We start from the raw sequence: 57671 nt of genomic DNA, 5'->3' as shown, positions 1-57671 counted from the left end.
CCGGCATCGGTGATATTCACGCCCGCGGCGAAGAAAGCGAAAATCGGCAGCGCGATGCCCGCCGACCAGAAAATAAGCCGTTCGCTATAGCGTTCCGTGAGCGGGGTATCGTCCGCGTCGGTGGTGGAGGTGGGGATCATGAAACCAAGGACCACCGCGGAAATTGTGGCGTGGACGCCGGCGCGGAAGAAGCAGTACCAGCACACCAGCGCCAGCGGCCATAGCAGCCACCAGCGGTTCCACCCTTTCCAGCACAGCAGCCCGAATACGGCCGCGACCAGCAGGCCGCCGCCGAGGAAGAGGAAATTGACACCCTCCGAGAAGAAAATCGCGATAACGATAATGCCGCCCAAGTCGTCGGCCACCGCGAGCGTCATGAGGAAAATACCGGCGGCTTTCGGCAGCCCTTTACCCACCAGCGCCAGCACCCCGAGCGCGAAAGCGATATCGGTGGCAACCGGAATGGCCCAGCCGTCATAAATACGGGCGCCCGAAATAGCCTGCGTGGCGCAATAGACCCCGATGGGCCCGAGCATGCCGGTCACCGCTGCCAGCACGGGGAGAGCCGCTTTACGCGGGTCGTTGAGGGAACCGATGGTGAACTCCTGCTTGAGTTCCATTCCCACCACGAAGAAGAAAAGCGCGAGCACGAAATCCGCGGCCCAATGCGCCAAGTCTAGGTGGAGCCCTAGGCTCTCCGGCCCGATTTTTGTGGCAGCCAGCGTGAAATAGGTATCGCGGCCCGGGGAATTGGCCCAGATAAGCGCCACGACCGCCGAAATAACCAACACCAGCCCGGCAAAAGATTCATTGCGCAGTGCCTGGCTGTAGCGCGTGACCGGCGCCGCGAGTTTCCCCACCCGGCGCAGGCCCGGGCGACGTTTGCGCTGCTCGGCTCCCGAGGCGGTTTCTGGGGTCGCGGCGCTTTCCGCGGTGGCGGCGGATTCGGGTTCGGTGGCGGATTCGTGAGTGGTGTCGCGGTGCTCGCGCTGTGTCATTCCCTCTCGATTCTATGTGCCTAGGTTTTGGTGGTACGACGGCGCAGCTACCGGCCGGCGGCCCTCTACGCAGGTAAAAGCCGGTGAAGCGACGCGCTTAGGATCCCTCCTACTCTACAGGGTGGCGCAACAAGGTAGTATTCTAGGGATGTTCATACGCGCCAATGTGCTCGCATGTTCAGCCCCCGTAGCCCAATTGGCAGAGGCACCCGACTTAAAATCGGTTCAGTGTCGGTTCGAGTCCGTCCGGGGGTACCGCCGGATGCTGGCATGGTTTGCGGATTTATTCCCGGAAACAGTGTTCTTAGGCTGATTGAGGAAAACCGAGAAGCCTTTCAGGAAAAATTCAGGCACGGGCTTGAGAATAACCCTGGAGACGATATTGGACGAGTTATAACCAAGTTTCTACGTAACCTGGATGCTAACCGGACGATGGTCGCGTCTGATAGTAGGCGGGCCGCTTATCCGGCGGTCCACCACAATACAGGAGGGTATTTTGTCGAATCCCGTGATGAGTAACAACCCGTATTTCCGCAAGGGTGCTGCCACACCGAACCAGCAGTTCCGCGGTGGCAATATTGCAACGGAACCGCGTCAGGGTTACCAGGCCGGTCCGGGTGTTTATGAACAGCCGGGTGGCTACGGTACGGAGCAGCCCGATTGGTATAACCAGCAGAACTTTGCGCATCCGGACTACGGTCAGGCTTATCAGCAGCAGGGCTATGGCCAGTACGCGGGTGGCTACGGCCAGCCCGGTGCTTTCGGGGCTCCGGCCACCGCCACCATGACCTATGACGATGCCATGGTGAAAACCGCGATTCTGCTGGCGGTCTCCATTGTTGCCGGCGCGGCCACCATGCTCTTCGTGCCGCTGGATTACGCGATGATGCTCGCGATCCCGGCCTCCCTCATCGCTTTCGCGGTGGGTATGTTCGGCGCCTGGCGCCCGATGGTCGGCCCGGGTATCTCCATTGCCTACTCCCTTTTCCAGGGCGTGGCCCTCGGTGCGATCACCAATGCTTTTGACACTCTCTATCCGGGGGTGGCTTTCCAGGCGATTCTGGGTACCGCGATTGTGGTGGGTGTGGCGGTGTTCCTCCACATGTCCGGAAAGGTCCGCACCACGGCCAAGGGCCGGCGTGTGGTCCTTACCATTATGATTGCCTACATTATCTTCGGTTTCGTCAATCTCATTCTTATGCTGACCGGCGTGACCAACTCGCTGCGCAATATTACGGTGGGTGGCTTCCACCTGGGGATCATCCTCGGGCTGGTTATGATCGCGGTGGCCGGCTACGTGCTCATCTCCGATCTGGAAACCGCCAAGCTCGCGGTGGAACGCCACGCCCCGAAGGAATTTGCGTGGACGGCAGCCTTCGGCATCGTCATGACGGTGCTGTGGATCTACCTCGAAGTGCTGCGCGTTGTGGCCTACCTGGCCGCATCCTCGCGGAACTAGGGGAATCGCGAACTAGCCGTAATCGCGGAACTAGAGCCAGAATTTCAGAACTAGCAGTACCGCGGCACTAAGGCTGATAGCTACAGCAAAGGCCGGGACGGATGTTTTTCCGTCCCGGCCTTCGTGCATGATTCCCGCGTTATTCTTCCCCGGGAGGGCCCGGCGAGGTACTAGCCGAGCGGGCCAGCACCCGGCAGCGGGCCGGCACCCGGCAGCGGGCAGGCGATTCCAGTGCGCGAATGGCATTGGTAGCCGTGCGGCACCTTATGGAGATACCCCTGGTGCTCCTCTTCGGCCAGGTAGAAAGGCCCGGCGGCCAGCGCCGGCACCACTTCCGTCACAATAACTCCCCGCCCGGCAGCCCGGAGAACATCCTCATAACCAGCAATCATGGCCCGAGCGGTGCGCTCCTGGGTGTCCGTCGTCGTAAAAATAGCGCTGCGATACTGGGTGCCCACATCGTTTCCCTGCCGGTTAAGCGAGGTGGGATCGTGAGACTCGAAGAAAAGCTGAAGCAACTTTTCCAGCGGGAGCTCGCGCGGATCGAAAACTACCCGCACCGTTTCCGCGTGCCCGGTGCGACCCGTGCACACCTCAGCGTAGGTGGGATTGGGCGTGGTACCACCCATATAGCCGACCGCGGTGCTCAGCGCACCCGCCTCCCAGGCTAGCTTTTCCGCACCCCAAAAACACCCGGAGGCAAGGTAAATGAGCTCCTCACCCGGCCCGGGTTCAGCCAGGAGGGGAGTCCCCAGGACCGCGTGCGGCGCCGGATTCGGATTAATCGGATCGCCCCGGCCGGGCAGTGCGGTGGTAGCAGAAAGATTCACGATCAGCTCCTTACCTCGTACCTAGACTTTCGCTTTGCTGTCCGTTTTCGCTTGTGCCTTCGCGTGGCACCCGAGCCTTCTAGCCTTCGTAAGGCTTGATATCGAGGATTTCCACCTTGACGGGCCGGCCCAGGCGGTTCTTGAAGGTGGTTTTTTCCCCCTTCTTCAGCCCCAGGATCGCCTGCCCGAGCGGCGCGCTTTCCGGATACACTTCCATTCCCACGATGTCAGCGGCCTCGCGCGAACCGAGGAGGAAGGTTTCTTCCATGCCGCCAATCGTGGCCGTCACAACCGTGCCGGAGGCAACCTCATCGCCCGAGGGCGGTTCGGATACGTGGGCGTTTTCCAGCAACGCGGTCAGCTCCACGATCCGCCCCTCCAGCTTCGACTGCTCTTCGCGAGCCGCCTGATAGCCGCCGTTCTCCCGCAGGTCACCTTCCGAGCGCGCCGCTTCGATCTTCTTGGCGATTTCCGCGCGCTGGACGGTAATCATGTCATTGAGTTCGGCCTTGAGGTGCTCGTACGTTTCGGGGGAGAGCCAAGCCCCCTTGGTGTTTTCAGACATCTCTTCCTCTTTCTCGTCACGGCGGGCGGGTGCGGTACGCACCTACCCGGTTGGTCATTCTGTTATGAGCCCGCGCTCGCGCGGCGCAGCTCGGCACGCCTTCGTGCGGCGATGCGGTTGCGGGGGCCCGAGCGCTGGGCGCGGGTGGGACGCCCCACTCGGATAAAAAAATTCATGCCCTGACAGGCATGTTTCTCCGGCTAAGCATACCAGCCTTCCGGCGGTTGCAACATTCCCGGCCCGTATTCCACGTGGTTACCACCGCGGGGCAGCGCCCGAGTCGTCTTGGTAGAGTAGCGCGGTGAATCGGCCTGCTGGCAGCCGCGCTCGTGAGCGCGCGCCCGCAGTCCCGTATCACTAGCAGAAAACCCGCGCGATGAGCCCACGCGCCAGCTGCGGAAGGAGAAGGATAATGGACGAACGCCGCCTCCTCTGCGTCCATGCCCACCCGGATGACGAATCATCGAAAGGCGCAGCAACCCTGGCATCATACGCCCGCCTCGGCCGGGTGCGGGTAGTCACCTGCACGGGTGGCGAACGCGGGGATATCCTCAATCCTTTATTCGACGACGCCGCTCTGGCCGGGCGCACTATGGCGCAGCTACGCCGGGAAGAAATGGCAGCAGCCGCTCGAATCCTCGGCATTGAGCACGTTTTCCTCGGCTTTGTGGATTCCGGACTCCCCGAGGGCTACCCGGATGTGGAGCTGCCCGCCGATAGTTTTGCCCGGGCCACGGATGCGGATGTCCACCGCGCGCTCGTGGCCCAGATCCGCGAATTTCGGCCCCAGGTGGTGACCACCTATGACGAAAACGGCGGCTACCCGCATCCCGATCACTTGCGCACCCATACCGCGACCCTCGCGGCAGTGCGGCTGGCGGGCGAGCCGTGCTGGCCGGAACTGGGTAAGCCCTGGCAGGTCTCCAAATTGTATTATGACGCCAATCTTTCCTTCACCCGGCTGCGCACTTTACACGAAGCGATTCTCGCCGCCGGCCAGGCCAGCCCATTCACGGAATGGCTCACAGAGGCCGCGCAATTCCCGCGCCCGCGGCATGCCGCAACCACGCGGGTCGACGTCGTCGCATATTTTCCACTACGTGACGCGGCCATGCGTGCGCACGCCTCCCAAATCGACCCGAACGGGCTTTTCTTCGCTGCGCCGCGGGAGCTGGAGGCGCAGGTGTGGCCGCACGAGGACTTCTACCTGGCAGCCTCCACCGTGGGCCCGGCGCCCGCGGAGGGCGAAACGGACCTCTTCGCGCGGGTGCCCGGGTTGGAGAGCGAAGAGCAAGCGGCGGCGCGCTACCGCTAGTGACTGCCCGTTCCCGCTAGCTACTGCGCGTTTCCTACCCGTTCCCCGGCGTCCTTGCGGGCATCTTGAGTGATGAGCTTTTCCACGCCGTTGCGGTAATCCTCGGATTCTGCGGCGACCTCCTCGGCCTGCGCGCGCAGTTCTTCCACAGAGAGCTGCGCGGTGTGGCGAGGCATGGTGGCGAGCACCTGCGCGGCCTGGGTGCGCGGATCCCAGCGTACTTCCGGCCAGCGCGGGGCCAGGTGGGCCAGCGCCTGGGCGAGGAGCTCGGTCACCGCGAGCCGCGCGAACCACTGACGGTCTGCCGGCACCGCATACCACGGGGCATATTCCGTGGAGGTGCGCTCAAACATCGCCTGGTAGGCATCCATATAGGCGGGCCACTGGGCGCGTGCCGCCACATCAGAAGGCGAATACTTCCAGTGTTTATCGCGGCGCGCCAGCCGGCGCAGCAGCCGGAACCCCTGTTCCTCATAGCCGATAAGCAGAGCCACCTTGACGAGCGTATATCCCGCATCCACGAGTTCCCGCTCGAACTCATTAATCTTTTTGTACCGCTCCTCGATCTCCGCGGGAGTAGCCAGCTCATCAACCTTCCCGACCAGCACGTCCTCGTAATGCGAGCGGTCAAAAACGCCGATCATCCCAGCCGGCGGTAACGCGCGCCGAATCCGCCACAGGAAATCGTGGGAGAGTTCCTCCGCGGTGGGTACCCCGAAAGAACGCAGATGCACGCCTTGCGGGTCGACCATCCCGAGCACGTGCCGGCAAATACCGCCCTTCCCGGCAGTATCCATCCCCTGCACGACGAGCAGCACCCGCCGTTCGCCGCCCTGACGCGCTTCAGCGTAGAGCCGTTCTTGCAGCTCCGCGAGGAGCTTGCCACGCTCCTTCATGGCAGCTTTCCCGGCCTTTTTCGCGCCGTGCCAGCCCGGCGTGGATCCGGTATCAACGGAGGCAATCTGAAAACCATCCCGGACCCGCAGCGCAATTCCGGGGGCCGTACTCCAGCTGACGGCCTGCTCTCGCGCCTCCGCGTTCTTCTTTTTGCTCATCTTCTCTTCACTCCTGTGCCTGAGAAATTCTCTGTGATGCTGGGCACCATTCTAGAGGAGGGGTACGACGACGCCGCGCGGCCCTGCGGGCCGCGGGGAGCTGGCAGCGGGCTTGCTGGCAGCTGGCTTGCTCGCAGTGAGCGTGCTGGCCGGTGGTGCGCAGGGTGCCGGGTGCGCCGTGCCGGCTGGGCTCACGAGGCGACAGCGAAGAGGGTAAGCCACACCGCCACCGCGTGGCAGGCGTAGCCCGCCACTGTCCCGGAGTGGAAGAATTCGTGGAATCCCCAGGTGCGCGGCCAGGGATTGGGCCAGCGGAATGCGTAGGCGAGTGCGCCTACCGTGTAGCAGATCCCGCCGGCAATAATGAGCCAGACGATGGCCGGGCCGCCGGCCTCCCACATATCGGGGAGGAACCAGATGGCCACCCATCCGAGCGCAATATAGAGGGGAACGTACAGCCAGCGCGGGGCGGCCGGCCAGAAATTGGAGAGCGCTATCCCGCCGAGCGCCCCGCCCCACACGATGGCCAGCACCAGCGCTGCGGTGCCGCCCGGCAGTAGGGCAAGGGAGAGCGGGGTGTAGGTTCCGGCGATAAGCAGGAAAATATTTGAGTGATCCAGGCGCCGCAAAATAGCGTGTACTTTCGGTCCCCACGAGCCCAGGTGATAGACCGCGGAGTGACCGAATAACACGACGGCGCTCAACCCGAACACTATGACGCCGATGGTGAGTGCGGCAGTGGGCGCAAAAACTATTTGCACGATCATATTTGCCAGCGCAAGCGGGGCAATAATGGCGTGCTGCCAACCGCGCAGGGTTGGTTTCGGGAGTGCGCCCGCGGGCAAGGATCGGAGATTCCGTGCTGCCCGGGCCCGCCCTGGCGCGGTATGGGAAGCTCGGTCTTTCTTTTCACGATGCGGTGGCTGAGAGAGATGATCCGGGTGGCGTTCGCTAGTGGCGTGACAAGGACGGGTCATGGTGCTCCCCACGTGGTCGGTGAATACCTCCGGGATATCCGAAGATCAGCAAACGCGGCGATGGGCGCAGCGGTACGTGTGGTTCCGGTTTGCCCATCGCTGTGAGCCGCTGGCGCAAGTGTACGCTGCTTGCCTGAGTATTTTCCGGGTATCTTTTCCTGTTCCCTCAGGATGGGCGGGCTACAGTTAAACGGTTAGGCATCTAGTTGTGCGGCTCAGCTGCGGCTTTGACGGGCGCGGGTCGATTGCAAGCATTGCCGGGCGCAGCTCAATTGCGGCTCCCGGGCACGGCTCGGGCCACAGTGGCTAGAACGAGGGAGGGAGACAGCGTGGGAATGTCAGCATGGCTCTACGCAGCCTATGAGCGCCGCTTGGTGCGTGAGCTTTCCGGGAAGCGTATGCCCAAGCATGTGGCAATTATGCTGGACGGGAATCGCCGCTGGGCGCGGGAGCTGGGAGAATCTGCCACCTTCGGGCACCGGGCCGGGGCTGAGCGTATCGCTGAGGTCCTCGGGTGGTGCGAAGACGCCGGCATTGAGGTGGTGACCCTGTGGTTGCTCTCCACGGATAATCTTTCCCGGGCAGCGGAAGAAGTGGGTCCGCTACTGACCATTATTTGTGAAACTGTTGAAAATCTGGCGCGTTCTGGCCGTTTCCGCCTGGTGGCGGTGGGGAATCTCGATCTTCTTGGTGAGGAATATGCACAGCGCTTGCGTGCCGCGGCCGCGAGCACCGAAGCCTGTAGCGCTTTACATGTGAATATTGCGGTGGGCTACGGCGGGCGTCAAGAAATTACCGACGCGGTACGCTCCTATCTGCGCGATGAAGCAGCAGCCGGGCGTAGCCTCGCGGAGGTTGCCGAAGATTTTTCGCTCGCGGATATTACTGACCATCTTTACACCCGTGGCCAACCTGATCCTGACTTGGTGATTCGCACGAGCGGGGAGCAGCGCATGAGCGGTTTTATGCTCTGGCAGTCCGTGCACACCGAACTCTATTTCTGCGAAACCTACTGGCCGGATTTCCGGCGCGTGGATTTCTTGCGTGCCCTGCGTGACTATACGCAACGTGACCGGCGCCGCGGGCGCTAAATCAAGCCTTCGCGACTCTGGTATTCGAAGAAGCCCTCGCTGAGTTCATTGCGGGTGAGCGGTTCCCAGCCGGCATGCGCGGTCATAAGGCTGCGTGCGGTGGTGGCGAAAGCACCCACGGTATACAGGTGGGACATGGACATGGTGGCGAGCCCGGGGCTAGCTTCCCGACCGAGCAGACTCACCCGGTCCAGCGTATCGATGGTGGTGGCTATAAAAGCGCTGCGAGCTCCTGCCACGTCCACACAGGGGCGCGGCAGCGAAGCTACGTGGAGGCGGTCACCCGAGGCGGTGATCATGAGTGCGGCACCGTCCTCAAGAAGAATGGCCACGAGTCGCGGCCCGAAGCTAAACCAGTGTTCGGCTACCGCGGCGAACTCATTTTCGGGACCGCTGATACCGTAGAGGAGCCGGATGTCTTTTGAGGTTGCGACGACGACGTCACTAAGCTGCAAGAAACTTTCGGCTTGGATACGGACCCGATCCAGGTTGCGGGCCCGGGGGTGGCGCAGTGCCGGGGAGTAGATGATGGTGGAGGTGGACCGGCACACCCGCAGCCACTCGCGGACGGTGTGAGCTACGGGCATGGCGTGGCAGGCGTCCCCACCGAAAATAGTGGCCGAGGGGCTGAAAAGATCAAAATCTAGTTTGCGGGCGCCGCGTTCCGGAGCTGGCAAAATATTCCAGCTTTCTTCCGGATCCCCGTGCCCCTCCCCGTAATGAGCTTCGGTGAAAGCAGCCGGGGGCGGGGTGGGCAATCCGGAGGCGAGAGCGGCGCTGGAGGGAGCCGAGGTGGGGCGCAAGAGGAGTTCCACGCCGTGCTCGGCGGCGTAATCACGCACAACTTGTGGATCGGAGGCTTCGGAGACATCGGTGACCATCCGCACTTCGCGCGCCAGGTGGGCCAGATTGACCGCCACCTTAAACATGGTGCCGGCACGAAAAGGGGTTTCCTGTTCGCGCTGGTTGGCGATGGCATCGCCAATGACAAGAACTGTCATGCGAAATCCTCGGGGTGGCGGGTGAGCGGGGTGGTATCAAGACCTGTTCCGTCCGCGAATTCTTCCGGGTCGAAATCATCATCATCGCCGGCCGCGGGGTTCGCAACGGAAGTCTGCTGGGTGGCGGTGGCGCCACCGGGTGTGCCGGTGGGAGCGGCCTCACCGCGCGGGGCAGCGGGGGCGGATGCCGCCGCGGGTGCGGCTTGAGGAGCTGGCTGAATCGCCGGTACGTCTTCTGCGCGTACCTCACGCACCGCTTCTCGTAGGGCAGCTACCCGGTCTTCCTTGGACGCCTGTGCCGGAATGGCGGGGGCGGGTGCCTGATAGCTATCCTGCGGCGCCGCTGCCGGTGGAGCAGGGTTCACTGGAGTGCTTGCGGGAGCCGCGGCCTGGTTTGCTGGGGCAGGCACCGCGGGTTGGGCTGGAGCGGGGGCCGCGCCAGCCGGGGCGGGGAGATCCGCGAGGCTTTCGCCGCGTTCGGCCGCATCGATCCGGGCGGCAGCGCCGTCAAGCCAGCTCTGGCAGTGGCGGGCTAGAGACTCGCCTACTTCCCACAGTCGCAGGGATTCTTCGAGGGGAATGGAGCCCTGCTCCAGGCGGGAAACAATATCGACAAGGCGAGCCCGGGCCTCTTCATAGCTGAGGGTAGCCACGCGCGCTTCAATATCTTCGCGCGGGCGGGGGGCGGAGGCACCTGATGCGTGAGGTAAGTTGTGGGGTGAGTCCGGCGCTGGCGCCGGGGGCGTGAATCCCTCAGGAGTGGGTCCCTTAGTTGCCATGCGCGCTCCCTTTCACTTCGAGATGGAGGGTTCCGGCGGCCAAAATGGCACGCAGGTGCTCCCCGATTCGGACATCGTTTTCTTGTGAGACTACTCTGTCATCCCCGCTTAGGATAACCGAATACCCGCGTTGCAGTGTTGCCTGGGGTGAGAGGGCCCGCAGCTGGGAAAGAAGCGAGGCGATATCCTGGGAACTGGAGGCCATATCTCGCCGGATATGGGCCCGCAGCCAGGAGCGCAGCGACTGGATATCCTGTTCGCGCACCTCCACCATAGTGCGGGGGCGGGCCAGGACGGGCCGGGCGCGTAATGCTTCGAGTTCTTTGGTGGCCCGGTCAAGTCGATGGCGCATCCCCTGGCGCAAGCGGCGCACAGCTGCCTGCACCCCGTCGAGCTCAGCTTCCCGATCCGGAACAATGCGCTTGGCAGCATCCGTGGGCGTGGAGGCTCGTAGATCTGCCACGTAGTCACTGATGGGATTATCTCCCTCATGCCCGATAGCGGAGACCACGGGTGTATGGGTGGCCGCAATGGCACGCACGAGGTGCTCATCGGAGAAGGGAAGGAGATCTTCCACGGAGCCGCCCCCGCGTGCCAGCACAATGACATCCACACCCGGGTGAGTATCTAGTTCACGCAGGGCCGGAATCATCTGGGCCACGGCGTCTCGGCCCTGGACCGCTACTTCGCGTACCTCAAAACGCACTCCGGGCCAGCGCAGCGAGGCATTAATAATGACATCTTCTTTTGCCTTGGTATTACGCCCCACGATAAGACCCACCGCGCGAGGTAAGAAGGGGAGGGGCTTTTTACGTTCGGGGGCGAAGAGACCTTCGGCTGCGAGTTTGGCTTTTAATGCCTCCAAACGCGCGAGGATATCACCCACACCAACGGGGCGGATTTCTTGTGCCCACAGGGAGAGTGAGCCATTACCGGTATAAAAATCGGGAACGGCCCACACCACCACTCGGCTTCCGGAGGTGACGGTGGCGGGAAGTAGATGGCTGAGGATTTTCACCGTCATGGAGACGTTTTCTTCCAGATCCCGCAAGGTGAGGAACTGGACTTTCGCTCCGGGGCGGCGCTGGAGGGTAATGACTTCACCTTCCACCCATAACCGTGACATTTTCGCCACGTATTCCCGGATTTTTACCGAGAGGAGACGCAGCGGCCACGGGTGATCCGGTGTTGTCTGCGCAGCCCGTTGCGGCAGCGTTGCGGGTACCGGAGTTGTTGAAGCCATATCAGTTATCGTGCCATGTTTTGCCCCGCACTGCTACGGGACAATCCGTGTTTCACGATCATCTTCGCCATCGAGTGCCTCCCGCAGCCCAGCATCGTGGAAACGTTTGACTTGGCCTTCTTCCGCAGCAATGGCTGGCGGGGTGGAAAAATCAGCATCCAAGCTTTCCAGGCGCCGCGCGGTGACCAGCACGCGCGAATCGAAAGAGGAGAGCACGGAATTGTAGTTTTTGACCGCTGAGGTGAGGGAGTTCCCGAGCTTTTCCAAGTGACCGGCCACCACCCGGAGCCGATCCGTCATTTCCCGCCCGAGCGTAATAATATGCCCGGCCTCTTCACTGATCTTGCTGGAGGCCCACAGTGTTGCCACGGTGCGCAGCAACGCCAGCAGCGAGGCCGGAGACGCCGGAACTACCCCGAGGTTCAAGGCATCTTCCAGGAGCGGAGGATCGGCGCGCAGCGCCTCCGCCAGGAGCGATTCGCCCGGAAGGAACATAATGGTGAGCCGAGGTGACCCCGGGAAAAGTGCCGGGTAATCCCGTTTGGCCAGCGCGTTTACGTGGGAGCGCACCGCCTTGGCATGTTGGGAGAGGAAATCTTGGCGCCGCGCGATTTCCTCCGCCGTGGTGGCCGGGACGGCCTGTGCCTGGAGCATGGCGGTGAGGGGAACCTTGGCATCGAGGGGAAGCTGAGCGCCGCCGGGGAGGTGGATAACCATATCCGGGCGCGCGAGCCCGGCATCGCCACCGCGCCCGCCGCCCGCGCGCGAGGATACCTGCTCGGAAAAATCCACGTGGGGGAGCATCCCCGCGGCCTCCACCACCCGGCGTAATTCCACTTCACCCCACATTCCCCGCGCCGAGGTGGAGCTAAGTGCCCCGCGCAGCGCCTGGGTGGCCCGTGCGAGATCTTCCTGGGTGCGGGCCGCCGCGGTGAGCTGGGTACGGATTTCGGTGCGCTGTTCGCCCTGGAGGACCTGAACATCACGGACCCGCTGCTCCATTGCGCTGAGCTGCTGCGTAATAGGAGCCAGAGAACGCAAAATATCGTTATCTGTTTTAGCACGCGCGATAAGCCCGTTATTTTCCTCTTCTAAACGATCCGAGCGGGCCTGGGCGGCCGCCAGCTGCGCCCGCACCGCCCCGGCATCGCGCTGCGCCTCCTCCAGTTGCTGGCGCACCTGCGCCAGCTCCCGCGCCGACACCGCCCCGCCCGCGCGCACCCGCGCGCTCAAGAAGCCCAGGGCGAAACACGCGCATCCCACCGCGATCAGAGCACCTATAACAATCGAAATATCCATAGCGGTATTCAAACACCCACCTACGACAGAAAAATGGGAGGGAAGCGAGCTGGCGTCGTCGTCGCCCCTTGTTCTACGCACGGTACTTTGGTATTTTTTGACGTAGCGGAGAGTAGCGTACATCACAATAAATATAGGGCTAACGTCACCGCTGGCGGTGCTGCGAGGGAGCGGCACCGGGAAGAAAGGAACACCATGTCTACTATCGTTGTGACCGGAATGGGCTCGGGTATCGGCGCTGCCTGCGGGCAGATTCTGGAAGAACGCGGGCATACGCCCGTCGGTGTCGATTTGCGCGGGGCGGAATTTGAGGCGGATCTGTCCAGCCCGGAAGGGATCGCGGATGCGGTTGCTCGGGTGGCGGAAAAGTATCCGCAGATCGATGGGGTGATCGCGAATGCGGGAACCCAGAGTAATTCGCCTCTCGATCTCAAGGTGAATTTCTTTGGCGCGCGTGACACCGTGCGTGCTTTCCTTCCCTACCTGGAAAAAGCGGAAAACGGGCGCGCGGTTATTACCGCGTCCTGCGCCAGTTTGCAGCCCAGCGATCCCAAGCTTGTCCAGCTCCTCCTGGATGATCAGCGCGAAGAAGCCCTCGCCTACGGCAAGGAACTGGCCGCGCAGGGTCCGATGCAGGGCTACGCGAATTACGCGTGCTCCAAGCGCGCTATTGCCACGTGGGTGCGCCGGGCGGCGGTGAGTGAGGAATTCGCCGGGCGCGGCGTCGGGCTCAATGCGGTGGGGCCGGGCGTGGTTGCCACTCCGATGACGAAAGAACTCCTCTCCACCGAAGAAGGGCGCAAGCAGGCTTTCGGTGCGCTGCCCGCCCCGTACCACGGCGCTTCGGAAGCTCGCGATATTGCCGATGCGCTCGTCTTCTTCGTGACCGGACTCTCGCGGACCATCACGGGCCAGATTCTGTATATCGACGGCGGTGCGGACGCAATTCTGCGCGGTGAAGATATCTGGCATGCCCCGAAGTCCATGGACACGCCGGCGCAGTAACGCGGCGTCCCGGTGGTGCGCGGCGTAGCGCCACCGGGCCACAAACGCATCCGGTGTGCAGCCCGCCCTCCCTTCTCTTAGCTAGAATGGAGGGCGTGGCTTTAACAATTGGTATTGCAGGACTCCCCAACGTCGGAAAATCGACCCTTTTTAATGCGCTCACGCGCGCAACGGTGCTCGCGGCGAACTATCCTTTCGCGACGATTGAGCCGAATGTGGGTGTGGTACCGCTCCCGGATGCGCGGCTGACTAAGCTTGCCGAAATTTTCGGGTCCCAGAAAATCCTGCCGGCAACCGTCGATTTTGTGGATATTGCCGGAATCGTACGCGGGGCATCCAAGGGGGAGGGGCTAGGCAACCAATTCCTCGCCAATATTCGCGAAGCGGATGCGATCTGCCTGGTCACCCGCGCTTTTGCCGACCCGGACGTGGTCCACGTGGAAGGTCGCGTGGATCCGAAGGATGATATCGAAACGGTCACCACCGAACTTATCCTCGCTGATATGCAGACCCTGGAGAAGGCCATCCCGCGCCTGACCAAGGAAGTGACGGGGAAGAAAACCCCGAAGGAAACGCTCGATGCAGCTCAACGGGCCTACGCGCTTCTCGAGGCGGGGGAGGTGCTGTCCAACCACGCCGCAGAATTTGACGCGGATACCCTGCGCTCTTTCCAACTCATGACCTCGAAGCCCTTTATCTACGTTTTTAATACCGACGACGACGGCCTCGCTGACACTGCCATGCAAGAAGAACTACGTGATTTTGTGGCACCGGCCCAAGCTATTTTCCTCGACGCCAAATTCGAAGCCGAACTGGTGGAACTCAGTGAAGAAGAAGCACGGGAAATGCTCGAGGCTACGGGGCAGGAAGAATCCGGCTTGGATCAGCTGGCCCGGGTAGGCTTCGATACTCTCGGCTTGCAGACCTATCTGACGGCCGGTCCTAAAGAAGCCCGCGCCTGGACCATCCACAAGGGTGATACCGCCCCGCAGGCCGCCGGCGTGATTCACACCGATTTCCAGCGCGGCTTCATTAAAGCCGAGGTGGTGTCGTTCGATGACCTGGTGGAATACGGCTCGGTAGCCGCCGCTCGCGAACACGGGAAACTGCGCCAAGAAGGCAAGGATTATGTTATGCAGGATGGCGACGTGGTCGAATTCCGCTTTAATGTGTAGGTAGCGCGAGGGAGTGGACATGAAGGTCGATATTGCCTTGCGCCCGGTGCGTGAAAGCGACGCCGCAGCTGTGGTAGCGGCCTTCGCCTCCCATCCCGATATGATCCGGCAGGGCAATATTACGGATCTGGCTAGCGCCCGCCGCTATATCGCGCAGATATTGGCGGAGCCCGACTCGCAGCTGGCCTGGGTGATCGCCCGGGAAGATAGCGATGAACTCATCGGCATGGTTCGCATCCAAGTCAATGGGGATGAGAAAAGCGGGTGGTTTTCCTACTGGCTGCACCACGATTACTGGGGGTGCGGAATCATGTCCAGAGCTGCGGCAACGGTCGCGGATTGGGCGCTGCACGGGCGCGGGCTGGAACGCTTGGAACTCGGACACCGTGTGAATAACCCCGCCTCGGGAGGAGTTGCCCGCGCGGCGGGATTCCTCAAGGAAGGAACCGAACGCGGGAAATTCCTTATCAATGGCGCGCGCATCGATGTTGATCTGTACGGGAGGCTCGCGGCTGACCCGTTACCGAGCTATCGCCCCGTCCCATATCGCGGATAACCAGCTCAGGGCCTCTTCCCCTAAAAGTGTTTGTCGTTACACTTAAAGGGCCATGAATACCACTACATATGATGAATTTTCGGTGACAACCGCGCGGTTGCGACTGCGACTGCACCGGCCCGATGATGCGCCGTGGCTGCACAGTATTTACAGTCGCGAAGATGTCACCCGCTACCTCATGACCGATGCCTGGAATCCCGAACGGGCGGTCAACGAAGCTGCCCAGCGTGCCCAGGCGCGGGATTTGCGCGGCCCGCAGGCCGCGCTCGCCGTCGTAATAGAACTTGATGCACAACCTATCGGGGATGTGCGCCTGTGGATGACCGATCCGCAGCACGGCGTTGCGGAGATCGCCACCGTGCTGCACCCGGATTTTCGCGGGCACGGTTACGCTTCGGAGGCTATGCGGGCCATGATTCGCTACGCCTGTACCGAGTGCGGGGTGCATCGCGTTGCCGCGCAAATGGACGCGCGGGATCGGGTGTGCGAGCTCATGCTCCAGCACGCGGGAATGCGTAAAGAGGCGCATATGCGCCAGGATTTCTGGCTCAAAGGGGAGTGGACGGATACTATCGTCTACGCCGTGCTCGCCAGTGATCTGGATGAGAATGCCGGTGCTGCGGTGGGACACGGCGGTGAGGCGCAGGCGCCCACCAGTACCGCAGCGGATGGTGCTCATACCCGAGCGAGCGATGTTCGCACAGAGCTGAACCGGGGCACTACCTATCCCGTTGAAAGGTAAATGAGTGATTGGTAATCTGGGTGTCGCTCACCTCAATGAAAGGACACGTTTATGAAGATCGCAATTATTTCCGGATCAATTCGCGAGGGTCAGGCCACCGAAAGTGTGGCTCGGTACGTCGCCCAGCTCGCATCCCAGCGGGCTGGGGAGGCCACCTACGAACTCGTCAACATCAAGGATTTCGATATTCCGCTCCTCACCAGCCCCGTGGTTCCGGCCGCGGCCGCGGGCCGTTACGATAACCCGGCCATTCAGCGCTGGGCCGATAAAATCGGTGAATTCGACGCCTTTATTTTCGTGACCCCGGAATACAACCACGGGGTTCCCGGGGCGTTCAAGAACGCGGTTGATGCGCTGGGTATCGAGTGGATGAATAAGCCGGTTGCCTTCGTGGGACACGGCTCCATCGGGGGCGTGCGCGCTATCGAGCAGTGGCGCCAGATTACGGCTAATTTCAATATGCCCGCCATCCGCTCCGAAGTGAATTTCATGATGTTTGAGGATTGGACAGCCGGCGACTTCACCCCGTTGGAACGCCGCGCGGGTGAAGTAGAAGCCGTGCTGAGCGGCCTTGAACAACTCACCTCCCAGCTCGCGAAGTAAAGAAACCTACCGTGACACGTGCCTGCGCCGCAGCGGTATGGCGCTCCTGTGATTCCCCACTGGGGCAATTCGCCGTTGCGGCGCAGGCGCATGCGCTTATCGCGGTGGTGCTTCCCGGGCTGCCGCGCCCGCAGGCGGTTATCGAGCTTGAGAAAGGCGAAGAGCGGTGCCGGGCGGAGCAGCTCGCGGCGGAAGCATGCGCCCAGCTCACCGAATATTTCGCGGGGGAACGCACCTATTTCACACTCCCGACCGATCTGGTTCTCACTCGCGGCCCCTTTGCGGCCCGGTTGCAGCGCACCCTCGGGGAGATTCCCTACGGGCAGACCCGCTCGTATGGCCAGCTTGCTGCAATGGCGGGCAACCCGCGTGCGGTGCGTGCGGTGGGATCGGCATGCGCGCGTAATCCGATACCTATTGTGCTGCCCTGCCACCGAGTGCTTGCCGCGCGTGGCGCCCTGGGCGGATACGCGGGCGGGCTGGATATGAAAAAAGCACTGCTGCGGCTAGAAATGCCCGGGGTGACTGGAAAAGTCTGAGGCGGCTGGAAAGGCATGGGGTCGCTGAAACTGGCCGTTCCTCGCAATAAGCGCAGTTGTGCCAGAAAAACTCCCGCGCGGGCACAAGCTACGCCGCTAGCTTATGAGCCGAGGAGCGGGAGGACTTCGGCAAGATCAGTAATGCGATAATCGGCATCTGCCTCCAGCTCAATACCGGGAGTTTCTAGGAGAGCACCGGCTACGCCAACTTTGTGCGCCGTCGTGATATCGATGGGTCGATCTCCGATGGCGAGGGTACGGGCCGGATCCAGGTGGTGTTTGTTGATCATATGGGTGAACATTGCCGGATCGGGTTTGCGCGGGAAGCCGTCCTCGGGGCAGACCATATCGCTAACCTGGAGGCCCAAGCCCTCCAGGAGGGTGCGGGCGCTCGCGCGATCCCGGTGCGTGACCACCACGTTGATCCCGTTGATCCCGGCAACCGCGGCAAGAACATCATGCACATGCGCCATCGCGGGCGGAGGTGTGATTTTCCAGGAGTCTTTTAGTTCTTGTTCGCGCTCGCGGAACCGCGCTTCGGGAATCCCGAAACGGCGCGAAAGCTCGGTGATGGCGAGGTTGGTGGAACGCCGGGTCAGGCGGGCAACCTCCAGGAGGGAAACCTCCTGACCGGAATCGAGCACAACGGCCTGCAAGGTGGCATCCACGTGCGGGTAGGTATCCACCATGGTTCCGCCCATATCCCAAATGATGTTGTGGAACATTATTCCTCCTCGCCTGGGCGTTTCCGCCGCACGTACCGGCACATCGTGGCTCCGCTTGCTAGCGTGCCGCGTTCGCGCACTCCCTCCAGCCTAGCCAGTGGCTGCCCCGGCCTGCCACGGACGTTCGGCGCGGCGCTAAAATAAACGAGGTGAGCGGACGTTTGCGCACCCTGCGCCACTGAGGCGCCCGCACCGCTAGCATCGGATGAGAGGGAACGCCGTGCAGTATCTCCCCGAGGAATTTCACCTCACCGCCTCGGCCCGGGCCGCGATGATCGCTGATTTCCAGTATTTCCACGCCAACCCCGAGTTGTCTTTCCAGGAAGTGGAGACCTCGCGGGCGCTCCGGGAACGCCTGGAAGCCATGGAACTTTCCGGCGCGCTCACCCGCGAGATCATCCCCGTTACCGATACCGGTTTTGCGTGCGTGCTGCGCAACGGCTCCGGCCCGGTGGTGGGCTACCGCGCTGATATGGACGGGCTTCCCGTTGCCGAGCGCACCGGCCTGAGCTATGCCTCGCGGGCCACCGGGATCGATGCCTCCGGGAAAAACGTTCCGGTTATGCACGCCTGCGGGCACGATTCCCACATGTCGCTCGCGCTCGCCCTGGCACGGGCCTTTGCCGCAAATACGCAGCTGTGGCACGGCACCATTGTTTTTGTTTTCCAACCATCGGAAGAAAACGGCCTGGGGGCACGCGCCATGGTGGAGGCTGGCCTGTGGGAGAAAGCCCCGCGCCCGCAGATCATGTACGGCGGCCACGTGGTGCCACGCCCGGCCGGTTGGGTCAATCTTTATCCGGGTGGGGTTCTGCCCGGCTCGGACGGTTTCGAAGTTATTGTGCACGGGGTAGGCGGGCATGGTTCGCAGCCCCACCGCGCCGTCGACCCTATTGTGATAGGTTCGGCCATCGTTACCCGCCTGCAAACAATCCGTTCCCGCATGACGGACCCGGACCGCAACGCGGTTGTGAGCGTCGGTGTTTTCCAGGCCGGCAGCCAGGACAATATCATTCCGGACACCGCGCGCCTGTGCATCAATACCCGGTTCCGGGATGAGGAAACCCGCGCAATCATCAACACCGGTATCGAGCGGATTGTGCGGGCTGAGGCGCTCGCGGCCGGCGCGCCCGAACCGCTGATCCGCCAGATCCGCCAGGTGGATGCCACCGTGAACGACGACGCAGCTGTTGCGGCCTTGCGTGACGTCATCGCTGCGGAACTGGGGGAGGAGAATCTGGCCGCCGAAACTTTCGGTTTCAGTGAGGACTTTGCGGTGCTGGGACAGAGCGCCGGGGCACGGTCGGTATTCTGGCTTTTCGGCGGGTTTTCACCCGCGCAGCTCAACCCCGCGCAGGGGGAGCCCGCTTCGAATCACTCCCCGGATTTCTACGCCGATCCGGAGCTTTCCCTGGAGCCTGCTTATCGGGTAGGTGCCTGCGCGCTCTATTCGCAGCTGCGTGTGGATTCCTGAGCCGGGTAGCCGGCCAGCTTCAGGAGGTGCGCTGCGGGCGCACTACGTCCAGCTCACCGCCGCGCCATCCCATTCCCCGAACCGCACATCAGCGGGGAAGCGGGTGCGCATCACCGCGATGGCTTCCGGATTGGCATCAACAAGCAGGAAACGGCGCTCCAATTCGCGCGCCGCGGCCCCGGTGGTACCCGAACCGGCAAAGAAATCAAGGACGCAATCCCCCGGCCGAGAGGACGCGGTGATAATTCGGCGCAGAATCCCCAGTGGTTTTTGGGTGGGGTAGCCGGTTTTCTCTTTCCCGGTAGGGGACACAATGGTATGCCACCACACATCCGTAGGAAGTTTGCCGCGCGCCGCCTTTTCCTTCGTGACCAAACCGGGAGCCATATACGGTTCACGATCCACATCTTCCGAATTGAAATAGTAGCTAGCCGGGTTTTTCACGTACACCAAAATGGTGTCATGCTTGGCGGGCCAGCGTTTTTTCGTGCGGGCGCCGTAGTCGTAGGCCCAAATAATCTCATTGAGGAAGCACTCTCGCCCGAAAAGCGCATCGAGGAGCACCTTCGCGTAGTGCGCCTCCCGATAATCAAGATGGAGATAGAGCGTTCCCGAATCGGTGAGGAGCCGCCAGGCCTCTTCCAGGCGCGGTTCAAGAAAACCCCAATATTCGGCGAAGCTATCATCGTAGCCGAGTACCCGCTCCACGATAGTTTCATACCGTTGGCCCTTGAAACCGATACGATTCCCGGTGCTCGAACGCCGGGTCACCACCGTGGAGCGGCGCTGGGGCCGGCCGGTATTAAAAGGAGGATCGAGGTAAATAAGCTGGAATGATTCGGCCGGGAGGGCCCGGAGCACCGGTAGGTTATCTCCGAACACCACAGCGTCCGTATCCGCATCATTCCACATATATGTATCCTCACTTTCTTACCGGCGGCCCGCACGGACGCGGGCCGCCCACTATTCCGGGAGTGCGCAATTAGCGCAGGCGCGTACCATCGGCCAACTCAAAGAGCGTGCGTAGCACCGCTCCGTTACTGGAACGCAATCCGCTGTGCTCATGGGTAGACGTCACGTACCGGTGGATCCCGGGCAGCAGCGCCCCCGTTTCGAGGGAGAACTCCACGGGCACGTAAGCGTCGTTCACATACACAGCGGCCGCACCCCGTGCCCCGGATTCCCGCAAAGCTTCCGGGAAGTAGAGCTGCGGCCACGGCCACGTGGCTAGCTTTTCAACGACATCCTTCCACGGCTGGAAGGCCGGGACGGTATCCGCCCACTCCGCCCAGACGTGTTCACCGTAGAGGAGCGACGTATCGGTGCGGAAATCCTCCGGTTGGGTACGTTCCGCACTCCAATTGGTGACCACGCCATCCGCGTACGAAGATTCGTGCAGCACGTAGTAGAGCGGATTACGCCCATCAAAGGGCATAGCGGCGGCCAGGTCATAACGGAAAGCCGTAGAAGCCGGATCCTTTTCCAGGAGGTAGTACAGTTCCCGCCACCCGTTATCCGAACCGAGGAGATGCCCGAGGGAACGTAGCCGTGAGGGCGAAACGATTTCCCCCGAGGGCAATTCAATGGAGCCGCTACCGGCCAGATCCACCAGCTCCCGCACCCGATCCCGGTGCGCGGGGAAGCGCCGGTAGTACTCTTCACTGTGCTCCCGCATCTTTTCCCACGTGAGGGAATAGACATCATCCGCGCTGCGGCGCACCGCGGTGAGCCCGCCGGTGAGGAAAGCCTGATCGATATGTTCGGGCGCTACCGAGAGGTAATGCACGGTGGTGAAACCACCGAAGGACTGCCCGAGAAGATTGATTTTCTCCGCGCCGAGCTCGCGGCGCAGCGCCTCGCAATCGCGCACAATGCCACCTGCGCGGTGCTCCCGGTGCGGAGGATATCTTCCCCGACGGGCGTGGAGCGGCCCGTACCGCGTTCATCCACAAAAACAACCCGGTAGCGTTCCAAGGCCACATTCAGCCAGGAGGGCTCCAGCGGGGAAAGGCTGGGCCGCCAGGCTTCATAGCCCGGCCCGCCCTGCAGATAGAAAAGGTAGGGGAGGGATTCCCCACCCGGGCGGGTGGCGATGCGAGCGAATACATCGATGGTGCGCGTATCTTCCCGATCCGCGGTGAGCGGCACCGTGAGGCTGAGTTCATCGAGGCGAAGCTGCCCGAGGTAGTGCGTTGTTGTCGTCATAATAGGAACGCTACCAGGCGCTTCGACATGAGTAGCTACACGATGACCTCGCGGGAAATCTCCACGGTGCGATCCGCCGGGAGACTCTTCACCCAGGCCGGCGATGCGGAATGGCGCGCGATCCGCGCAAAAAGCCAGGCTTGCCAGCGGGGCAACTGCGGAAAATCACCGGTGCTGGCAGCGGGCACGGCGCTCGAAACTGCGTCGTCGTTCTTCCCCCGCGAGCGTACCCCGAGGTGACTAAGCACCCACTGGGCCTCGCTGAGCTTCCAGGACCCCCAGCCGTATTCGCGCTGTGCCCATTCCAGATCGGCTGGAATATTGCGACTATCCATGAAGCCGTAACGCATCGTGAGGTGCACAACGCCCTCCACGCGCGGGCTCACCTGCGTCAGTGTGATGCGCTCGGCGCGCTCGATATGGGCCTGCGGGGCCGTTTTGATGGAGAGAATAATGACGTGGTCGCGCATACTGCGATGCAGCGCCGTGGTGGCCAGCAAAGCAGCCGGAACCGTGGTAGCGAGGGAATGCGGATAGATCACGGTACCCGGAACGCGCCGCAGCGGATTTTTCTGCAGCTGCGCCGCGAACTCCGCGAGGGTGCCTTCGGTCCGTGCCCGAGTAGCTGCCACCACCGCCTCCCCGCGCCGCCACGTGAGCATGACCACCATGAGAACGAGCGCGATGAGCAGAGGCAGCCACCCGCCGGTAACCAGCTTCGCGGCATTAGCGGCGAAAAGCGGTACTTCCACCGCGCCGAGGACCACCGCAAGCGCTGCGCTTTGCCACCAGCGCCAGTGCCAGCCGATCACAGTGAGGGCCAGGAGCATGGCGGTGGTGAGAAGGAAATCGGTGGAAACCGCCAGTCCGTAAGCGGAAGAAAGCCGCTCCGAATCGCGGAAAATCACCACGACGGCCGCAACTGCGGCCACCAGCAGCCCGGTAATATCCGGCAGGTAAATCTGCCCCGCCCCGCTCGCGGAGGTATAGCGGATCCGCAGGTGCGGCAAGTATCCCAACCGGGAAGCCTGGCGGGCAATGGAATAGGTTCCCGCGATCACCGATTGCGAGGCAATCACCGTGGCGCCGGTGGCCAGCAGCATGAGCACCAGGGCCCATTGGGACGACACCAGGTGGAAGAACGGATCGGCGATGGCCTCCGGATGCGCGAGCAGCAGCGCACCCTGCCCCAGGTAGTTACACACCAGCGCGGGGAGCACCACCACGAACCACACCACGGAAATGGGGCGCCGCCCGAAATGGGCGATATCGGCGTAGAGCGCCTCGGCGCCGGTCACCGCGAGCACCACCGCGCCCATGGCGAGGAAACCGATAGCCGGGTGGCGGCCCACGAAGGTGAGGGCCTCATGCGGGGAAAGTGCCGCGATAATTTCCGGATGCGCGGCAATATGCGGGAGTGCGATGAGGGCCAGGCCCGTGAACCACAGCAGCATGAAAGGTCCGAAAATAGCGCCGACCCGCCCGGTGCCGTAGCGCTGCATCCAGCCCAGGGTGAGAAGAATCACCAGCGCGATGGGCACGATGAGGGTGGCGGGGAAGGCTGGGAGTGCCACCCGGATGCCTTCGATAGCGGAGAGCACGGAAATGGCCGGGGTGATAACGGCGTCGCCGAAAAAGAGCGCCGCACCGAACATGCCCGCCACCGTGAAGAGCGCGGCAGCTCGCGGCCGCCCACCGCTGAGGGTGCGCAGCAGGGTGGCGAGGGCGATGATTCCGCCTTCGCCGTCGTTATCCGCACGCAACACAAGGATGACGTATTTGAATGACACGATAAGAAGGAGCATCCACACCACCAGGGAGATCACTCCGTAAATCGAGGCGTCCGTGAGCGGAACGGCGCCGCCGTGCACGGTGAAAACCGCGCGTACAACGTAGAGCGGACTGGTCCCGATATCGCCGAAAACGACGCCGAGAGCAGCCAAACCAAGACCGGCGCGGGTCAGAGCCCCGCCACGGTGGGCGCTGTGTTCCCCACCGTCACGCCGCAGCGATGCAGCGCGAAAAATTTTTGTCATGAGCGGGAATCCTAGCCACCCTTGCTGACGAAAACGCGTGGAAAAGGTCCGGTGTGATGTTCTAGTCACCCGGTGTACCATCGTCCCAGGAAGCTAATCGTTGCGGTGAGGAGTTCAATAACAATGGAAACAGTGAACGGTGGCGCCCAGCTCGCCAGTAGTGGGGCGCAGGTCCTCGCCTGGGTGGTTATTAGCGTTTTGGTGCTGGCACTGGGAATTCTTTTGCTCTTCTTGGCACGCCGCCACGCGGCGCGCGGCACCATGGAGGTCACGCCCGCGGAAGTTGCGGCCGGCGCGGTTGCGGAGAACGAAGAATATGGGAACGACGGCGCAGCTGAGGCCGTTGGCGGACCCGGCACCACCGGAACTGATCCCGCGGGGGATTTCTGGGATTCCCCGGAAGGTCAGCCGCGCTCCTAAACGCTGAAACAACGAGGCCGGGGTGCCCCGGCGGTCACTAGACTGGGAGGCCATGAGCATGTCTGAGTTTGCTGAGTCCACGCCCGATACGGAGCTGGCGGATCCGCTGCAGGCGCAGGGAGGTGCCGCCGCTGATCGCCACGCTCGCGGATACGCGCAGTTCATCGCGGCATCCCCGTCGTCCTACCACGCAGCGGCGCAGCTGGCTCATATTCTGGAAGCGCACGGTTTTACCGAGCAGCGCGAAACGGAACCCTGGGAGGCGCGCGGGGCCCGCTACGTACGGCGCGGCGGGGCACTGATTGCCTGGGTGAGTCCGCGGGGCGCCGGTTCCGGCGAGCTGGCACCCTTCCGCATCCTGGGCGCGCATACCGATTCGCCCAGCCTCAAACTCAAGCCGGCCGGAACCTCCCGCCACGGGGGCTACACCCAGGTGGATATGGAAGTCTACGGCGGGCCATTGCTCAATTCTTGGCTCAACCGGGATTTGGGGCTGGCCGGGCGCGTCACGGATATGGACGGTCGGGAATACCTGGTTCGCACCCCCGCCTGCATGGTGATCCCGCAGCTCGCCCCGCACCTTATTTCCGGTAACCGTGATAGTCTCACGCTGGATCGTCAGCAGCATCTCCACCCGATTGTTACCGGGGTGGATGCGGGCTTCGGCGCGGATACGGATAGCGATCTTTTTGAAACCCTGGCGCGTTATGCGCAGCCGGGGCCGGAAGGCCGGGAAGCGCCCGGCGCTGAATGGATCGGCTGGCATGATATTTACGCTTATGATGTGGAGCCGCCGCGGCGCAATGGGGCGTACCTATCGGCCGGACGCCAGGATAATTTGTCCTCCGTATACGCCGGGCTGCGCGCACTCCTCGACGGGGTAGCCGCTGGCGTGGGGGATAACGCAGCTCTTCCCTACTTCCCGGTTTTCGCCGCTTTTGACCACGAAGAAGTAGGTTCGGGAACCACCAGCGGAGCCAGCGGGCCCTTCCTGGAAACCGTGCTGACCCGCATCGCGGAAAGCTTCGGGGTGCGCGGGGATAGCTGGTACCAGCTGCTGGCGCGCTCGGCCTGCCTATCCGCCGATGCCGGGCACGCCCTCAACCCCAATTACGCGGAGTTCTACGACCCGGATTCCGCCCCGCGCGCCGGTGCCGGCCCGCTCATCAAAATGAACGCCCAGCAGCGCTACGCCTCCGATGCCGCATCGGTCACGCTCGCTCTCCGTGCGGCCAGTGATGCCGGAGCGGCCTACCAGTTCTTCATCTCGCGGAATTCCATTCCCTGCGGTACCACCATCGGCCCACTCACGGCTACCCGCCTGGGTATCACCACGGTGGATGTGGGCGTGCCGCTTCTGTCTATGCACTCGGCGCGCGAGCTCTCCCACGTGGAGGATCTCTACCAGCTGCGCCGCCTCATTCGCGGTTTCCTTTTCGGTGAGCGCGCCGCTGATATGCAGGATGCGGATCTCGCGGATACCGGCGGGGGAGCGAGCCCGGGCGCAGAAAGTGAGAGCAATGAGTAGCGTCCCCGTCACGAACGTTGCCTATCTGCTTGATCGCACCGCCTTCGCCAACCCGGATCGCACCTGCCTGCTCTATGACGCTACCGCCCTGACGGTCGGGGAAGCCCGCGATACCACCTCCCGCCTCGCCCAACTTTTCGTGCAGGCCGGCGTCTCACACGGGGACCGCGTTATGATCGTGGCCCATAATTCTCCCTATCACTATCTTGTTGCGGTGGCCTGCGCCCGCATCGGTGCGGTGTACGTTCCGGTGGATGCCCGCCTCCACCCTGTGGAGATTCAACGCCTCGTTGATTTCGCGGCCCCGCGCGTCCTTATCGCGTGCGCGGAAATAGGCACCGCCGGCGCCTTCACCTCCACGGGAACCCTTATCCATTTTGTTATCGACGACGACGTGCTCGCCCCGCCCTTCACTCCTGCCCTCACCAACGGCTATATTGCTCTGAGCGCGGCAACCGGGAGTTTCACCGCTGATTTCGTTGCCGATGGCACCGCCGGTAATCCCGCTTTTAATACGGAGGGATACCCGAGCGGGGTGGCCGTTATGATGTTCCGGCCCGCGCCCCCGGAAGCGCCACGAGCCCTCGAACTTACTCATGACAACTTGTGGTGGGCGGATCGTATTTTCCACGACGCGCTGGGTTACGGGCGCGACGACATCTTCCTGCACAGCGCCCGCTGTTCATCTATCGCCGGTTTCAACGGCGGCACGCTTTTCCACTTCGCACGCGGGGGCCGCATTGTTATTGCACGCACTCCCTCCCCGGCCGGCCTGCTGCACCTTATGGAAGAACACCGGGTCACCACCGTGTTCGGCACCCCCACCACCTATTCTTTTATGCTCGACGACGACACCTTCCTCGCCCGGGACCTCTCCAGTCTCCGCTACGCCTTCGTGGGTGGAGCGGCGGTACCGCCCGCTCTTATGGGGCGCCTGGATGCGGCGGGTCTCCATCCTCTTAATATATGGGGGTCTGTGGAAACGGGCGGCGTCGGCCCGTATCTTCCCACCGCGCGCGTGTCCCATAAGGCTGAAACGGTGGGGCGCGCCATGCCCTACGTGGAGATTCGCCTGGTGGAACCGGGTACCGATACCCCGGTGGCGCCTGGGGAAATCGGAGAAATGCAATTGCGCGGGCCGAGCATTTCGGCTGGATACTGGCACGGGGATAATTACCAGCGCTCTTCTTTCGCGGGGGAATGGTTCTGTTCCCAGGATCACGCGCGGGTGGATGCAGACGGATATATCACTCTGGTTGCCCGGGTCACCGATACCATCAAGACCGGGGGAGATACCGTTCACCCCGAAGAAATTGAGCGGGTACTCCACCAGTACCCGGGAGTGCGTTCCGCCTTGGTTACGGGTGTGCCAGATCCGGTGTGGGGCCAGGTGGTGGGAGCCGCCATCGTGATGGATTCCCACGCGGCTCGCCCCGAAGATTTCGCTACTCCGGATCCGGCGACCGGTGGTTTCGCGGTGGTGCCCCAAAGCTTGCCCGTGCCCAGCCTCGACCAGCTGAGGGCTTTCGCCGCCCAGGCGCTCGCCACCTTCAAGCTCCCGCGCCTCCTTCTGGTGCTTGATGAGCTGCCGGTGGACGATGACGGGAAGGTATCCCGGGCACGGCTGCGGGATCTCTTCGGGCACGGTACTGCCGCGCCCGCTCCCGCGGCGCCCTAAAACAGTGCGCATCTCATCGCTGGAATGATTTTGAGAAAAACTATCTCAGCATATGAGATATGCACGGCGTGAGACGTGACTCTTTCCTGAAAGTCTTCAGTCGCTCACAACGTCGAAAAACGGCTCTGTGCCGCGGATTTTCCCCATTCTTGCGAGCGTGAACATTTGCACATCAAAAAAGCCTGAGCCTAAACGTAAAGAAATCGTCAAGACTCGTGTAGGCTTTTTTCATGGTTAGAGCGGTGGCGCTGGCTATCCGCACAGGATGTCAATGCGTGTTCCATCCTGTGGAGATCGTCAACGCACCGGATTCTCAAGAATCCGGCACCGCTTTTGCATATTCCACGCGCTCACGGCGCGAACATGATCACTCCGCACCGGGGGACTGCCCCCGCGGTACGGAAACAGTCAATGAGGAGGTTCCTTCGTGAAGAAGACCGCTTATCCCTTGGTGGCCGGAGCAGCCGCGCTTGCTCTGGTCATGACTGGTTGTTCCTCCAACGGCAAGGGTGGCCCCACCCAGGTCGAAGGAAATGTCAACCGGACCGCTTCGGTCACCGTCGGTGCCGATGAATTCCTGGGCTACAACGGCTTGACGCCCACTACCTACAGCTCGGCCAACTCCCTTGTTGTTGACCGTATGATGCCCGGTTTCGGCTACTACTCCGCCAATGGCGAGTGGAAGCACGGCACCCCGCTCGGTGACTATGAAATGGTTTCTGAGAACCCCCTCACCGTGAAGTACACCTTCAACGATGAGGCCAAGTACCAGGGCGGCGAACTCATCACCTGTGAAGACGCCTACATGGACTGGGTTACCCAGAACCCGAAGTGGATTATGGACGGCCAGGCCGCTGCCGGCTCCGATGAACCGCTGTTCAATCACGTGTCCAGCCCGGATACCTACGCGGACGGCGTTCCGGAAGGCCCCCAGTGCAACCCGGGTGACCGTTCCTTCACCATCACCTACAGCGAGCCGAATCCGGACTGGCAGCTGGTTGTTTCCGGTCCGCTTCCCTCGCACGTGGTAGCCAACAAGATTGGCATCTCCAAGAAGGAACTCTTCGAGGCCCTGAAGAACAAGGACTTCGAGACCGCTAAGAAGGCCGCTGAATTCTGGAATAACTGGAATTCTCCCACCCCGGGCCAGTTGCCCGCCGCGGAAGATGCGCCGTCCTTCGGTCCCTACACCCTCAAGGAAGGTGGCTGGGAAGCCGGTCAGTACATCACCATGGTTCCCAACCCGGATTGGTGGGGTGAGAAGCCCGGCCTCGATGAACTGGTGATCCGCTTCATTCCGCCGGAAGGCCAGGTGCAGGCCCTCGCCAACCAGAACGTCAACGTTATCGAACCGCAGGCCACCAAGGACACCCTTGATGCCCTCAACGGCACCCAGGGCGTGACCGTCCTCGAAGGTAACACCATGATTTGGGAGCACTTCGACTTCAACTTCAAGCCGGGCTCCATCTTCGCCAATGACAAGGGCGGCCTCGCGCTGCGCCAGGCCATGGCCTACTGCATCCCGCGTCAGCAGATCGTTGATTCGCTTATCAAGCCGCTCAACGACAAGGCTGAAGTTCTCAACTCCCGCGAATACTTCCCGGATAACCCCGAGTACAAGGAAGTTGTGTCCGCCTCCTACAACGGCGAATACGACACCGTGGATATCGAAAAGGCCAAGGCCAAGGTTGCTGAATCCGGTATCGCCAACCCGGTGGTCCGCATTGGTTACAACCAGCCCAACCAGCGCCGTTCCGATGAGGTTGCCCTCGTGACCTCCTCCTGCGCCCAGGCCGGCATCACCGTCCAGGACGTCGGGGCCCAGGGCTTCATGGCTCCGGGTGGCGGCTATGAGAGCGGCGACTTCGATATGGTGCTCTTCGCCTGGTCCGGCTCCGGCCAGATCGTTTCCGGCGCGAATATCTACAAGTCCAACGGTGGCCAGAACCAAACCGGTTACGCCAACGCCACTGTTGACACCGAATGGGACAAGGTTTCCTCCAGCCTGGATCCGAAGGTCCAGAAGGAAGCCAAGAAGGTGATTGAGAAGGAACTGTGGAATGACCTCTTCGGTATTCCGCTCTTCACCCACCCGGGCATCGCGGCGTACACCACCGGTATGGAGAACGTTGAGCGCAACGTCACCCAGTCCGGCATCGCCTGGAATGCCGAAAAGTGGAGCTGGGGCTCCGCACCCGCCAAGGCTGAGTAATTAGCCTTATGCATAGGAAGTAATAGTTATTTTCTAGCTGCACCGGAGGGGCCGCGAGCGCGGCCCCTCCCGGCGTGCAGTCTCGTTCACCCTTCCTGTGTCACATCCCACGTCCCATTTCGTCTGGAAATGCTTATGTACTATAGTCACCGAGTAAAATTGTCCGAACCGGCGCCCATCGGCACACAGAACGGAAAGAAGTCTCGCGGTGTATAAATTCATCGCCAAACGAATTGGCATCTCAGTACTTATCCTCTGGGCCGCGTCGCTCCTTATTTTTGTTCTTACGATCAATTCGGGCGACCCCCTCGAGGACCTTCGCGAATCCAATAACCCGAATCGCGAAAACCTCATGCAGCAGCGCTCCTCCTTCATGGGCCTCGACCTGCCCTGGTACGAGCGCTATTGGACCTGGCTGACCGGAGCGGCAAAATGCTTCATCGGCCAGTGCGACCTGGGCGTCAATCGTTCCGGACAGTCTGTTAATGACATGCTCGGTCAGGCCGCTTCCGCCACCTTGCGCCTCGTGCTGGCGGCCACCTTCCTCGCGATCTTCTTCGGAATCTTCTTCGGCGTGATGAGTGCTATCCGCCGCTACACCGGTTTCGATTACGTCGTGACCTTCCTCGCCTTCACCTTCTACTCACTACCCGCCTTCGTTTTCGCGGTGCTTCTGAAGGAATACGGCGCTATTCGCTTTAATGACTGGCTGGCAGATCCAACAATTTCACTGGTTACTATCGTGATATTTGCCGGCATTTTCGCGCTCTTTGTGCAGGCCCTCGTGGCCGGCGGCCCGAAGCGGCGCGCGATGGCCGCGGGCATTAGCTTCGCTGTTGCTTTCGGCGTTATGGAATACATTTCCGTCACCCGCGCCTTCCTCGAACCCACCGGCGGGCTGTGGATCGAAGCTCTCATGGGCCTGGCCGGCACGGTGCTCTTCACCGGTCTCTTCCTCGGTTTCTCCAATAAGCGCGGCTTTGCCGTGGTGGGCGCCAACGCCGCGATCATGTTCGTCATCGTGGCGGCCTGCTCGAATATGCTCTGGGAGCCGACCTGGGGCTTCCTCTTCTTGATTCTGGCTCTCGGAGTCGCCGTTTCCGTGGGCGTGTCCTACTTCTTCGGTGGCTACGCGCGCCGCTCGGTGACCTGGGCGTCGATCTGGGCCGTTTTCTCGGTGTGGATCGCGATTATTTTCGATTTCGCGGCCCGCTACTGGTCGACCTACCTGCCGCTCACCCAGAACCGCCCGATTTCCACCATCGGTTCGATGACTCCGAATTTCCAGGGTAGCCACGTCTTCTGGCTCAGCTTCTTGGACTCCTTCACTCACCTCTTGCTGCCGACGATCTCGTTGACGCTCATGTCCATTGCGTCCTATACGCGCTATACGCGTTCGTCCATGCTGGAAGTGCTCGGTCAGGATTACATCCGCACCGCGCGGGCCAAGGGACTTCCCGAGCACACGGTTATTACCCGGCACGCTTTCCGTAATGCCATGCTGCCGCTGCTGACCATTATCGCTTTCGATTTTGCCGGCCTGATCGGTGGCGCGGTTATTACCGAAACGGTCTTCGGCTGGAAGGGCATGGGTGAACTCTTCCGAACCGGGCTTGCCCAGGTCGATCCGGCCCCGGTTATGGCTTTCTTCCTGGTCACCGGCGGAGCCGCGGTTCTCATGAATATGGTCGCGGACATCATGTACGCCTACGTCGATCCTCGGATTAGGCGGTAACCATGAGCCTGACTACCCCCATGAATCGTCACCAAGCCCGAGGAGAATCCGATGAGTGAGAATCGCTCGAAAACAACCGTCGCGTCGCTCGACCCGGAACACGTTGTTGAGGTCGACGACGCTCAGCTCGCTTCCTCCAGCCCCTCCTATTCGCAGGGGCGCCTGGTGCTGCGCCGTTTCCTGCGGCATAAGCCCGCGATGGTTTCCGCCGTCGTTCTTATCCTTGTGACGCTGGTGGCTTTCCTGTCCATTGGCTGGAATATGAGCTTCTTCGGCCTGCAGTGGCATTTCTCCGGTCTGTGGCGCCACAATTACATGGATGTTCTGGATGTCGTTAATAACGGCAAACCGACGATGACCTGGACCTCGCTGGGCGAACACCCCTTCGGGCAGGACAATATCGGTAAGGACTACTTTGCCCTGACCATGAAGGGCACCCAGATTTCAATTATTATCGCCTTCGTTGTCGGGCTGGTGTCCACCATTATCGGCACGATTATCGGCGCGGCCGCGGGGTACTTCCGCGGTTGGACCGAAGCGATCCTCATGCGCATCACCGACCTCTTCATCGTGATCCCGCTCCTTATTCTCGCGGCGGTTATCGGCAAGATGGTGGGAAGCCAAGGTATCTTGTTCCTCGCGGTGATGCTGGGCGTGCTCTCCTGGACGGGCCTGGCCCGCCTGGTGCGCGGCGAAGTGCTCTCCTTGCGCGAACGCGAATTCGTAGCCTCGGCTCGCGCGCTGGGAGCTTCCCCGTGGCGTATCATTTTCCGTCACATCCTCCCGAACTGCTTGGGCACGATTATCGTTTCGGCAACCCTGTCGATTTCGTCGGCGATTCTGCTAGAGACGTCGCTGTCCTTCCTCGGCTTCGGGGTGCGCCCGCCGGCCACCTCGCTCGGTTTGCTTATTTCTACCTACCAGACCACGTTCTCGACGCGCCCCTGGCTCTTCTTCGCCCCGGCCGGCCTGATCCTCATCATCGCGCTCTCCATTAACTTCATCGGTGACGGCCTGCGTGATGCCTTCGATCCGCGCCAGCGTTCGGCGGTATCGCGCCGCAAGATGAAGGCCCTCGCCGAAGGACATATTGAGAACGACGTCGAAGCTGATCTCATGCCGGTGACCACTGCGGCCACCACCGCGACGGGTGGCGAGCACGCCGCTCCCGCATCCGACGCCACCGAAAGGAAGGGCGAATAAATGCGTCTCGGAAAACGCGCTGCAACAACGCAGGATAAAGCCGCCGCGACAGCGGCCACGGCCACGCTGAAGGCTGACCAGCCCGTCGTCACACCCCATCCGAAAACCGATAAGCCGGTGCTCGGCTTCGGGGAATTGGACGTCAAGTTCGCCACCGAATTCGGTGCGGTTCACGCCGTGCGAGGCGTGAGTATTGATGTGCGCCCGGGCGAAGTGGTGGGTCTTGTTGGCGAGTCCGGTTCCGGTAAATCGGTGACCTCCACCACAGCCCTCGGCCTGCTGCCTTCCAATGCTGTTATTAGCGGAAGCGTGCAGGTAGCCGGCCGTGAAGTACGCGGAATGACCTCGCGGGGCATGCGCGCGCTGCGCGGTGCGGAAGTGGGCATGGTATTCCAGGAGCCTATGACCGCGCTCAACCCGGTGCTCACCATCGGCCGCCAGATGACGGAAGGTCTGGAAACCCACGGGCTTGCCTTCGGGGAAGATGCCCGCAATCGCGCGGTCGCCATGCTCAAGGCCGTCGGGCTGCCCGATGCCGAAGAGCGCATGAACCAGTACCCGCACCAGCTTTCCGGCGGGCAGCGCCAGCGCGTGGTTATCGCGATTGCGCTTATCGCCAACCCCTCCGTCATTATTGCGGACGAACCGACCACCGCCCTGGATGTTACCGTCCAGGCGGATATCCTCGACCTGCTGCGCTCCCTCAAGGACCAGCTCAATACCGGTATTCTCCTCATCACCCACTCCATGGGTGTGATCGCGGATATGGCTGACCGGGTGCACGTGATGTTCAAGGGTGAGATTGTGGAATCGGGCGACGTCGTCCAGGTTCTCAATCACCCCAAGCATCCCTATACGCGCCGCCTATTGGAAGCGGTGCCGCACCTGGGCCAGGGCCGCGAACAATTCGGTTTCTCCCTGGAAAAGGAAGCATCCATCGACCTTGATAAAAAGGTGCTGGAAGCCAAAGATCTCGTTATCGAATACGAGATTCCGGGTAAGGAACCCTTCCGCGCCGTGGACCATGTGTCCCTGGATGTTGCGGAACGTGAAATTGTCGGGCTCGTGGGTGAATCCGGTTCGGGTAAATCCACGATCGGCAAGTGCGTACTCGGGCTTATCCCGGCCGCGGCCGGTGAGGTAAAGATCTTCGGTGAAGATCTGGTGGGAGCTTCCCGTAAGCACGCCCAGGAACTGCGCCAGCACGTGGGCGTGGTCTTCCAGGATCCGGCCGCGTCCCTCGACCCGCGGTTCCCGGTGGGCGATTGCATTATGGAACCGCTCGACGTTCACAAGGTCGGCACCAAGGCGGAACGTCGCCAGCGTGTGTACGATCTGCTGGATGCGGTGCGGCTGCCGCGTTCCTCCTTCAACCGCTACCCGCATGAGCTTTCCGGCGGTCAGCGCCAGCGCGTGTGCATCGCTCGCGCTCTGGCCCTGCGCCCCAAGCTCCTCATCGCGGACGAACCGACCTCCGCGCTGGACGTTTCCGTTCAGGCCCAGGTCCTGACCATGCTCTCCGAACTGCAGGATGACATGGGCTTCGCTTGCCTCTTCATTTCGCACGATCTTGCGGTGGTCGATATGCTCTCGCATCGCGTGGTAGTGCTGCAAAACGGCAAGGTTGTAGAAGCGGGCCAGCGCGAGGACGTCCTCCACAACCCGCAAGAAGCCTACACGCAGCGGCTCCTGGCGGCCGCTCCGGTTCCCGAACCGATTGAGCAGCGCCGCCGCCGCGAAGAACGCCACGCGCTGCTGCGTAAGCAGGGCCGGGAAGTGTCGCGTTTGCGTTTGAGTGAGGACGACGCCGCCAACTAGGCGAGAGCTACTCCGGCGCTTAGGTGAAAGCCAGGCCGCAGGCGGCGGCTAGGCAGGCCACCCACGCCGCGCACAGAACCGCTCGGCCCAGATCCACGGATCGGACCGGGCGGTTTGTGCTACCTACTGTGCTGCGTGGTGTGCTCCCTGGACCTGACGCTGCATTTTCCTGCGCTGCCCGTAATTGTTCGGCAGCCCGGGCGAGCGTCACCCACCGGATAGCGGTGCCGCGCCCGGGACGTGCGGGAAGATCAACGTGGCGGGCTGCGGCCGGGTGACGCGCGGGAAGGAGACGGCGCCCGGCCGCCAGCGCTCCACCGGCCGGGAAAGCTGCCGCATCCCAGTGGTGGCCGCTCCGCGCATGGGTCGTGAGATAAAAGCGGGTGGTGAAGCGCGCGACCGCGCCCCAGGGCAGCCAGATGGTACGCAACGGGTTGATAATGGTCAGACCCTCCGCGTTATAACGCAGCTCGGGGAGGAAAAAGAACGACCACGCCGCTCCGGTTATCCCGGCGGCAATAAAGCACGCGGTGAGGGCGGAGAAAGGCATGGCAACCCCGGCTCCGATAAGGATAAGAGGCGCGAATCCGAGGGCAATGAGGAACCCGCCCTTGACGATGTGGCCGCGCGACCGCAGGATTACTTCGCCGGCTTTCCGCGCGGCTTTGCCGCTGCCGCTATGGTGAGCTGCGTTGCCGGGTTCACCCGCGCTCACAGCGCCACCGACCAGGCAATACCGCCGAGCACCCCGAGTACCCCGGCCACCGCGAAAGCGAGCCGATCCCAGGCCCAGTGCCGTTCCACCCGAGGATGCTCGCTGGGGGCGCCGGTGGGAGCATAACGGGACGCCACCGACTCAATGAACTTCCGCACCGGCAGCGTTGCGGTGGTGACCGTATGATCACCGGAGTCGTGGGCCGGGATTGCCCGGCGGGTATCCGGGGTAGGCCGGCCGACGGTACCGAAGGCGCGGGCGTGGATGGCCGCGCCGTCCGTCGTCGTGATAACAAGACCGTACCCGGATTCCACCGCACGCAAACGCGGGAACGGAACCCGCAGATCGCGGAAGGTATTGCGTATCGTCACCCCGGAACCATCCACGTCCACGCTGGGTAAATAGAAGAGCGCGTACCCGGCCAGGCACATGCCGGCGGCAAACACAGCCGCGGGCGGCAGATAGCCCCACCCGCCCTGCCACACCTGCATGACCAGAGCAATGATTCCGATAGCGCCGCACAGCCCGGCGGCGGGGGCGGCCGAGGCGCCGCGAAGACGATAACGTGCAGACATACGCATATTTTCCCACGTTCGGGCCGCGAATGCGGCCACCTGTGAACGGCGGTGGTGATTCTTGACATGGTGGCACATACGGTGCGGGCCAGGCGAGTAACATTGCCAGGGGTTTGCGCTTGCGCATCCCTCATATCACAACGCCGGCGCGGGTCGGCAGGGAAGTAGGTTATGGATAGTCGCAACGATCTTCGCAACGTTGCCATTGTGGCGCACGTTGATCACGGGAAAACTACGCTCGTGGACGCGCTCATGTGGCAGGCCGGGGCTTTCGGAGAGCGCGCCACCGTGGAGAAAACCGGGGAGCGCGTCATGGATTCGGGAGAGCTGGAACGCGAAAAAGGCATTACCATCCTCGCGAAGAACACCGCGATCCATTACCGCGGGCCGGCGGCGGTCACGGCCGGCGTGCCCGAGGGCATCACCATTAACGTGATCGACACTCCCGGCCACGCCGATTTCGGTGGGGAAGTCGAACGCGGCCTGTCCATGGTGGACGGTGTTATTTTGCTTGTCGATGCTTCCGAAGGCCCGCTTCCGCAAACTCGTTTCGTGCTGCGCAAAGCTCTCGAGGCGTCGCTGCCCGTCATTATTGTTATTAATAAGGTCGATCGCCCGGATGCGCGCATCGCTGAGGTGGAATCCGAAACCCAGGATCTTCTCCTTTCCCTCGCCTCCGACCTGGATCATCCCGACCCGGATATGCTTGATTCCCTGCTGGAAACCCCGGTAATTTACGCCTCCGCGAAAGCGGGGCGCGCCAGCCTCACCCGTCCCGCGGATGGCCAGCTGCCCGAGAGCACCGACTTGGAGCCGCTGTTCGAGGCGATCGTCAACTGCATTCCCGCCCCGCATTTTGAGGCGGATGCGCCGCTGGCCGCCCAGGTCACCAACCTGGACGCCTCGCCTTTCCTCGGCCGTATCGCCCTGCTGCGCATTTATTCGGGCACTATTAAAAAGGGTGCGACAGTTGCGTGGGTCCGCGCTGATGGTACGACGTCGTCGGCCCATATTTCCGAACTGCTTCTTACCGAAGGCCTGGAACGTAAGCCGGCCACCTCTGCCCGGGCTGGCGATATTGTGGCTATCGCGGGTATCCCGGATATTACGATCGGTGATTCCCTGGTTGATCCGGATGATCCGCGCCCGCTGCCGCCCATCCACGTGGATGACCCGGCCATCTCCATGACCATCGGAATTAATACCTCGCCGCTGGCCGGCACCGAAGGCAAGGGCCATAAGCTCACCGCGCGGCAGGTCAAAGACCGCCTCGATCAGGAGCTTGTGGGCAATGTGTCCATTCGAGTGCTTCCCACCGGGCGCCCCGATGCCTGGGAAGTGCAGGACCGCGGGGAATTGGCGTTGGCGATTCTGGTGGAGCAGATGCGCCGCGAAGGTTTCGAGCTGACCGTGGGTAAGCCCCAGGTGGTCACCCGCACCATTGACGGGACGGTATGCGAGCCGATGCAGCGTACCACCATTGATGTGCCGGAAGAATACCTCGGGGCGGTCACTCAGCTCATGGCGGCCCGCAAGGGTCTCATGGAAACGATGGCGAACCACGGTACCGGCTGGGTGCGCATGGAATTTGTGGTGCCGGCGCGCGGCATGATTGGATTCCGCTCCGCGTTCCTCACGCAAACTCGCGGCACCGGCATTGCCGCCTCCATCTCGGAAGGCTACGCTCCCTGGATGGGGGAGATTTCTTCACGGGCCACCGGCTCCCTGGTGTCCGACCGGGCCGGGCAGGTCACCGCCTACGCGCTTCAGCGCCTGGAAGATCGCGGAACTTTCTTCGTCACCCCGGGTCAGGAAGTTTATGAAGGCCAGGTCGTGGGTGAAAACCCGCGCGATGAAGATATGGACGTCAATGTGGTGCGCGCTAAGGAAATGACAAATATGCGCTCGGCCACCGCCGACGTGTTTGAGACCCTGCAAGCGCCGCGACGCCTTACCCTAGAAGAAGCTATGGAATTCGCTGCTGATGACGAATGCCTGGAAGTAACCCCGGAATCCGTGCGGGTGCGCAAAGTTGTGCTGAGTGCGGTGGAACGCGGGAAAATTGCCGGCCGAAAGAAGCGCGCGAAGAAGTAGCCTACGCGTGCCGCGGTGAGCGCCTTGTACGGCCACTACCCGGCCTGCACTGCTCCGTGGCACGCCCGCGCAGACAAGGAGTGAGATGAGGAGGAACCGCGTCCCGCGCCCGAGCGCGCGCTCAGCCGTGCTGGGAGCCGCGCTGCGGAGCTGCACCAAGCTCGCCGCCGGCCTGTTGCTCGGCGCCTTCGCCGGGGCACTGGCCGCGGTCACCCACGCGGGGCTCGCGGGGATTCCCGGCTTGGCCACCGACATCGTCTGGGTCGGTCCGCTCCTCGCCACGCTGCTCGTTGCCAGTGGCGCATCTTTCGCCCGCGATTGGTTAGGATCGTGGTGCTGGGCTGGATTCTGGCTGGGTGAAGTGGCCCTCACCTTCTGGGCTTTCGCCGCTCCCGGCTACGGGGATATCGTGGCTTTTCACGGGGTGGCCGCGAATCTCTGGCTTGTTCTCGCTCCGCTCGCCGGGGCATTCCCGCTGCTCGGCGCCGTGCTGCGCCGCCGGCATTCCACGCCTCCGGGCCCACACCCGGAAGCTGACCAGGCTCAACCACAGGAGGACGCATGCGATCTGAGCACACGCCGCTGAGCGGAGGTCCCGAAACTACCGCGGCGGGCCCCGCGAATTCGGACACGCCTTTCGATACCGGCGAATTTCAGCGGGTAGAGCCCGGCCGCACCCTGCGCTGGCCCTGGATTACCTCCGCGGTTATCGCGATCCTGGCTCTCGCTTATGTTGGTTATGCCTGGTATAGCGCGGATCGGGTGGCTCGGGGCACCACCGTGGCCGGAATCGAGATCGGCGGGATGAATACCGCCACCGCCACCGAGCACCTGAGTGGCGAGGTTGCCGCGCGGGTAGCCCGCCCGGTCGAGGTGGTTGTGGAGGGCACCAGCGTGAACGTCAACCCGGGTGATTATTCCCTGGGTGTGGACGCGGCGGCCACGGTGGAGAGCCTGACCGGTTTCACCCTCAACCCCGTGGAGATTTTCCACCGCCTCACCGGTAGGGGCGAGGTCGCCCCGCGGGTCACCGTGGACGATGCGGCACTCTCCGCCCAGGTGGATACGATTCGTCAGGCTACCGGCGTGGAAGCGCGTAATGCCACCCTCGTGATGGAAGGTACGACGGCGCAGCTCAGCCCGGCGCAGGCCGGGCGCGCCGTCGCCCCGGAGGCCACCCGCGCAGCTCTGATTGAGCAGCCTTTGCGCGGCCAGGAACGTATCGAGCTGGAAGCGGTGCCGTCCGAACCTGCTATTAGCACCGAAGCGGCCGAAAAGGCGCGCACGGAACTGGCCGGCCCGCTGGTCTCCGGTGATCTCACCGCGAAAGTGGGGGAGCGGGCCGTGAACCTCAGCCCGCAAACCCTGGCGCAGGCGGCATCTTTCGTGCCCGAAGGCGCGGCCCTGCAGCTCAAGCTGGATGGCAAGGTGCTGGGGGATGCGGTGCGGGCCGCCGCCCCGGATCTGCTCAAACCGGGTGTGGATGCCCGTATCGAAATCGTGGACCACACCACCCCCACGATTATTCCTTCCCAGGACGGCGTGGGTATTGACGATGCCGCCCTTGCTGCCGGTGCCCAGGTTGCCGCGCTGCGCACCGCTGCCGCCGAGCGCCTCGTGGAACTGAGCCCAGCCTCAATCCCGGCTGCTTTCAGCACCGCGGACGCGGAAAAGCTCGGGGTGAAAGAAGTGGTCTCCGAGATTTCCACCCCGCTCACCAGCGATTCGGTGCGTACCACCAATTTGCGGGTCGGAACTCAGAAAGTCACCGATACCCTGGTCAAGCCCAATGAAACTTTCTCCCTGGAAGCCGCGCTCGGGCCCATTGAATATTCGGAAGGTTTTGTTTCTTCCGGGGTGGTCATGAACGGTTTTAATAACGAGGCCCTGGGCGGGGGACTCTCCCAGCTGGCCACGAACGTCTTTAATATCGGCTACCTGGCCGGTTACGAAGATGTGGAGCACCGCCCTCACACCAAGCATTTTTCCCGCTACCCTATGGGCCGCGAGTCTACGCTGTGGTCCGGCTCCATTGACGTGAAATGGAAGAACACCACCCCCTACGGCGCGGTCATCGATACCTACCTGGAGGGCGGCTACGTGGTCACGAAGCTCTGGTCCACGAAGTATTACGACGTCGAAACCTGGACATCGGAACCGCGCAATTACCGCCAGCCGGTCATGACCGAAGGCAAGGGGCCGGATTGCGAACCCCAGGGCCTGGGCGATCCCGGATTCACCGTGACTGTTTCCCGCACCGTCAAATTGGGGGATAAGGTCGTGGAGGATTCTTCCTATGACTGGACCTACCAGCCCGATCACGGCCGCACCTGCCCGAAGCCGCAGCCGGCCACCCCGCCCGCACCCGCCCCGCAGCCGGAAGGCGCTCCTGCTCCCGCACCAGCTCCAGCGCCCGGTCAGTAGATTTGGTGCTGGGCACCAGCGCGGATTACGGTAGAGGAGGAGGTGACACCGGTGGCTTATGTCATTACCTTGCCGTGCGTCGATACGAAAGATCGGGCGTGCGTGGACGAATGCCCGGTGGATTGCATTTACGAAGGGGATCGTACCCTCTACATTAACCCGGACGAATGTGTGGATTGCGGGGCGTGCGAGCCGGCTTGCCCGGTGGAAGCTATCTACTACGAAGATGATGTTCCCGAAGAATGGTCAGTGTTCACCGCCGTGAACGCCGAATTCTTCTCCGAATTAGGCTCCCCGGGCGGGGCACAAAGCCTGGGGCCCACCGGCACCGACCACCCCTATGTGGCCGGCCTACCGGCGAACGTTAACGACGAATCCTAAGCCGGGGGCGGCTCCCGCGCGGCGCAAGCCGCGCCGCGCGCGCCGTCGTTCCCGCTCTAGGCGCCGTCGCTCCAATCAAGGGTGGTGCGGGCTAGCTCGCGCACCTGCGGCCAGGTGGCCGCGAAGGAGGGGAGCAGCGGGTAGGAGGTGACATCCTCCACGTTCACCCAGCGCAGTTCCATGGATTCCCCGTCGGCTACCGCGTCGATACCGTCGCGGCAGCGCGCCACGAAACTGGTATAGGACCAATCCACATGCGCGGTGGTGAGCTCCCCGCCGCGGCTCAGGTCCGCCGGGGGGATCGCAGTTTCCTCCGTGAATTCGCGCAGTGCCCCCTCCCAGGGCTCCTCGTCCCATTCGCGCGCCCCACCTGGGAAAGCCCAGGTGGCACCGCCGTGGCTCCAGGGGGAGCGATGCTGGAGGAGAATCTGGATGTGCCTGGCGTGGCGCCGGAAGGCTGCAATACCGGCCGCCCCGTTCATACCCCAATGGCGTTTGCCGCAGCCGCACAGCAGGAAACCATCCGCGCCGTGATGGACCGTGCCGTGGTGGCTATCGGCTAAGAAACGCTGCGCGGCTTCCGGGAGCACCCCGAGGGCCGGGCGGGCAGGTCGCGCCCAGAACTGGGTGAAGGACAGGCCCAGCTGCTCCACCAGGGAACGTAGCAACGGCAGGGAAATCCCCACCACCCCGTGATAATCACCTTCGAGGCGGTCAATAAAGGGGCCACCCAGGCCGTCCGCGGTAAAGGAGCCGGCTACTTCCAGCGGTTCACCGGTGGCGATATAGGCGTCGATCTCCGCTTCGCTCAGATGCGCGAAGGTGACCGTGGCCCGGGAAATCCCCGCCAGGGAACGCCCGGAGGGCACGTGAACCAGGCAGTGCCCGGTGTGGAGAATCCCGGAGTTGCCGGACATCCGGGCTAAGCGTTCGCGGGCGACCCGCGGGGAATGCGGTTTTCCGTAAACTTCGCCCTCGAATTCGAACATGGAATCGCAGCCGATCACAAAATCGGCGCGCTGGGCCGGCCCGGGGGTGGCGGCCACATCGCGGGCTTTGGCCGCGGCGAGGGCGAGCACCCCCTGGGAGGGACCTCCGTGCACCCGCGCGAGCAGCGCATCCTCATCCACGTGCGACACCTGCACCAGGGGATCGACCCCCGCGGCCCGCAAGGTGGCCAGGCGTGCGGGGGATTGACTGGCCAAGGCCAGGCGAAGGGAGGGCAGCGCGGCGGTATGCCCCGCGCCGCCCCCGTGCGTAACACCGGTCATAAAAAGGACCGGCCTAGCGGGAGAGCTCGCTGCGCAGCACGTCCAGGCCCACCCCGCCCAGGCGCAGTGCCTTCATATGCCAGGCCTTGAGGTCGAAGTCGGCTCCTGCGCGGGCCCGGGCTTCTTCGCGCAGTTCCTTCCAGATCCGCGCGCCAACCTTGTAGGCGCTGGCCTGCCCGGGCCAGCCGAGGTAGCGATCCAGTTCGTAGGAAAGGAAAGACTGCTCCATGGCCACATTCGCGCGCAGGAAACGCCAGGCGGCATCGTGATCCCAGGCGCCGGTGCCGAACTTGCCGCAGGCCACCTTCCCGGCATCCTTACCTAGGTGCACACCCATATCCACCACGATACGGGCCGCGCGCAGCCGCTCGGAATCGAGCACCCCCATTCGGTCACCCGGATCTTCGTGGAAACCGAGCTCGGCCATGAGGGCTTCGGCGTAGAGCGCCCAGCCTTCCCCGTGCCCGGACACCCAGTAGGCCTGCCGGCGCCACGCATTGAGCTGATCCTTGAGGTAAACGGCCAGGCCCAGCTGGAGGTGGTGCCCCGGTACTCCTTCGTGGTAGACCGTGGTCTTTTCCTGCCAGGTGTGGAATTCCGTGACGCCTTCCGGCACCGACCACCACATGCGGCCCGGCCGCGAAAAATCATCGGACGGGCCGGTGTAGTAGATACCGCCCGAATTTGAGGGCGCAATCATGCATTCGATGGTGCGCATCGCCTCGGGAATGTCGAAGTATTGCGTGGCAGCGGCCATGGCATCATCGGCGGTGTGCTGCATCCACGACCGCAATTCCTCCACGCCGTGCAGGGTGTAGCGTTCTTCCTGATCGAGGCGGGTGAGGGCTTCGTTCACGCTCACGCCCTCCCCGTACAGCTCGCGCGCGATAGCCTGCTGTTCGGCGTCGATACGCTCCAGTTCGTGGATACCCCACTCGTACGTTTCATCCAGGTCGACGACGGCGCCCAGGAATTCGCGCGAATGCAGCGCGTAACGATCCCGGCCCACCGCATCATTTTCGGTAGCTGCCGGGAGGAGGCCCCGCAGTGTTTCGGCCAGTTCCCCGTAGGCGGCGCGGGCCTGGGCGGCACTCTTCTCCAGAGCGCCGGCGAGTTCCGGGGCGGTGGCCGCCCCGCGCTGGGCAAGTCCCGCGAAGCTCCCCGAATCGGAAGCCGCATCCAGGGCTTGCTCCAGGCAGCGTTCTACCTGCCGGGCCGCGAAAGCGGGGCCGGCGGCCGCCCGCTGCGCCAGTGATTCGCGATATCCCGCCAGGGCCCGCGGCACATCGCTCAGGCGCGCGGCAATGGTTTCCCAATCGGAGGCCGTTTCCTGGGCCATCACGTCAAAAACATCGCGAATCCCCTGCACCGGGGATTCAATAACATTGAGCTTACCGACTACTTCGCCGGCTTCATACAGTTCAATTTCCAGGCCGAGGCGATCCCGCAGGCCCGCGGCTGTCACGCGATCAATGGCGTCCTGCTCCGTGAGGTGATCCAGGGCAGCCAAGGTTTCCCGCACGTTATCCATATGTGCGGCAATCCCGGCGGGCGAATAATCATCAAGCTTGGTTTCGGGTGCACCGGGCAGGCCGGTGAAGGTCACCGTTTCGGGTGAGGTATCGAGGACGCGCTGGAAATAGCGATCCGCGAGGGCATCAATATCTGTGTGTTCTCGTTTATTCTCCACTGCTCCAGAATAGCCCGCGGCTACCGCGCACTCCACTCCCAGCAAAATCCCCGGATGAAAACATGGACGTGAGTGTCAAGGATGACTAGTATACTGTGATGGAAGGCACTTTATTTATAGCTGGCGGTTGGCGCTCCCTGTTCTCCTCACCTGAGGCGGCGCCGCGCCGGTGGTGAACAGCTAAGGGAAGGGGCTAGTGTGGCTGAGCAATTCGCAAGCGCGCCGCGCCCCGCCCCCCATCCCGAAACATCGCGTGAGGCGGCTGGAGGAGCGCGCAAACGCTCCGGTATCGGTCCCGGAATCAGCGCCGATCTCATCGCCTACCTCCTCGGGGGTAGTGCCCAGCCCGCTGAAAGCGCGGATCTCAGCGCGGATGATATGGCTCAGTTGCGGCGTAATACCGCCGCGGATCTGCCCCTCGGCCCGGAATCCGGGGTGCCCCGCCCCGGGCATACCGCCCGCATGGAAGCCCCGGTGGACCGTAATTTCGTGCCGAGCCGGGAAACAGCGGCCCGCACTTCGCAGCGCTCGCGGGCCTGCCGCCCGGATGCGGATGGCCGGCACCCGAGCAGCGTGAAAGTGGCGGAATCCGCCGCGCCAGCGGCGCCGTCGTCGCACCGCTACCCGGCCACGCCTCAGCCGCAGGCCACGGCGGATACGGAACCCACCGCGTTCTCCTCCTATATGGAGCATCTTGAAGGCGGGCTGCCGCGCTATACCCTGCGCCAGGCGGCGGAACTAACCAAAATGGACACGGAAGGCGTGCGGCGTTTTTGGCTGGCCCTCGGTTTCCCCACCATCGTGGATGAAGATAGCGAATGTGTTTTCACGGACGGTGATATCGCGGCGATGCGCGCGATGGCGGAATCGCTCGGGGAATCTCCGCTGACGGAATCGGCCCTCACGTCGCTGCTGCGTGCCAGCGCCCACAACGTGGATCGCATGCTGCAGTGGCATGTGGAAACCCTGCTCGAGCTGGCCGAAACTACGGGTGGACTCGGGCCGGTGGATGCGCGGCGCTGGGTGCTTGATCATTTCGCGGATATTGAAGAATTTTTGCGGCGCACCGCAGCATATACCTGGTCGCGGCAGGCCGCCGCGCTACTGCGCCATACCGAAGCCGAAATCGCCCATATTAATGAGGATGATGCCATCCCGCAGATCCCGCGTGCGGTGGGCTTTATCGATATCGTGTCCTTCACGAACCGCACCGAACGTATGACGTCGCACCAGTTCATGGAGTTCATTGAGCGTTTCGATTACACCTGTCGCGCCGTGATTACCGGCGGGGGCGGGCGCGTGGTTAAGTCCATGGGCGATGCTTTCCTCTTTATTGCGGACGATATCGTCACGGGTGCAGATATTGTGTGCGATGTGACCCAGGCTCTACGCGATACCCCGGAAATTCCGGCGGTGCGGGCATCCCTCACCTGGGGGCCGGTCCTGGGGCGTTTCGGTGATGTCTTTGGTCCCTCGGTGAATATGGCCTCCCGGCTCGCGGATGTGGCCTCCCCGGGTACGGTTCTCACCTCGCGGCCGGTGGCCACCGCGCTCAAGGCGGTAGGGGAGAACCGCTTCACTACGATTTCAGTGGGCACTCCTACCCTCCAGGGGCTGGGTGCCACCGAGGTGCTGGAGCTGCGCCGCATCCGCGCGCATTAAGAAGGGCTGCCCTCGCGCGTATCGAGAAGAACATTCCGGTGCTGGCTATGCCCGGTTTCACGCCCCTGGGCAAAGGCCCTGAGTGAAAAAAGAAAATAGCTTAGACTTTCAGTGTGACTACTTTGCTTCTTGTTGAGGACGATGCCGCTATTTCCGGCCCGCTGGCCCGCGCGCTCGGGCGGGAAGGGTACACCGTGAACCTGGTTGCTACCGGCCGGGATGCGCTGGACCAGCTCACCAACGGGGTGGACATTATGGTTCTGGATCTCGGTTTGCCGGATATGGATGGCCTCGAGGTAGCGCGCCAGGCCCGCGGGGAGGGCCACACTTTCCCCATTCTTATTCTTACCGCACGTACCGAAGAAGTGGATATGGTGGTGGGCCTGGATAGCGGGGCGGATGATTACGTCACCAAGCCTTTCCGGCTCGCGGAGCTGCTGGCGCGGGTGCGGGCGCTGCTGCGGCGTACCGAGCAAAGCAATGATCACCTCACCGCCCAAGATATTTCGGTGGATACCGGGGCGCGCCGGGCGCTACGCGAGGGAGTGGAGCTGCCGCTCACCGCGAAAGAATTTGATTTGCTTACCGCGCTGATTCGTCGCGCGGGGGATGCCGTGTCGCGCGAACTTCTGCTCAGCGAAGTGTGGGGGGACGAAAACGGCTCCTCCTCGAAGAAACTTGATATGCATATTTCGTGGTTGCGCCGCAAATTGGGCGACGACGTTGACAGTCCTCGCTATATCTCCACGGTGCGGGGACTGGGCTTCCGTTTCGAAACACATTAAGAAGAACCCATGCGCGCACGTTCTTTGCGGATGACGATCCGCACCGCGCTGGCCGCTATTTTGCTGGTCGGTATCCCGGCGCTGATTATGGGCGGGGTGACGATCCCGCGCAATGCCCTTGATGAGGGGCGGGCCCGCCGGGATATGGTGCTCTTCCTGGGGGCGGAAATCCTGGCGATTATCGTAGCCATTTTGGTGGCGGTGGGGATCGCCATGCGGGTCTCGCGTCGCATTTCCGCGCCGCTTATCTACCTGGCCGCCGCTGCCGAACAGCTGGGAGCGGGAACAACGCGCCCGCAAATGGCACCCTCGGGAATTGAAGAAATCGACCTGGTTTTTGAGGAGATTGCGCGGGCTGCGGATCGCATGGCCGGGCGGCTTTCCGCTGAGCGTCAATTCGCGGCCGATGCCTCCCACCAGCTGCGCACTCCGCTCACCTCGCTATCCATGCGCCTGGAAGAAATCCAGTACCTCAGCGAGGATCCGGACGTGAAAGAAGAAGCTACCCGCTGCCTGGAACAGGTGGAACGGCTCACCGGGGTGGTAACCGATCTGCTGCATGCCTCCCGCGCCCAGGAAAGTGCCACGGAGGCGGTGGCGCTGCAACCTATTTTCACCCAGCAGGGCGTGGAGTGGGAGCGGGCTTTCGCGGCTGCGGGCCGGAAAGTGGTCTTTACGGTGGGCGAGCACGGCCCGGTGCTTTCCGATCCCGGGGCGCTCTCCCAAATTATCGCCACCTGCGTGGAAAACTCGCTGAAATACGGGGCGGGAACGACGACGGTCACCTCGCGTCCAGCCGGCCGGGGTGTCATTATTGATATTAGCGACGAGGGGGAGGGTGTTGCCCCCGAATTCGTGGAAGCTATTTTCACCCAGGGATTTTCCCTGGGCGGATCCACCGGATTCGGCCTGCCGCTCGCCCGCCAGCTGGCGGAACGCAATGGCGGGCGCCTGGAATTATCCCAGGCGCGGCCCCCTATTTTTTCGGTGGTCCTCGCCGCGCTCCCGGCGGCTCTTGACCCGGCGAAGGTCTTTCCGGCGGGTGGGGAAATCTCGGTGGGAGCCCGCAGGCGGCGTTTCTAAAATCCGCGGCGCTACTCGCGCACCCGGAACACCACGTAGCGGTAGAGCACGTAGCGGCAGGCGGTGCCCAAAATTAGCCCCACCACATTGGAGGAAATGTTATCGGCCAGCTGGGAGCGCATATCCAGCACGTAGCGGGAGAACCACAAGCAGCCCAGCTCAATCGCCATTCCGCACAGATTCACCGCCACGAATTGCAGGAATTCACGCATTTTTTCGGTGGAGCGCTGGCTGCGGAACGTCCACAAGCGATTAGCCACCCAGGAGAAAATCACGGACAGCGTAACGGATATGACTTTCGCCGTCATGGATTGGTCGCCTGGCAGCCGCACCAGTCCGGTATGGGCCAGCAGATTGAAAATACCCACATTGACGATATAGGCCCCCAGCCCCACCGTGCAGAACTGCAGGAATTCCACGAGCCACTGCCGGAAGGTCTGGCCCTTGAGTAAACGGCGCAGCAATTTCTCCACCCGGGCGCGGGTGGAAGAACGCGGTGCTGGGGTTGGTTCCGGTGCTGGGGCAGTCATCGAGCTGAGACTATCACGCTTTAGAAAGCGGGAAGCATATCGGCCGGAGTCAGGCTCCCCTCGCGCATTTTCCGGAAGAATTCCGGGGTACGCTGCGGATCGAGGAGCACATTGGACTGCCCGTTAGCTCGGTAATCAAGATCGGCGATGGGGGGAACCCCGGCCAGGCCACCTTCGCCCAGCACGCTCCCGAGCGCCAGCCCGGCCCGCCCCACGTTGTACAGCGAGGTATCGCGATCTACTGTGAGAATGGAACCGGCGGTGCCGACCATGCGCCGCTGCAGCGGGAAATCCACCAGCGTTGCCGGGGTCTTCAGCTTGCTAATCAGGGAGGACACCACCTGGCGTTGCCGGTTGGTGCGCCCGAGGTCACCCAGCGGATCGGATTTGCGCATCCGTGCGAAAGCGAGGGCTTGGGCGCCGTTTGTATTGTGGCAGCCAGCTTCCCACACCATGCCAGAGTCCGCATCGTCCACGTCGTCGTCGTAACACAGGCGCACTCCGCCGGCCGCGTCCACAATCTGCTGTACCCCGGCCATAGAAATCTGGATGTAGTGGTCCACCGTCATCCCGGAGAGCTCCTCAACCGTTTCCACCAGGAGGCGCGGCCCGCCCAGCGCAAAGGAAGAATTGAGCTTTTGTTCGCCCTCCCCGGGAACATTCACGTAGGAATCACGCGGGAGGGAGACCAGCGCGGGCGCCCCGGATTCGGGCACGTGGAGCAGCATAATGGTATCCGCGCGTTCGCCCTCGGTCGGGTCGTCAATGCCGTCCGCTTCGCGCACATCCGAGCCCACAATAAGGTACGTGGTTCCGCTCGTTGCACCGGCCCCGCTCAGCGCATCCGTTCGGGTCAGCTTGGAATTACCGTAGAAGAACAGGTAGGCGGGCCAGGTCACCGCAAGAATAAGAAGCACGACGACGACGCCAGCAACCCAGCGCCACGGATGGCGGCGCCGGGTGCGCCCGGCAGGCGCACCCATCCCGGGCGTATCCGGTGCCGGATAGCGATCAGCGCCGGGATGCGGGTGGGCGGCGGCCGGTGCAGCCTGCGCGGCGGGGCGCGCCGGCGGGTAGGAAACTACCGGGGGATAGGAAGGTGCCTGCTCGAAGGACTCTGCCGGGCGGGCGGGTGCCCCCTGGCGCTGCGGAGCAAAGCTCGGGGGCTGCACGGGGGCGGGCCGGCGCGGAGCTCCGGCGGCCCGGGTAGCGCCCGGAGTATCGGCGTAGTGTTCGCGTGCTTCGGGTGGCACAGTGCGGTCGCGTCCCACCGATTGAGCGCCCTGCGAGGAGGGGCGCGGAAGCTTGCGCTTGGGTGGGAACGACGGCGGCGGGGTAGCCCCATGGAAACGGTTCATACTCAGGGAATCGCATTCTCTCGGGTGCATACAGGCGCCAACTCGGTGCTTTGGGCGGTGGTGGGAGCGAGTGACGCGGGTGCATCGCCCTCCGGCTCCGCTTCAGCTGCCGGGCTTTCGGATGAGGCGGCGGCTTCGGTATCACTACTGGTGGTGGATTCCGCGGCGCTCGCAGGTTCCTCAGCGTCGCCGGTGGCGGCGGCTGCAGCGCTCGCGGTGGCACTGGGAAGCGCATCCGGGCTGCCTTCCGGGGGCAGGCCAACGAAAACGCCGTCGGCATTCTTCTCCGCACGTACCGGAACATCGCGGCGCAGTGCCTCCCACACGTAATCCGCGGAATCGGTGGCGACCACGCGGTTACCCGCCCACGCGAAAGGCATGGTCCAGAAACGAATATTGGCCGGATTGAGGGAGCGCAGCGAATTTGCCAGGCCCACAATATTGTTGATGGAGCCGATTTCCTGAGAGGTTTGCAAGGATTGGGTCGCGGCGTCGAGCAGGCGCATGAGGCGGGGGAAATCGGTGAGGAGATTGGAGCGGAGGGTCTCAGCGGCCACCGCGCTCACCAATTCGTGCTGGCGGCCGATGCGGGAAATATCCGAGCCGTCTCCCACGCTGTAGCGGGCCCGAGCCAGGGCCAGGGCCTGAGTGCCGTTGAGGAGGCGGCAACCGGAAGCGATATCGAGGCCGGCGCGTTCGTCGTACAGATCATCCGCGAAGTACATGGGAACCCCGCCCAGCGCATCCACCGTGGAAATAAAGGAAGCGAAATCCACCACGATATAACCGTTGAAGGTAATGCCGGTCATCTTGTGGAGGGTGGTCATGGTGCAGGCCGCCGCGCTGGCCACATCCCCGTACTGGCCGCCGATGGCGAAAGCGGAGTTGAACATCGTTTCGGGGGCGGGGCGAGTGGTGACCGTTTCCGAACCGCCCGAGGATGTACGAATCGTGCAGGAAGGAATATCCACGAGGGTATCGCGGGGCACGGAGACGATATCCACGCGGCTGCGATCGGCGCTGATATGCATGATCATGGTGGTGTCCGCGCGCATCCCGCCAACTTCTCCCGACTCGCCGGCGTTATCAATATCGGAATCCCCGCTGCGCACATCGGAGCCGAGAATGAGGATATTGAGCGGGCGGCCCGCGGAAGGATCTACCGGTTCTGCCGCGGCGGCGGAAGGAACCAGGTCATCAATATCAGCCCGGGTGATATTTCCCTGGTAGCGCGCCCACGCGGACCACAGTGCCGTCCCGAAAGTGAGGAGGAGCGCGAGCAGCACAAGCAGCACGACCCGCCACCACGAAGAGGTGCGGCGGCCCCCGATCAGATGCGCCGCGGCGCGTGAGTTTTTTGCCACTACCTCATCATAGGGGTTCGGGCGCGTCGCCCGCTGGAAGAAGCGCCGCACTGCGGTGTTAAGCACGGTGGCGCGGGCGGGAGGTGCGTGGCTCGGCTAGGCTAGTGCCATGCGCATTCGTGTCATCACCGTGGCTTTTAATCCCGGGCCGGAACTGGAAGTTTTTCTCGCCTCCCTCCCGGCAGCCCTGCATGACGCCTACGAATGCATCATTGTGGATAACGGTTCGGAGCACGGCGAAGTGGATCGGGTAGCCGCCGTGTACGGGGCTCAGGTGCTGCGCACCGGCGAAAATATCGGCTACGGGCGGGCCGCCAACCGCGGGGCCTGCGATTTCAGTGGGGAATGGTTGGTGGTGGCCAACCCCGATGTGGTCTTTACCCCCGGCTCCCTCGATGCCCTGGTACGCGGCGCGGAAAACTTCCCGCGGGCCGGCGCCCTCGGTCCGCTGATCCGCACGCCCGAAGGGGAGATTTATCCGTCGGCGCGGCAATTCCCGCGCATCGTTTCCGGGGTGGGGCACGCGCTGCTGGGGAATGTGTGGCCGAATAATCCCTTCTCTCGCTCCTACCGCTCCAATGCGGATGTCACCCGGGCTCATCCGGTGGACTGGCTTTCCGGCGCCTGCCTGCTGCTGCGGCGCGAAGCTTTCGAAGCCGTGGGTGGTTTCGATGATTCCTATTTCATGTTCTTTGAAGATGTGGCCCTGGGGGAGGCCCTGGCCCGGGCGAGGTGGCAATCGGTTTTCTTCCCCGCGGCGGAGGTTATCCATTCCCAGGGTGCCTCCTGGAAAGATCAGCCGGCTGCCATGCTGCGGGAACATCACCGCAGCGCGGCGCATTATATCGATAGTGTCTACGCACGCCCCTGGCAGGCGCCGCTGCGCTGGGCGATCCGGGGTGGGCTCGCGCTGCGCGCCCAGATGCACGTGCGGGCGGCGCGCGCGGCGCGTCGTCGTTCCCGCTAACTAAAGCGTATTAAAATCAGAGTGGAGCTGCGAATATCCGCGAGGCAGTTCCACACCGCGCTCCGTGGCCTCAATGAAATGACATTGATGTATTTTTATGAGGTTAAAGTAAAGCGGAGTTAAGGGTGTGAAAGTTGGGACTTTTGCCGTAAGGTAAGTCTGGAAGCTGCCCGCATGACTTCGTATCGTCACGGGCAGCGTGAACCGGAGGGAAATATGACCAAACGTCGCGGCCTTGTTCTTGGAACCGTGCTCGCAGTAGCGGGTGCGGGTCTTGCCGTCCCGATTGTGGGCTACGCTTTTGCCGAGAACGATGATGCACAGGGCAGTATTGTTATTCCACTCACCACGGTAGCGGGAGCCTTAACCACTACCGCCACCGCGCAGCTGGAGGAAAACGTGGAGGGCACGCCCGGCTCCGGCAAGGAAACTGAGCCGCGCGAGGTATCGCAACCCAGCGAGGAAGCCGAAGCCACCCGGGAGGCGAGTGCCGCCCGCGCGGGCGCCGTCGTACCGAATGCGGTGCGCGCCCACGCGCTGCGCGCAGACAATAGCGGTGCTGAAAACGCGGAGGCAGAGAAGGAAGCCGCGCCGGGAACGGACGCGGGCAACACCGCAACCGGTGCTGAGCTGGGCGATAGCTACGCGGTATTTACCAGTCCGGTGCGGGTGGACGAGCCTTTCGCGGTGGCGGGGCTGACCTGGAACCGCGGCGAAACGCTACCCGAGGGTGCCTCCATTGAAATGCGCACCCTGGACGGGCAGCAGTGGTCGGATTGGTACGAAGTGGGCGAGGAATCGCAAACTGAGCGCGAACGGCCCGGAACGGAATATAACGTCTCTGGGGAATCCACCGGCATTCAGGTGCGTATCACCCAGGGCGAGGGTCCGCTGCCCGCCGGCCTGCGCATCGATATCGCCTATACCGCCGAGGGTGATACCGTCGAGGTGGAGGAGGCCGAAACCGCGCCGATTCTGCCCGAACGCGGCACCGAAACCGATCCGGTGGTCAATCCCGAAGAGGGCGAAGAAGAAATTCCGGCCGTGGGTGCGTCGCTTTCCGCCGCCCGCGCCGGAGGCACCCTCGAGCAGGGCAGCGTGGTTGCGAACGGCCTGCTGCCCACCTCCCGCGATTGGACCAACCGCATCGGCACCCGCGGGATCCATACCCGGGCCGATTGGGGTGCGGATCGTTCCCTCATGACCTGGCCGGTGGAATACGCGCCCTTCCAGGGAATGGTCATCCATCACACCGCCGGCTCGAATAATTACAGCCAGGCCGGGGTGCCGAACGTTATCCGCGGAATCTACGCTTTCCATGCCGTCACCCGCGATTGGGGCGATATCGGCTATAACGTGATCGTCGATAAATACGGCGGCAAGTGGGAAGGTCGCTACGGCACGCTGCAATCCCAGGACGGCACCATGGCCATTGGTGCGCACGCCGCCGGGCGCAATACCGGCACGATGGGCGTCTCCGTGCTCGGCACATTTACCGCGGATCACCGCCCCTCGCAAACTATTCTCAACACGCTCGCGGATGTGGCCGGCTGGAAATTCGCGCTCGCGGGCCTGGACCCGCGCGGCACCACCTCGCTGACCATCCCGCAGCGCAATAATTCGGCGCGTTACCGTTCCGGTGAAGCTATGCCGCGTATTGTGGGGCACCGCGATGTGGGCAATACTTCCTGCCCGGGCACGATCTACGATTCCATCGGTTCCATTCGTGAGAACGCCTACCGTATCTATACGCAATTGCGTTCCGGTGGTGGTACGACGACGCAGCCCGCGCCGCGCCCCACCCAGCCACCGGCACCGCGCCCGCCCGCCCCGCCGGCTCCCGCGCCGAGCAACCCGCGGCCCTCCTCCCACGTGGCGCCTTTCCCGCCGCGCTTCTTCCTCGCTAATGGCTGGGGACGCACCGCCGATATTGTGATGGACTACGGCCTGCGCGGCGATGAAATCCTCACCGGCGACTGGAACGGCGACGGGCGCGATACCCTGGCGATTCGCCGCTCCAATATTTTCCACGTGCGCGATAACCTCACCTCCGGGGTTGCCACCCGGGTCTTTAGCTTCGGGCGCGCCGGCGATGAAGTCTATGTGGGCGATTGGAACGGGGACGGTGTGGACACCTTCGCGGTGCGGCGCGGCAACCTGCTCCTCGTGCGCAATTCCCTCACGTCCGGCCCGGCCGATGCGGTTTACTGCTTCGGTAACCCGGGGGATACCTGGCTGGTGGGCGATTGGAACGGGGACGGCGTGGACACCCTGGCGGTGCGGCGCGGCAATGTCTTTGTCTTTACGGATAACCTTGCCACCAGCGCAGTTTCCGCGGAAATGGCCTACGGAAACCCGGGTGACGAGGTGCTCGCCGCGAAGATTGAGCCCCAACGCTCCACCCTCGTGGTGCGCCGCGGAAATGTGTACGTGGTGCGCGGTCCGCTCAGCGGCCCGGAAGTAGTAGAAGATGTTACGTACGGGCGCCACAGCGATATGGTCATTTTCGGTGATTGGGATGGCCAGGGGGGCCAGACCCTCGGGGTGGTGCGCTCGCGGTAAAGCGAGAGCATCAGCCTTACAAGGTACGGGCCGGGGAAACTTCGCTGCGAAGCGAATATCCCCGGCCCGTTACGTATAAGTACGTAGATGCAGTGCTCGCTGTGCCCGAGCGCGCTAGTCCCGCCCGAAAATATCGCGGGTGAGCACCGGCGTAGAGGTTTCCGGCATGGTGCCGTCCAGGCGATTCGTGATGATCACGTCCGCGCGATCCTGGAATTCCTCCCAGGAATCCAGAACCGGAATATCCCCGAGGGCGCCCGGCGCCAGTGCCGGATCGTAAACGAGCACCCCCACACCGCGCGCGTGCAACTGCGCCGCGAGGCTCAGAGCGGCCGAAGCCCGGTGATTATCCGAACCTGATTTCATCGCGACCTTATAGATGCCCACCGTGGCGTAGCCGGCCGAGGCGAGGCGGCTAGCGAGGAATTCAATTCGGGTGTCATTGGATTCCACGATCGCGGACACGAGATTTTCGGGCACGCCCTGGAAGTCCGCGCGTAATTCCTTGGTGTCCTTGGGCAGGCAGTAGCCGCCGTAACCGAAAGAGGGATTATTGTAATGATCCCCGATGCGCGGATCCAGACCCACCCCGCGGATAATCTCCGCGGCGTTGAGGCCGCGCGCCAGCGCGAAAGAATCAAGCTCATTGAAATATGCGACCCGCATAGCCAGATAGGTATTGGAGAAGAGCTTGATCGCTTCGGCTTCCCGGGTTCCCACCTGGATAATCGGGACGTCGCGCGCCTCGGCTCCCTCGCTTAGCAACTGGGCGAAGTGGGCGGCTGCGGCGTCGTCGCCCGAAACAACAATGCGGGACGGGTTGAGATTATCTTGCAGCGCTTTACCCTCACGTAAAAACTCCGGGGAAAAGACGATGCGGAGTTGCGGGAACGTTTCTTGCATCCGCGCGGTAAAACCGATGGGGATAGTGGATTTAATAACGACGACGGCGCTGGGATTCGCCTCAGCTACCTGCGCGATTGCACTCTCCACCGAGGCCGTATCGAAGGCATTGGTCTCTGTATCGTAATCGGTGGGGGTGGCGATAACGGCGTAGTCAGCACCCGCCAGGGCCTCAATATTTGAGGTGGTAGCACGCAGCGAAAGAGGCTTGGTAGCGAGGAATTCTTCGATTCTGGCATCTTGGATCGGGGAGGTGCGGGCGTTAATCGCATCCACTTTCGCGGGATTCAGATCCGATCCGACAACATCGTGGTGTTGGGCAAGAAGGACGGCGTTGGCCAAGCCCACGTAGCCCAGCCCGATCACAGCAATCTGCATGATGCTCCTAGCTCTTGGGTTGCGTACAGTATAGCCGGCCTGCCGCGCCCGGGCCGGTGGGACACGGAGAAACGCGCGGGTAGGCTTCCACGAATAGCGCTGCCCCGCTCGCGCTCCGGGGCACTCACGGTGCCAAGCGGAGAATGATGCGAGCGGGGCAGCGGCACAGGCGGCGCTTTAGTGGCCGGTCTTGGCGTACTTAGCCTCCACGGCTTCCTTCTGCGGGCGCCACCACTCTTCATTGGCCTTGTACCATTCCACGGTGTCATGCAGACCCGCGGCGAAGTCCTTGAACTTCGGCTGCCAGCCGGTTTCTTCCACCAGCTTGGAGTTATCGATGGCGTAGCGCTGATCGTGACCGGGGCGGTCATTCACATGATCGAAATCATCGGGTTCGCGACCGAATTCCTGGAGAATCATCTTGACGACCTCGAGGTTATTCTTTTCGCCATCCGCGCCGATGAGGTAGGTTTCCCCGATCCGGCCCTTGTTGATGATCTCCCACACGGCCACATTGTGATCGCGCACGTGGATCCAATCGCGCACCTGGAGGCCGGTGCCGTAGATACGCGGGCGGATACCATCCAGAAGGTTGGTGACGGTACGCGGAATGAATTTCTCCACGTGCTGATAGGGACCGTAGTTATTCGAGCAATTGGAAATTGTGGCTTCCACCCCGAAGGAACGCACCCAGGCACGCACCAGCAGGTCCGAGCCGGCCTTGGAAGCCGAATACGGGGAGGAAGCGATATAGGGATCGCCATCCTGGAAGCGGCGCGGTTCGTCAATCTCCAGGTCCCCGTACACTTCGTCGGTGGAAATATGGTGGAGGCGCACGCCGTGGCGCCGTACTGCTTCCAGAATCGTGTAGGTGCCCACCAGGTTGGAGCGGATGAAGGGGGAGGGATCAACGAGAGAATTATCGTTGTGGGATTCCGCCGCGAAATTCACCACCAGATCGCAGTCCTTGACCAGGGGATCAACGGTATCCATATCCGCAATATCGCCCTGGACCAGGGTGACGCGGTCCAGGCCCTCAATGGACTTGGGATTACCCGCGTACGTGAGTTTATCCAGGACGACAACTTCGGCATCCGGATAATCTTCAACGGTTTGGTGAACGAAATTCGCGCCAATAAATCCGGCACCGCCGGTAACCAGGACACGCATATTATTCCTTTCGTGGGTCAGTTCGTGGCTAATTCTACCCGGAACTACGGGGTAAAGAGTGAGCACACCCTTCTTAATTGGAGTACGTCAGAGGCGATCTCCACCATTGTGCCCCCTGTAGGGTTTAGGCTGGAACTATCGTCCACGCATCGCGGCCTGGGCCCATCCACCATGCCGGGGCGCGAACAACCCGAGGAGGTTCTCTTGGAGAGGTATTCACACGCGCGTAACCGCACCGCAGGATTGCTGCTTGGCATCATCGCAGTGCTGGCGCTTATCGTGAGCTCGCTGGGACTCATGCCGGCAGCGCAGGGCGCTCCCGCTCTGGACGAGGGCGCAGGGAACTACTATTTCTTCAAAAACTCTCTTACCTCGGGTAAAGCCGACGTGGAGATGTCCTACGGGCGGCATACCGATGTGGTATTTTCCGGGGATTGGAACGGCGATGGCCGCGACACCCTCGGCGTGAACCGCGGCTCTGATTTCTATATGAAAAACAACTTCTTGTCCGGAGATGCGGATATCCACTTTAAATTCGGGCTGCCCACCGATCAATTCCTCATCGGTAATTGGGATGCGGTGGTGGGCGATACCGTTCTTATTCGCCGCGGCAATACGTATTTCGTGCGCAATGAGCTCACCACCGGGGGTGGGGAACATACCTTCACCTTCGGTGAGCCCGATGATGAAGTAATCGCGGGGGATTGGAACGGGGACGGTACCGATACCCTCGCTATTCGGCGCGGCAATATGTTCTACGTCAGCAATGTTCTTGACGATGACGAGAATTTCACGGTTTTCTCTTTCGGGCGCCACGGGGATACCGTTCTGGTCGGTGACTGGGATGGCGATGGTATCGATAGTTTCGCGGTGCGCCGTGGCAATATGTACTACGTCAATAATTCCACTGTTTCCGGTGGGGATGCCTCCACGGAATTCTCCTACGGGCGCCACGGAGATAACGTGCTGGTGGGTGACTGGGACCGCGATGGTGTAGACACCCTGGCGGTGCGCCGCGATTACGTACCGCCGGCCCCCAATAGTCAGCGCCCGCCCAACCTTGGTCCCAATTCCGGCGGATACCCCATTCTGGTCTACGGAACATTACGTCAGGGCGAAGAAGCTGCCTACGTTGTTAATAACTACTCCGGGATCAAAGAAAGCTCCGTGCCGGATTATGAACTGTGGATCACCGGTCCGCGGTGGAATCCGTGGCCGTGGGCCCTTCCCGGCCCGCACGGGCTGCGCGGGGATCTCCTCACGTATGGACCGTGGAATTATGACGCAAAAATGGCGCAAATGGATGATTGGGAAGGTTATGTTCCGGGCGGGAACCCCAACCACATGAATTACACCCGTGACCTAGTGCACCGTCCGCGATTTAGGTTTCCGGTTATGGGGTGGGGGTTTGTTCTAAGACTGTTCTCGCGCGTGCTATTTTCTCCAGGAGGCTATCCACGTCAGCTACCCACGTGAATGGTGTGGCGGTAAGG

The 57671-nt window shown here is 62.6% G+C and carries 50 protein-coding genes and 1 tRNA gene (1 of these 51 running past the window's edge); 28 read left to right on the top strand and 23 right to left on the bottom strand.

What is annotated here, in order from left to right; genetic code table 11:
- Window positions 1-998, bottom strand: the 5' portion of a protein-coding gene (gene nhaA, locus DDD64_RS04065; protein ID WP_126135138.1) for a Na+/H+ antiporter NhaA. Its footprint begins 385 nt before the window's first position; 998 of the gene's 1383 nt are visible here — the first part of the coding sequence; the start codon lies at window positions 996-998; its stop codon lies off the left edge, out of view.
- A gap of 181 nt (window positions 999-1179) precedes the next feature.
- Between nhaA and DDD64_RS04060 the strand changes: the two genes are divergently transcribed.
- Both DDD64_RS04060 and DDD64_RS04055 read left to right on the top strand, forming a co-directional pair.
- A tRNA-Leu gene (locus DDD64_RS04060) sits at window positions 1180-1253 on the top strand.
- Between the two features lie 256 nt (window positions 1254-1509).
- A complete protein-coding gene (locus DDD64_RS04055; protein ID WP_231366723.1) occupies window positions 1510-2457 on the top strand; it encodes a Bax inhibitor-1/YccA family protein in 948 nt (315 codons plus the stop codon).
- A 170-nt stretch (window positions 2458-2627) separates the two neighbouring features.
- Here DDD64_RS04055 and msrA read toward each other — a convergent pair whose 3' ends face one another.
- Together msrA and DDD64_RS04045 are read right to left on the bottom strand one after the other, a co-directional pair.
- Window positions 2628-3287, bottom strand: coding sequence for a peptide-methionine (S)-S-oxide reductase MsrA (gene msrA, locus DDD64_RS04050; RefSeq protein ID WP_126135137.1), 660 nt, complete (start codon window positions 3285-3287; stop codon window positions 2628-2630).
- A gap of 79 nt (window positions 3288-3366) precedes the next feature.
- Window positions 3367-3852: a GreA/GreB family elongation factor gene (locus DDD64_RS04045; RefSeq protein WP_016443212.1), complete on the bottom strand. Its 486-nt coding sequence runs from the start codon at window positions 3850-3852 to the stop codon at window positions 3367-3369.
- 412 nt (window positions 3853-4264) lie between these two features.
- On the opposite strand from DDD64_RS04045, the gene mca reads away from it, so the two are divergent.
- The gene (gene mca, locus DDD64_RS04040) at window positions 4265-5167 is read left to right on the top strand and encodes a mycothiol conjugate amidase Mca (RefSeq protein WP_016443211.1); all 903 of its coding nucleotides are present in this window, start codon (window positions 4265-4267) and stop codon (window positions 5165-5167) included.
- A 20-nt stretch (window positions 5168-5187) separates the two neighbouring features.
- Here mca and DDD64_RS04035 read toward each other — a convergent pair whose 3' ends face one another.
- Both DDD64_RS04035 and trhA read right to left on the bottom strand, forming a co-directional pair.
- Window positions 5188-6222, bottom strand: coding sequence for a PPK2 family polyphosphate kinase (locus DDD64_RS04035; protein ID WP_126135136.1), 1035 nt, complete (start codon window positions 6220-6222; stop codon window positions 5188-5190).
- A gap of 191 nt (window positions 6223-6413) precedes the next feature.
- Entirely contained in the window at window positions 6414-7199 is a 786-nt protein-coding gene (trhA, locus tag DDD64_RS04030) for a PAQR family membrane homeostasis protein TrhA (protein WP_126135135.1), read from the bottom strand.
- Window positions 7200-7534: 335 nt separating this feature from the next.
- On the opposite strand from trhA, the gene DDD64_RS04025 reads away from it, so the two are divergent.
- Complete coding sequence (locus tag DDD64_RS04025) at window positions 7535-8290, top strand: isoprenyl transferase (protein WP_126135134.1); 756 nt, start codon at window positions 7535-7537, stop codon at window positions 8288-8290.
- On the opposite strand, the gene DDD64_RS04020 is transcribed toward DDD64_RS04025, so the two are convergent.
- The 4 genes from DDD64_RS04020 to DDD64_RS04005 are packed head-to-tail and all read right to left on the bottom strand — an operon-like array spanning window position 8287 to window position 12612.
- A complete protein-coding gene (locus DDD64_RS04020; protein WP_126135133.1) occupies window positions 8287-9291 on the bottom strand; it encodes a carbohydrate kinase family protein in 1005 nt (334 codons plus the stop codon). The two genes, DDD64_RS04025 and DDD64_RS04020, sit on opposite strands and share 4 nt — an antisense overlap.
- Window positions 9288-10070, bottom strand: a complete 783-nt coding sequence (locus tag DDD64_RS09135; protein ID WP_206435375.1) for an exodeoxyribonuclease VII small subunit — start codon at window positions 10068-10070, stop codon at window positions 9288-9290. Before DDD64_RS09135 ends, DDD64_RS04020 begins: the two co-directional genes overlap by 4 nt.
- A complete protein-coding gene (gene xseA / locus DDD64_RS04010; RefSeq protein ID WP_016443205.1) occupies window positions 10060-11313 on the bottom strand; it encodes an exodeoxyribonuclease VII large subunit in 1254 nt (417 codons plus the stop codon). Before xseA ends, DDD64_RS09135 begins: the two co-directional genes overlap by 11 nt.
- Before the next feature lie 33 nt (window positions 11314-11346).
- The gene (locus DDD64_RS04005; protein WP_126135132.1) at window positions 11347-12612 is read right to left on the bottom strand and encodes a DNA recombination protein RmuC; all 1266 of its coding nucleotides are present in this window, start codon (window positions 12610-12612) and stop codon (window positions 11347-11349) included.
- A gap of 195 nt (window positions 12613-12807) precedes the next feature.
- On the opposite strand from DDD64_RS04005, the gene DDD64_RS04000 reads away from it, so the two are divergent.
- The 6 genes from DDD64_RS04000 to DDD64_RS03975 all read left to right on the top strand — a co-directional run bounded on the left by DDD64_RS04000 (window position 12808) and on the right by DDD64_RS03975 (window position 17232).
- A complete protein-coding gene (locus DDD64_RS04000; RefSeq protein WP_126135131.1) occupies window positions 12808-13617 on the top strand; it encodes an SDR family oxidoreductase in 810 nt (269 codons plus the stop codon).
- A gap of 95 nt (window positions 13618-13712) precedes the next feature.
- A complete protein-coding gene (ychF, locus tag DDD64_RS03995) occupies window positions 13713-14792 on the top strand; it encodes a redox-regulated ATPase YchF (protein ID WP_126135130.1) in 1080 nt (359 codons plus the stop codon).
- A gap of 19 nt (window positions 14793-14811) precedes the next feature.
- Window positions 14812-15348: a GNAT family N-acetyltransferase gene (locus tag DDD64_RS03990; protein ID WP_126135129.1), complete on the top strand. Its 537-nt coding sequence runs from the start codon at window positions 14812-14814 to the stop codon at window positions 15346-15348.
- A 52-nt stretch (window positions 15349-15400) separates the two neighbouring features.
- Window positions 15401-16090 (top strand): GNAT family N-acetyltransferase, encoded by a 690-nt coding sequence (locus DDD64_RS03985; RefSeq protein ID WP_126135128.1) that lies wholly within the window; start codon window positions 15401-15403, stop codon window positions 16088-16090.
- A gap of 51 nt (window positions 16091-16141) precedes the next feature.
- Window positions 16142-16693: an NADPH-dependent FMN reductase gene (locus DDD64_RS03980; protein WP_126135127.1), complete on the top strand. Its 552-nt coding sequence runs from the start codon at window positions 16142-16144 to the stop codon at window positions 16691-16693.
- Window positions 16694-16704: 11 nt separating this feature from the next.
- Window positions 16705-17232 (top strand): methylated-DNA--[protein]-cysteine S-methyltransferase, encoded by a 528-nt coding sequence (locus tag DDD64_RS03975; protein WP_126135126.1) that lies wholly within the window; start codon window positions 16705-16707, stop codon window positions 17230-17232.
- A 101-nt stretch (window positions 17233-17333) separates the two neighbouring features.
- Here DDD64_RS03975 and DDD64_RS03970 read toward each other — a convergent pair whose 3' ends face one another.
- A complete protein-coding gene (locus DDD64_RS03970; RefSeq protein ID WP_126135125.1) occupies window positions 17334-17957 on the bottom strand; it encodes an HAD-IA family hydrolase in 624 nt (207 codons plus the stop codon).
- 220 nt (window positions 17958-18177) lie between these two features.
- On the opposite strand from DDD64_RS03970, the gene DDD64_RS03965 reads away from it, so the two are divergent.
- A complete protein-coding gene (locus DDD64_RS03965) occupies window positions 18178-19431 on the top strand; it encodes an amidohydrolase (RefSeq protein WP_126135146.1) in 1254 nt (417 codons plus the stop codon).
- A gap of 42 nt (window positions 19432-19473) precedes the next feature.
- On the opposite strand, the gene DDD64_RS03960 is transcribed toward DDD64_RS03965, so the two are convergent.
- The 4 genes from DDD64_RS03960 to DDD64_RS03950 form a co-directional block, all read right to left on the bottom strand.
- Window positions 19474-20343: a DNA-methyltransferase gene (locus DDD64_RS03960; RefSeq protein ID WP_126135124.1), complete on the bottom strand. Its 870-nt coding sequence runs from the start codon at window positions 20341-20343 to the stop codon at window positions 19474-19476.
- A gap of 70 nt (window positions 20344-20413) precedes the next feature.
- A complete protein-coding gene (locus DDD64_RS03955; RefSeq protein WP_241227364.1) occupies window positions 20414-21301 on the bottom strand; it encodes an alpha/beta fold hydrolase in 888 nt (295 codons plus the stop codon).
- Complete coding sequence (locus DDD64_RS09025; protein WP_241227363.1) at window positions 21199-21636, bottom strand: alpha/beta hydrolase; 438 nt, start codon at window positions 21634-21636, stop codon at window positions 21199-21201. The genes DDD64_RS03955 and DDD64_RS09025 overlap by 103 nt, the downstream gene beginning before the upstream one ends.
- A gap of 35 nt (window positions 21637-21671) precedes the next feature.
- Entirely contained in the window at window positions 21672-23672 is a 2001-nt protein-coding gene (locus DDD64_RS03950) for a potassium transporter Kup (RefSeq protein WP_126135123.1), read from the bottom strand.
- Between the two features lie 123 nt (window positions 23673-23795).
- On the opposite strand from DDD64_RS03950, the gene DDD64_RS03945 reads away from it, so the two are divergent.
- The 7 genes from DDD64_RS03945 (at window position 23796) to DDD64_RS03915 (ending at window position 34266) form a co-directional block, all read left to right on the top strand.
- Window positions 23796-24092 (top strand): hypothetical protein, encoded by a 297-nt coding sequence (locus DDD64_RS03945; protein WP_126135122.1) that lies wholly within the window; start codon window positions 23796-23798, stop codon window positions 24090-24092.
- Between the two features lie 58 nt (window positions 24093-24150).
- Entirely contained in the window at window positions 24151-25620 is a 1470-nt protein-coding gene (locus tag DDD64_RS03940; protein WP_126135121.1) for a M18 family aminopeptidase, read from the top strand.
- A complete protein-coding gene (locus tag DDD64_RS03935; protein WP_126135120.1) occupies window positions 25613-27298 on the top strand; it encodes a class I adenylate-forming enzyme family protein in 1686 nt (561 codons plus the stop codon). The genes DDD64_RS03940 and DDD64_RS03935 overlap by 8 nt, the downstream gene beginning before the upstream one ends.
- 427 nt (window positions 27299-27725) lie before the next feature.
- Complete coding sequence (locus DDD64_RS03930; protein WP_016443187.1) at window positions 27726-29510, top strand: ABC transporter substrate-binding protein; 1785 nt, start codon at window positions 27726-27728, stop codon at window positions 29508-29510.
- A 208-nt stretch (window positions 29511-29718) separates the two neighbouring features.
- Window positions 29719-31245 (top strand): ABC transporter permease, encoded by a 1527-nt coding sequence (locus DDD64_RS03925; protein ID WP_126135119.1) that lies wholly within the window; start codon window positions 29719-29721, stop codon window positions 31243-31245.
- Between the two features lie 51 nt (window positions 31246-31296).
- Window positions 31297-32448 (top strand): ABC transporter permease, encoded by a 1152-nt coding sequence (locus DDD64_RS03920; protein WP_126135118.1) that lies wholly within the window; start codon window positions 31297-31299, stop codon window positions 32446-32448.
- Window positions 32449-34266, top strand: coding sequence for an ABC transporter ATP-binding protein (locus tag DDD64_RS03915; protein WP_016443184.1), 1818 nt, complete (start codon window positions 32449-32451; stop codon window positions 34264-34266).
- 19 nt (window positions 34267-34285) lie between these two features.
- Here the strand turns inward: DDD64_RS03915 and DDD64_RS03910 are convergent, their stop codons facing one another.
- Both DDD64_RS03910 and DDD64_RS03905 read right to left on the bottom strand, forming a co-directional pair.
- Window positions 34286-34981, bottom strand: a complete 696-nt coding sequence (locus DDD64_RS03910) for a hypothetical protein (RefSeq protein ID WP_126135117.1) — start codon at window positions 34979-34981, stop codon at window positions 34286-34288.
- Complete coding sequence (locus DDD64_RS03905) at window positions 34978-35556, bottom strand: PH domain-containing protein (RefSeq protein WP_164545907.1); 579 nt, start codon at window positions 35554-35556, stop codon at window positions 34978-34980. The genes DDD64_RS03910 and DDD64_RS03905 overlap by 4 nt, the downstream gene beginning before the upstream one ends.
- Before the next feature lie 171 nt (window positions 35557-35727).
- On the opposite strand from DDD64_RS03905, the gene typA reads away from it, so the two are divergent.
- From typA to fdxA, 4 genes are all read left to right on the top strand, one after another.
- Window positions 35728-37650 (top strand): translational GTPase TypA, encoded by a 1923-nt coding sequence (typA, locus tag DDD64_RS03900; protein WP_126135115.1) that lies wholly within the window; start codon window positions 35728-35730, stop codon window positions 37648-37650.
- Between the two features lie 85 nt (window positions 37651-37735).
- Window positions 37736-38236, top strand: coding sequence for a hypothetical protein (locus DDD64_RS03895; RefSeq protein WP_126135114.1), 501 nt, complete (start codon window positions 37736-37738; stop codon window positions 38234-38236).
- Window positions 38212-40074, top strand: a complete 1863-nt coding sequence (locus DDD64_RS03890; RefSeq protein ID WP_241227362.1) for a VanW family protein — start codon at window positions 38212-38214, stop codon at window positions 40072-40074. Before DDD64_RS03895 ends, DDD64_RS03890 begins: the two co-directional genes overlap by 25 nt.
- Window positions 40075-40125: 51 nt before the next feature.
- On the top strand, window positions 40126-40455 hold the full coding sequence (fdxA, locus tag DDD64_RS03885) for a ferredoxin (RefSeq protein WP_126135113.1): 330 nt from the start codon (window positions 40126-40128) through the stop codon (window positions 40453-40455).
- A 56-nt stretch (window positions 40456-40511) separates the two neighbouring features.
- Here the strand turns inward: fdxA and DDD64_RS03880 are convergent, their stop codons facing one another.
- Both DDD64_RS03880 and DDD64_RS03875 read right to left on the bottom strand, forming a co-directional pair.
- A complete protein-coding gene (locus DDD64_RS03880) occupies window positions 40512-41726 on the bottom strand; it encodes a Maf family nucleotide pyrophosphatase (RefSeq protein ID WP_126135112.1) in 1215 nt (404 codons plus the stop codon).
- Window positions 41727-41739: 13 nt separating this feature from the next.
- On the bottom strand, window positions 41740-43416 hold the full coding sequence (locus tag DDD64_RS03875; protein WP_241227361.1) for a DUF885 domain-containing protein: 1677 nt from the start codon (window positions 43414-43416) through the stop codon (window positions 41740-41742).
- A gap of 198 nt (window positions 43417-43614) precedes the next feature.
- On the opposite strand from DDD64_RS03875, the gene DDD64_RS03870 reads away from it, so the two are divergent.
- The 3 genes from DDD64_RS03870 (at window position 43615) to DDD64_RS03860 (ending at window position 46946) form a co-directional block, all read left to right on the top strand.
- Window positions 43615-45078, top strand: coding sequence for an adenylate/guanylate cyclase domain-containing protein (locus DDD64_RS03870; RefSeq protein ID WP_126135111.1), 1464 nt, complete (start codon window positions 43615-43617; stop codon window positions 45076-45078).
- A 113-nt stretch (window positions 45079-45191) separates the two neighbouring features.
- Window positions 45192-45863, top strand: a complete 672-nt coding sequence (locus DDD64_RS03865) for a response regulator transcription factor (protein WP_126135110.1) — start codon at window positions 45192-45194, stop codon at window positions 45861-45863.
- 9 nt (window positions 45864-45872) lie between these two features.
- Complete coding sequence (locus tag DDD64_RS03860) at window positions 45873-46946, top strand: sensor histidine kinase (RefSeq protein WP_126135109.1); 1074 nt, start codon at window positions 45873-45875, stop codon at window positions 46944-46946.
- A gap of 11 nt (window positions 46947-46957) precedes the next feature.
- Here the strand turns inward: DDD64_RS03860 and DDD64_RS03855 are convergent, their stop codons facing one another.
- Genes DDD64_RS03855 through DDD64_RS03845 form a run of 3 tightly spaced genes read right to left on the bottom strand, consistent with a single transcriptional unit; the run spans window position 46958 to window position 50198 of the window.
- Window positions 46958-47476, bottom strand: a complete 519-nt coding sequence (locus DDD64_RS03855; RefSeq protein ID WP_126135108.1) for a GtrA family protein — start codon at window positions 47474-47476, stop codon at window positions 46958-46960.
- Between the two features lie 20 nt (window positions 47477-47496).
- Window positions 47497-48834: an LCP family protein gene (locus tag DDD64_RS03850; RefSeq protein WP_241227360.1), complete on the bottom strand. Its 1338-nt coding sequence runs from the start codon at window positions 48832-48834 to the stop codon at window positions 47497-47499.
- A gap of 2 nt (window positions 48835-48836) precedes the next feature.
- The gene (locus DDD64_RS03845) at window positions 48837-50198 is read right to left on the bottom strand and encodes an LCP family protein (RefSeq protein ID WP_241227359.1); all 1362 of its coding nucleotides are present in this window, start codon (window positions 50196-50198) and stop codon (window positions 48837-48839) included.
- Window positions 50199-50307: 109 nt separating this feature from the next.
- Here DDD64_RS03845 and DDD64_RS03840 point away from each other — a divergent pair, with 109 nt between their 5' ends.
- Window positions 50308-51165 (top strand): glycosyltransferase family 2 protein, encoded by an 858-nt coding sequence (locus DDD64_RS03840; RefSeq protein WP_126135106.1) that lies wholly within the window; start codon window positions 50308-50310, stop codon window positions 51163-51165.
- A 174-nt stretch (window positions 51166-51339) separates the two neighbouring features.
- Window positions 51340-53727: an N-acetylmuramoyl-L-alanine amidase gene (locus DDD64_RS03835; RefSeq protein WP_126135105.1), complete on the top strand. Its 2388-nt coding sequence runs from the start codon at window positions 51340-51342 to the stop codon at window positions 53725-53727.
- Window positions 53728-53841: 114 nt separating this feature from the next.
- On the opposite strand, the gene DDD64_RS03830 is transcribed toward DDD64_RS03835, so the two are convergent.
- Together DDD64_RS03830 and rfbB are read right to left on the bottom strand one after the other, a co-directional pair.
- Window positions 53842-55008, bottom strand: a complete 1167-nt coding sequence (locus DDD64_RS03830; RefSeq protein WP_126135104.1) for a nucleotide sugar dehydrogenase — start codon at window positions 55006-55008, stop codon at window positions 53842-53844.
- Between the two features lie 177 nt (window positions 55009-55185).
- On the bottom strand, window positions 55186-56178 hold the full coding sequence (gene rfbB / locus DDD64_RS03825; protein WP_016443166.1) for a dTDP-glucose 4,6-dehydratase: 993 nt from the start codon (window positions 56176-56178) through the stop codon (window positions 55186-55188).
- Between the two features lie 204 nt (window positions 56179-56382).
- On the opposite strand from rfbB, the gene DDD64_RS03820 reads away from it, so the two are divergent.
- A complete protein-coding gene (locus tag DDD64_RS03820) occupies window positions 56383-57654 on the top strand; it encodes a gamma-glutamylcyclotransferase (RefSeq protein WP_164545906.1) in 1272 nt (423 codons plus the stop codon).
- Window positions 57655-57671: the final 17 nt, after the last annotated feature.

The sequence above is a fragment of the Actinotignum sanguinis genome (assembly GCF_003957255.1).
GTDB classification, from domain to species: domain Bacteria; phylum Actinomycetota; class Actinomycetes; order Actinomycetales; family Actinomycetaceae; genus Actinotignum; species Actinotignum sanguinis.
Note: the sequence above shows the minus strand (reverse complement) of the source record. Positions and strands in the feature narration are given on the sequence as shown.

Coding starts and splice junctions, on each gene's coding strand:
- DDD64_RS03840 (WP_126135106.1), top strand. CDS start 50,308: ATGCGCATTCGTGTCATCACCGTGGCTTTTAATCCCGGGCCGGAACTG.
- DDD64_RS03920 (WP_126135118.1), top strand. CDS start 31,297: ATGAGTGAGAATCGCTCGAAAACAACCGTCGCGTCGCTCGACCCGGAA.
- DDD64_RS03985 (WP_126135128.1), top strand. CDS start 15,401: ATGAATACCACTACATATGATGAATTTTCGGTGACAACCGCGCGGTTG.
- DDD64_RS04025 (WP_126135134.1), top strand. CDS start 7,535: ATGTCAGCATGGCTCTACGCAGCCTATGAGCGCCGCTTGGTGCGTGAG.
- DDD64_RS03935 (WP_126135120.1), top strand. CDS start 25,613: ATGAGTAGCGTCCCCGTCACGAACGTTGCCTATCTGCTTGATCGCACC.
- DDD64_RS04055 (WP_231366723.1), top strand. CDS start 1,510: ATGAGTAACAACCCGTATTTCCGCAAGGGTGCTGCCACACCGAACCAG.
- DDD64_RS03915 (WP_016443184.1), top strand. CDS start 32,449: ATGCGTCTCGGAAAACGCGCTGCAACAACGCAGGATAAAGCCGCCGCG.
- xseA (WP_016443205.1), bottom strand. CDS start 11,313: ATGGCTTCAACAACTCCGGTACCCGCAACGCTGCCGCAACGGGCTGCG.
- DDD64_RS04000 (WP_126135131.1), top strand. CDS start 12,808: ATGTCTACTATCGTTGTGACCGGAATGGGCTCGGGTATCGGCGCTGCC.
- DDD64_RS09135 (WP_206435375.1), bottom strand. CDS start 10,070: ATGGCAACTAAGGGACCCACTCCTGAGGGATTCACGCCCCCGGCGCCA.
- DDD64_RS03855 (WP_126135108.1), bottom strand. CDS start 47,476: ATGACTGCCCCAGCACCGGAACCAACCCCAGCACCGCGTTCTTCCACC.
- DDD64_RS03950 (WP_126135123.1), bottom strand. CDS start 23,672: ATGACAAAAATTTTTCGCGCTGCATCGCTGCGGCGTGACGGTGGGGAA.
- mca (WP_016443211.1), top strand. CDS start 4,265: ATGGACGAACGCCGCCTCCTCTGCGTCCATGCCCACCCGGATGACGAA.
- DDD64_RS03905 (WP_164545907.1), bottom strand. CDS start 35,556: ATGTCTGCACGTTATCGTCTTCGCGGCGCCTCGGCCGCCCCCGCCGCC.
- DDD64_RS03835 (WP_126135105.1), top strand. CDS start 51,340: ATGACTTCGTATCGTCACGGGCAGCGTGAACCGGAGGGAAATATGACC.
- DDD64_RS03945 (WP_126135122.1), top strand. CDS start 23,796: ATGGAAACAGTGAACGGTGGCGCCCAGCTCGCCAGTAGTGGGGCGCAG.
- DDD64_RS03990 (WP_126135129.1), top strand. CDS start 14,812: ATGAAGGTCGATATTGCCTTGCGCCCGGTGCGTGAAAGCGACGCCGCA.
- DDD64_RS03850 (WP_241227360.1), bottom strand. CDS start 48,834: ATGAACCGTTTCCATGGGGCTACCCCGCCGCCGTCGTTCCCACCCAAG.
- DDD64_RS03830 (WP_126135104.1), bottom strand. CDS start 55,008: ATGCAGATTGCTGTGATCGGGCTGGGCTACGTGGGCTTGGCCAACGCC.
- DDD64_RS04045 (WP_016443212.1), bottom strand. CDS start 3,852: ATGTCTGAAAACACCAAGGGGGCTTGGCTCTCCCCCGAAACGTACGAG.
- DDD64_RS03880 (WP_126135112.1), bottom strand. CDS start 41,726: ATGACCGGTGTTACGCACGGGGGCGGCGCGGGGCATACCGCCGCGCTG.
- DDD64_RS09025 (WP_241227363.1), bottom strand. CDS start 21,636: ATGACGACAACAACGCACTACCTCGGGCAGCTTCGCCTCGATGAACTC.
- DDD64_RS03860 (WP_126135109.1), top strand. CDS start 45,873: ATGCGCGCACGTTCTTTGCGGATGACGATCCGCACCGCGCTGGCCGCT.
- DDD64_RS03890 (WP_241227362.1), top strand. CDS start 38,212: ATGCGATCTGAGCACACGCCGCTGAGCGGAGGTCCCGAAACTACCGCG.
- trhA (WP_126135135.1), bottom strand. CDS start 7,199: ATGACCCGTCCTTGTCACGCCACTAGCGAACGCCACCCGGATCATCTC.
- rfbB (WP_016443166.1), bottom strand. CDS start 56,178: ATGCGTGTCCTGGTTACCGGCGGTGCCGGATTTATTGGCGCGAATTTC.
- DDD64_RS03960 (WP_126135124.1), bottom strand. CDS start 20,343: ATGTGGAATGATGCGGATACGGACGCTGTGGTGTTCGGAGATAACCTA.
- typA (WP_126135115.1), top strand. CDS start 35,728: ATGGATAGTCGCAACGATCTTCGCAACGTTGCCATTGTGGCGCACGTT.
- DDD64_RS03895 (WP_126135114.1), top strand. CDS start 37,736: ATGAGGAGGAACCGCGTCCCGCGCCCGAGCGCGCGCTCAGCCGTGCTG.
- DDD64_RS04035 (WP_126135136.1), bottom strand. CDS start 6,222: ATGAGCAAAAAGAAGAACGCGGAGGCGCGAGAGCAGGCCGTCAGCTGG.
- DDD64_RS04020 (WP_126135133.1), bottom strand. CDS start 9,291: ATGACAGTTCTTGTCATTGGCGATGCCATCGCCAACCAGCGCGAACAG.
- DDD64_RS03980 (WP_126135127.1), top strand. CDS start 16,142: ATGAAGATCGCAATTATTTCCGGATCAATTCGCGAGGGTCAGGCCACC.
- DDD64_RS03970 (WP_126135125.1), bottom strand. CDS start 17,957: ATGTTCCACAACATCATTTGGGATATGGGCGGAACCATGGTGGATACC.
- DDD64_RS03940 (WP_126135121.1), top strand. CDS start 24,151: ATGTCTGAGTTTGCTGAGTCCACGCCCGATACGGAGCTGGCGGATCCG.
- DDD64_RS04005 (WP_126135132.1), bottom strand. CDS start 12,612: ATGGATATTTCGATTGTTATAGGTGCTCTGATCGCGGTGGGATGCGCG.